This window comes from Streptomyces sp. NRRL S-118 (assembly GCF_000716335.1).
Classification (GTDB): Bacteria; Actinomycetota; Actinomycetes; order Streptomycetales; family Streptomycetaceae; genus Streptomyces.
Genome location: NZ_JOBL01000160.1, coordinates 1 through 54607, shown reverse-complemented (window position 1 = coordinate 54607; position 54607 = coordinate 1). Strand labels below are relative to the sequence as shown.

Annotated in this window: 45 protein-coding genes, 1 tRNA gene and 1 pseudogene; 19 read left to right on the top strand and 28 right to left on the bottom strand. The window is 72.9% G+C overall.

The window, feature by feature from the left end; all coding sequences use genetic code 11:
- Together IH00_RS0101860 and IH00_RS0101855 are read right to left on the bottom strand one after the other, a co-directional pair.
- Nucleotides 1–1348: pseudogene (locus tag IH00_RS0101860) on the bottom strand (hypothetical protein); the annotation flags it as partial.
- Between the two features lie 7 nt (nt 1349–1355).
- Nucleotides 1356–2342, bottom strand: a complete 987-nt coding sequence (locus IH00_RS0101855) for an SMI1/KNR4 family protein (RefSeq protein ID WP_078887502.1) — start codon at nt 2340–2342, stop codon at nt 1356–1358.
- A gap of 227 nt (nt 2343–2569) precedes the next feature.
- On the opposite strand from IH00_RS0101855, the gene IH00_RS0101850 reads away from it, so the two are divergent.
- Both IH00_RS0101850 and IH00_RS0101845 read left to right on the top strand, forming a co-directional pair.
- Nucleotides 2570–3091, top strand: a complete 522-nt coding sequence (locus IH00_RS0101850; protein WP_031068807.1) for a YwqJ-related putative deaminase — start codon at nt 2570–2572, stop codon at nt 3089–3091.
- A 10-nt stretch (nt 3092–3101) separates the two neighbouring features.
- Nucleotides 3102–3590, top strand: a complete 489-nt coding sequence (locus tag IH00_RS0101845; RefSeq protein WP_031068805.1) for an SUKH-3 domain-containing protein — start codon at nt 3102–3104, stop codon at nt 3588–3590.
- A gap of 103 nt (nt 3591–3693) precedes the next feature.
- On the opposite strand, the gene IH00_RS0101840 is transcribed toward IH00_RS0101845, so the two are convergent.
- Nucleotides 3694–5097 (bottom strand): sensor histidine kinase, encoded by a 1404-nt coding sequence (locus IH00_RS0101840; RefSeq protein WP_031068803.1) that lies wholly within the window; start codon nt 5095–5097, stop codon nt 3694–3696.
- A 155-nt stretch (nt 5098–5252) separates the two neighbouring features.
- Between IH00_RS0101840 and IH00_RS0101835 the strand changes: the two genes are divergently transcribed.
- The 8 genes from IH00_RS0101835 to IH00_RS0101800 all read left to right on the top strand — a co-directional run bounded on the left by IH00_RS0101835 (nt 5253) and on the right by IH00_RS0101800 (nt 11816).
- Nucleotides 5253–5939, top strand: coding sequence for a hypothetical protein (locus IH00_RS0101835; RefSeq protein ID WP_039946005.1), 687 nt, complete (start codon nt 5253–5255; stop codon nt 5937–5939).
- 27 nt (nt 5940–5966) lie between these two features.
- Nucleotides 5967–6039: transfer RNA gene (locus tag IH00_RS0101830), tRNA-Gln, on the top strand.
- Nucleotides 6040–6151: 112 nt separating this feature from the next.
- Complete coding sequence (gene glmU / locus IH00_RS0101825) at nt 6152–7603, top strand: bifunctional UDP-N-acetylglucosamine diphosphorylase/glucosamine-1-phosphate N-acetyltransferase GlmU (protein WP_031068798.1); 1452 nt, start codon at nt 6152–6154, stop codon at nt 7601–7603.
- A gap of 109 nt (nt 7604–7712) precedes the next feature.
- Nucleotides 7713–8690, top strand: coding sequence for a ribose-phosphate diphosphokinase (locus tag IH00_RS0101820; RefSeq protein WP_031068797.1), 978 nt, complete (start codon nt 7713–7715; stop codon nt 8688–8690).
- 286 nt (nt 8691–8976) lie between these two features.
- Nucleotides 8977–9573: a 50S ribosomal protein L25/general stress protein Ctc gene (locus IH00_RS0101815; protein ID WP_031068796.1), complete on the top strand. Its 597-nt coding sequence runs from the start codon at nt 8977–8979 to the stop codon at nt 9571–9573.
- A gap of 94 nt (nt 9574–9667) precedes the next feature.
- Nucleotides 9668–10264 (top strand): aminoacyl-tRNA hydrolase, encoded by a 597-nt coding sequence (gene pth, locus IH00_RS0101810; RefSeq protein ID WP_031068795.1) that lies wholly within the window; start codon nt 9668–9670, stop codon nt 10262–10264.
- A gap of 54 nt (nt 10265–10318) precedes the next feature.
- Nucleotides 10319–10786, top strand: a complete 468-nt coding sequence (locus tag IH00_RS0101805; RefSeq protein WP_031068794.1) for a hypothetical protein — start codon at nt 10319–10321, stop codon at nt 10784–10786.
- A gap of 322 nt (nt 10787–11108) precedes the next feature.
- Nucleotides 11109–11816 (top strand): hypothetical protein, encoded by a 708-nt coding sequence (locus IH00_RS0101800; RefSeq protein WP_031068793.1) that lies wholly within the window; start codon nt 11109–11111, stop codon nt 11814–11816.
- Between the two features lie 98 nt (nt 11817–11914).
- Here IH00_RS0101800 and ppc read toward each other — a convergent pair whose 3' ends face one another.
- Nucleotides 11915–14644, bottom strand: coding sequence for a phosphoenolpyruvate carboxylase (gene ppc, locus IH00_RS0101795; RefSeq protein ID WP_031068792.1), 2730 nt, complete (start codon nt 14642–14644; stop codon nt 11915–11917).
- 221 nt (nt 14645–14865) lie between these two features.
- Between ppc and IH00_RS0101790 the strand changes: the two genes are divergently transcribed.
- Nucleotides 14866–15852: an acyl-CoA desaturase gene (locus tag IH00_RS0101790; RefSeq protein WP_031068783.1), complete on the top strand. Its 987-nt coding sequence runs from the start codon at nt 14866–14868 to the stop codon at nt 15850–15852.
- Nucleotides 15849–16526 (top strand): TetR/AcrR family transcriptional regulator, encoded by a 678-nt coding sequence (locus IH00_RS0101785; RefSeq protein ID WP_078887501.1) that lies wholly within the window; start codon nt 15849–15851, stop codon nt 16524–16526. Before IH00_RS0101790 ends, IH00_RS0101785 begins: the two co-directional genes overlap by 4 nt.
- Before the next feature lie 152 nt (nt 16527–16678).
- Here IH00_RS0101785 and IH00_RS0101780 read toward each other — a convergent pair whose 3' ends face one another.
- Nucleotides 16679–17536 (bottom strand): trans-aconitate 2-methyltransferase, encoded by an 858-nt coding sequence (locus IH00_RS0101780; RefSeq protein ID WP_031068778.1) that lies wholly within the window; start codon nt 17534–17536, stop codon nt 16679–16681.
- 131 nt (nt 17537–17667) lie between these two features.
- On the opposite strand from IH00_RS0101780, the gene tamR reads away from it, so the two are divergent.
- Nucleotides 17668–18165, top strand: coding sequence for a MarR family transcriptional regulator TamR (gene tamR / locus IH00_RS0101775; RefSeq protein WP_031068777.1), 498 nt, complete (start codon nt 17668–17670; stop codon nt 18163–18165).
- Here the strand turns inward: tamR and IH00_RS0101770 are convergent.
- The 9 genes from IH00_RS0101770 to IH00_RS0101730 form a co-directional block, all read right to left on the bottom strand.
- On the bottom strand, nt 18124–18891 hold the full coding sequence (locus tag IH00_RS0101770) for a response regulator transcription factor (protein WP_031068775.1): 768 nt from the start codon (nt 18889–18891) through the stop codon (nt 18124–18126). The two genes, tamR and IH00_RS0101770, sit on opposite strands and share 42 nt — an antisense overlap.
- Before the next feature lie 278 nt (nt 18892–19169).
- Nucleotides 19170–20318 (bottom strand): galactokinase, encoded by a 1149-nt coding sequence (gene galK, locus IH00_RS0101765; RefSeq protein WP_031068773.1) that lies wholly within the window; start codon nt 20316–20318, stop codon nt 19170–19172.
- The gene (galE, locus tag IH00_RS0101760; protein WP_031068768.1) at nt 20315–21283 is read right to left on the bottom strand and encodes a UDP-glucose 4-epimerase GalE; all 969 of its coding nucleotides are present in this window, start codon (nt 21281–21283) and stop codon (nt 20315–20317) included. Before galE ends, galK begins: the two co-directional genes overlap by 4 nt.
- Nucleotides 21280–22344, bottom strand: coding sequence for a galactose-1-phosphate uridylyltransferase (gene galT, locus IH00_RS0101755; RefSeq protein ID WP_031068766.1), 1065 nt, complete (start codon nt 22342–22344; stop codon nt 21280–21282). The genes galE and galT overlap by 4 nt, the downstream gene beginning before the upstream one ends.
- 193 nt (nt 22345–22537) lie before the next feature.
- Nucleotides 22538–23224, bottom strand: a complete 687-nt coding sequence (locus IH00_RS0101750; RefSeq protein ID WP_031068765.1) for a helix-turn-helix transcriptional regulator — start codon at nt 23222–23224, stop codon at nt 22538–22540.
- A 226-nt stretch (nt 23225–23450) separates the two neighbouring features.
- Nucleotides 23451–25322: an outer membrane protein assembly factor BamB family protein gene (locus IH00_RS0101745; protein WP_031068763.1), complete on the bottom strand. Its 1872-nt coding sequence runs from the start codon at nt 25320–25322 to the stop codon at nt 23451–23453.
- Nucleotides 25319–27019: an outer membrane protein assembly factor BamB family protein gene (locus tag IH00_RS36835; protein ID WP_052411117.1), complete on the bottom strand. Its 1701-nt coding sequence runs from the start codon at nt 27017–27019 to the stop codon at nt 25319–25321. The genes IH00_RS0101745 and IH00_RS36835 overlap by 4 nt, the downstream gene beginning before the upstream one ends.
- Nucleotides 27016–28866: an outer membrane protein assembly factor BamB family protein gene (locus IH00_RS0101735; protein ID WP_031068760.1), complete on the bottom strand. Its 1851-nt coding sequence runs from the start codon at nt 28864–28866 to the stop codon at nt 27016–27018. Before IH00_RS0101735 ends, IH00_RS36835 begins: the two co-directional genes overlap by 4 nt.
- Before the next feature lie 251 nt (nt 28867–29117).
- Entirely contained in the window at nt 29118–30920 is a 1803-nt protein-coding gene (locus tag IH00_RS0101730; RefSeq protein WP_031068758.1) for an ABC-F family ATP-binding cassette domain-containing protein, read from the bottom strand.
- Nucleotides 30921–31019: 99 nt separating this feature from the next.
- Here IH00_RS0101730 and IH00_RS0101725 point away from each other — a divergent pair, with 99 nt between their 5' ends.
- Nucleotides 31020–31673, top strand: coding sequence for a lipoprotein (locus IH00_RS0101725; RefSeq protein ID WP_031068756.1), 654 nt, complete (start codon nt 31020–31022; stop codon nt 31671–31673).
- Between the two features lie 8 nt (nt 31674–31681).
- On the opposite strand, the gene IH00_RS0101720 is transcribed toward IH00_RS0101725, so the two are convergent.
- From IH00_RS0101720 to rsmI, 7 genes are all read right to left on the bottom strand, one after another.
- Entirely contained in the window at nt 31682–33085 is a 1404-nt protein-coding gene (locus tag IH00_RS0101720; RefSeq protein ID WP_031068754.1) for an acyltransferase family protein, read from the bottom strand.
- Nucleotides 33086–33133: 48 nt separating this feature from the next.
- On the bottom strand, nt 33134–34039 hold the full coding sequence (locus tag IH00_RS0101715) for a 4-(cytidine 5'-diphospho)-2-C-methyl-D-erythritol kinase (RefSeq protein WP_031068753.1): 906 nt from the start codon (nt 34037–34039) through the stop codon (nt 33134–33136).
- Nucleotides 34036–34899 (bottom strand): 16S rRNA (adenine(1518)-N(6)/adenine(1519)-N(6))-dimethyltransferase RsmA, encoded by an 864-nt coding sequence (gene rsmA / locus IH00_RS0101710; RefSeq protein WP_031068752.1) that lies wholly within the window; start codon nt 34897–34899, stop codon nt 34036–34038. Before rsmA ends, IH00_RS0101715 begins: the two co-directional genes overlap by 4 nt.
- The gene (locus IH00_RS36830) at nt 34896–36410 is read right to left on the bottom strand and encodes a resuscitation-promoting factor (protein ID WP_234334727.1); all 1515 of its coding nucleotides are present in this window, start codon (nt 36408–36410) and stop codon (nt 34896–34898) included. Before IH00_RS36830 ends, rsmA begins: the two co-directional genes overlap by 4 nt.
- Before the next feature lie 99 nt (nt 36411–36509).
- Nucleotides 36510–37379: a TatD family hydrolase gene (locus tag IH00_RS0101700; RefSeq protein ID WP_031068750.1), complete on the bottom strand. Its 870-nt coding sequence runs from the start codon at nt 37377–37379 to the stop codon at nt 36510–36512.
- Nucleotides 37380–37409: 30 nt separating this feature from the next.
- The gene (locus tag IH00_RS0101695; protein WP_031068749.1) at nt 37410–37850 is read right to left on the bottom strand and encodes a hypothetical protein; all 441 of its coding nucleotides are present in this window, start codon (nt 37848–37850) and stop codon (nt 37410–37412) included.
- A gap of 169 nt (nt 37851–38019) precedes the next feature.
- Nucleotides 38020–38895, bottom strand: coding sequence for a 16S rRNA (cytidine(1402)-2'-O)-methyltransferase (gene rsmI / locus IH00_RS0101690; RefSeq protein ID WP_078887500.1), 876 nt, complete (start codon nt 38893–38895; stop codon nt 38020–38022).
- A gap of 52 nt (nt 38896–38947) precedes the next feature.
- Between rsmI and IH00_RS0101685 the strand changes: the two genes are divergently transcribed.
- From IH00_RS0101685 to IH00_RS0101675, 3 genes are all read left to right on the top strand, one after another.
- Nucleotides 38948–40696, top strand: a complete 1749-nt coding sequence (locus tag IH00_RS0101685) for a dolichyl-phosphate-mannose--protein mannosyltransferase (protein WP_031068746.1) — start codon at nt 38948–38950, stop codon at nt 40694–40696.
- Nucleotides 40697–40835: 139 nt separating this feature from the next.
- Nucleotides 40836–42494, top strand: coding sequence for a penicillin-binding transpeptidase domain-containing protein (locus IH00_RS0101680; protein WP_031068744.1), 1659 nt, complete (start codon nt 40836–40838; stop codon nt 42492–42494).
- A 72-nt stretch (nt 42495–42566) separates the two neighbouring features.
- A complete protein-coding gene (locus IH00_RS0101675; protein ID WP_031068742.1) occupies nt 42567–43418 on the top strand; it encodes a DMT family transporter in 852 nt (283 codons plus the stop codon).
- 70 nt (nt 43419–43488) lie between these two features.
- Here IH00_RS0101675 and IH00_RS0101670 read toward each other — a convergent pair whose 3' ends face one another.
- From IH00_RS0101670 to IH00_RS0101650, 5 genes are read right to left on the bottom strand one after another with little or no spacing between them, the layout of a single operon-like run.
- Complete coding sequence (locus tag IH00_RS0101670; RefSeq protein WP_031068741.1) at nt 43489–43986, bottom strand: peptidylprolyl isomerase; 498 nt, start codon at nt 43984–43986, stop codon at nt 43489–43491.
- Between the two features lie 22 nt (nt 43987–44008).
- On the bottom strand, nt 44009–45166 hold the full coding sequence (locus tag IH00_RS0101665) for a serine hydrolase domain-containing protein (RefSeq protein ID WP_031068739.1): 1158 nt from the start codon (nt 45164–45166) through the stop codon (nt 44009–44011).
- A 59-nt stretch (nt 45167–45225) separates the two neighbouring features.
- Nucleotides 45226–45999, bottom strand: coding sequence for an energy-coupling factor ABC transporter ATP-binding protein (locus tag IH00_RS0101660; RefSeq protein ID WP_039945997.1), 774 nt, complete (start codon nt 45997–45999; stop codon nt 45226–45228).
- Nucleotides 45996–46757, bottom strand: coding sequence for a cobalt ECF transporter T component CbiQ (cbiQ, locus tag IH00_RS0101655; protein ID WP_031068734.1), 762 nt, complete (start codon nt 46755–46757; stop codon nt 45996–45998). Before cbiQ ends, IH00_RS0101660 begins: the two co-directional genes overlap by 4 nt.
- A 1-nt stretch (nt 46758) precedes the next feature.
- Nucleotides 46759–47808, bottom strand: coding sequence for an energy-coupling factor ABC transporter permease (locus tag IH00_RS0101650; RefSeq protein WP_031068732.1), 1050 nt, complete (start codon nt 47806–47808; stop codon nt 46759–46761).
- Between the two features lie 156 nt (nt 47809–47964).
- Here IH00_RS0101650 and IH00_RS0101645 point away from each other — a divergent pair, with 156 nt between their 5' ends.
- A complete protein-coding gene (locus IH00_RS0101645) occupies nt 47965–48327 on the top strand; it encodes an SsgA family sporulation/cell division regulator (RefSeq protein WP_031068731.1) in 363 nt (120 codons plus the stop codon).
- A gap of 20 nt (nt 48328–48347) precedes the next feature.
- Here the strand turns inward: IH00_RS0101645 and IH00_RS0101640 are convergent, their stop codons facing one another.
- The gene (locus IH00_RS0101640; RefSeq protein WP_031068729.1) at nt 48348–50516 is read right to left on the bottom strand and encodes an MMPL family transporter; all 2169 of its coding nucleotides are present in this window, start codon (nt 50514–50516) and stop codon (nt 48348–48350) included.
- 93 nt (nt 50517–50609) lie between these two features.
- Nucleotides 50610–51182, bottom strand: a complete 573-nt coding sequence (locus tag IH00_RS0101635; RefSeq protein WP_031068727.1) for a TetR/AcrR family transcriptional regulator — start codon at nt 51180–51182, stop codon at nt 50610–50612.
- Between the two features lie 150 nt (nt 51183–51332).
- On the opposite strand from IH00_RS0101635, the gene IH00_RS0101630 reads away from it, so the two are divergent.
- Nucleotides 51333–54581, top strand: coding sequence for a S41 family peptidase (locus IH00_RS0101630; RefSeq protein ID WP_031068723.1), 3249 nt, complete (start codon nt 51333–51335; stop codon nt 54579–54581).
- Nucleotides 54582–54607 lie beyond the last annotated feature (26 nt).

Genomic DNA, 54607 nt, shown 5'->3' with positions numbered 1-54607 from the left:
CACCCGGGGGCGGGGTCGAACCCGGAGGGGCCGGCGGCGCGGGAGGCCCGGGCGGCACGGGCCCGTCCGGCCCCAGCTGCGCCACGAGCTGCGTCGGTACGTACCCCCCGGCCGGCGCCCCGGGAGCGCCCGGACCCGACGCGGGCGGCCGGGCCCCGGGAGTCCCCGGCGCACCCGGAGGCGGCGGAGTCGTCGGCCCGCCCGCCCGCGGGGTGCGCGCACCCCGCGGCGGCAGCGTGGCCTTGCTGGTCGCGGCGTCCGCGATGTCCCCGGCCGACGGACGGGACGCCTGCCCGCCGCCGGTGCCCGGGCTGTCGGGCACACTCGGCGTGCTCGGTGCCGCGGGACCGTTCGACGCCGGCTGCGGGTCCAGCGCCGGCGCGATCGCCGTACGCGCCAGCTGGCTGCCGCCCTGGATCAGCGCGGTCGGCGCGTCGGCCCCCACCGCCGGCGGCGGCGTGTCGTCGTCGTCCGCTCCCGACAGCGGCGGCGCGAACACGGTGGCGGGCAGCGGTACGGACCCGTCGTCCCCGGCGCCCGCCGGCACACCGGTGTCGGTCCACGGCGAGGCCGCGGGCACCCCGTCGGAGGCCGTGGGCTCGTAGTCGCCCGCGCCCCCGGCCGTGGGCCACGCGGTACCGGCCCCCGAAGCGCCCTGCCCCGGCGCCGCCCACACGTCCGCCCCCTGGGACGGCGGCTGCGACGACTGCGGCGACGGCATGGGCGGCTGCGTCGGCGTCGGCGCACCCGCGGGCGCACCCGTCGGAGCAGCACCGGTCGAAGCCGCACCCGTCGAAGCCGCATCCACCAGGCCCGCGCCCGCCGAAGACGGACCCCCCGAGGACGGCCCCGGCACGGATGACGCCTCCGAAGGCGCCCCCGGCGACACCGCGTCCGCAGGCACCGCGTCCGCGGGTGCCGCATCGGCGGGCACCCCGTCCACAGGCACCCCGTCCGCCCGGCGGTCCGTGATCCCCCGCCTGTCCGCCGCGTCCTGCAACCACTCCGGCGGCGTCAGCAGGAACGACGTCTGGTTCAGATCGATCCGCTCCGGCGGCGCCGCGGCCGCGGCCGGCACATCCGCCGGCGGCGCCCCGTACTCCTCCTCGTACCGGCGGATCACCTCGCCCACCGGCAACCCCGGCCACAGCGTCGCCTCACCACTGTCCCGGGCGATCACCAGCCGCTGCCGCCCGCCGTCCGACGTCGGGCCGTCCTCGCGGTCCTCCGCCCACACCACGAACCCCAGCTCGAACTCACGGACCCGCACCTCACGGTGCTGGTACGCGGGCACGTCGCCGTTGACCCACTCTTCCGCGCGCTCCTGCGCCTGCGCGAAGGTCACCACCGGACCGTCACCCCTCGTCCGAAACCGGGACGGCCCGTGCGAAGCCGCCGTCCACCATCAGGTTCGCCACCGTCTCCAGCTCCGGCGGATTACCCGCCAGCCGCTGGAGGAACTCGTCGAAATCGGCACCGCACGGCAGCAGCAACCGCTCCACCCGCTCCTGCACCGTCCAGCCGTCCTGGTCCCGCGCGTCGTCGTACGCGCAGAACCACACCGACCCCACACCCGCGCCCCGCACCTTGACCGCGAGGATGCCGCCCTGGACGAAACCGACCCCCAGGTAGTCCTTCGTCAGGTGGTCCCGCAGGCACTTGTTCACGTACACCAGGTCGTTGACCGCGGCCTCGTCGCGCACCGTGAAGAACGGCTGGTCCACCAGCAGTCCCAGCTCCGCGTCGAGCGCCGCGCCGACCGGCGCGCACCCGCCCGCCGCCTTCAGGAAGGACCGGTACGCGCCCGGCAGCCGGTACCCCAGGTCCTCCTCGACACCCTGCAACTGCGCCTCGGACACCGACAGCGCACCCTTCGGCAGCCCGAAGTGCGCCGGCCGCGTCTCCTGCAGCGGCCGCGTCCCCCGCTTGCCGTGGTCCACCGCGGCCGTCGCCAGCCCACCGTGGTGCCGCAGCAGCGCCTTCACCTCGACCGGCACCAGTTCCATGCGGCGCGTCCCCGCGACGTGGTGCCACGTCCAGCCGTGCGGCGTGGCCACCGCCGGAACCGTGTCCCACAGCTCGTGCCCGGCCGCCGCCAGCGCGGCGTTCGCCGACACGTAGTCCGTCAGCCGCAGTTCGTCGACCCCGAACCCCTCCGGGGGCTCGGCGATCTCGGCGGCCGCACGCGCGTACGGCGAGAAATCCGGATGACCGCCCGCGCCCACCCGCACCCCTCTGGGATGCCGGGCGGCACGGACCGGGTCCGGGAAGTGCACGACCTGCCCGGCGTAGGCCGCGTTCGGTGGCGCGGCATGATGCTGCCCGAGCCGACCTGTCGTCATGGCGGTTGCCCCCTGCTGCTGCTGGCTGGTTCCGCACAGCCTATGCGGTGGGGCAACAGGGGGAACCGGCCCTCCGCTTCGGTGACCAAGGGTCACTCCCAGGTGACCCACCGACGATCTCAAGGCACACCGATCACACGTTTCAGTGCCCCCGCTTCCCCATGAGCTCCCGCATTTGGCAGGCTGTTTCCCGCAACTCGGGGGATTGCAGAGGGGACACACGCACCATGCACACAGCGCAACCAGCGCAGCCAGGCACCACTCCCGCAGGCGACCCACGCCTCAGCTGGAGCAGCACCGCCTCCGACCGCACCCCCTTACTGCGACACCGCCGCGACGGCATCCTCCCCACCGTCGGCGCGGCCCTCTCCGTACGCGGCGAAACCCTCACCTGTACCGCCGGACGCGCCAACCAGCCGCCCGTCCTGCACCCTCTCGTACAGGACTTCCTGGACACCCTCACCAGCGGCCAGCGCGAACGCTTCACCGGCCGCTGCCCCGAGGCGATCCTGCTCTCCCGCCACCTCACCGCCACCGAGAACAACCGCTCCAAGCGCGCCCAGCGCAAACCGCTCACCCATGGCGAGGCCCGCCGCTCCCTCAAACACGCCAAGCTCACCACCCGCCGCATCCGCGAGGACGGCGACCCGCTCCACGGCAGCTACGCCGCGCCCTGCCGCTCCTGCGCGGCGCTCCTCGCCCACTTCGGCGTACGCACCGTCGACCCCACCACCGACCGGAACGGCTGACCGCACCACCATGCCCGACCTGAACACCACCCGCTTCCCCGTCGCCGTCGACGCCGCCCTGCGGGAGGCGGGCTGGCGCCCCGGCCGCTGGGACATCAAGCAGGCGGAACAGTGGGCCGACGCCCTCAGGGCCCACGTCTCACCCGCCGGGCACCGCCACAGCGTCTTCCCCGCGGCCGTCGAGGCGTGGGCCGAATTCGGCGGCCTCCACATCAGCGGGCCCGGGCCCGGCCGCCAGGTCGCCCCCGTCCCCGTACGCTTCGACCCCCTCGCCGGCCTCCACCTCGCCCGCAGCCTCGCCGACCTCGGCCGGGCGCTCGAAACCGAGCTCGCCCCCCTCGGCGAGGAAGCCGGCCACCAGGCCGTCCTCGCCATCGACGCCGAAGGCCGCGTCTACAGCCTCGACCACTCGGGCGACTGGTACCTCGGCCCCGACATCGACCACGCCCTCGGCACCCTCATCACCGGCACCCTGCCGACCCGCCTGACCTCCCCCTGAGGTCACGCCGCCGACGCCGAAGGGCACACCGCGAACCGAAGGTCACGCCACCAGACCGAAAGCCGCACCACCGAGCCGAGGCGGCACCACCGAAGCCGAAACGTCACGCCGTCGCTGCCGGCGCCACCGGCAGCACCGCCGACACCTTGAACCCGCCCTCGTCCGTCGGCCCCGACACGAACACCCCGCCCAGCGCCGTCACCCGCTCCCGCATCCCCACCAGACCGTTGCCGCCGCTCGGCAGCCCCGCGTCCGCCGCCGCACCGTCCGAGGGGCCGTTCTCCACCTGCATCGCCACCTCGTCACCCCGGTGCGCCAGCCGCACCACCACCTCGGCGCCCGCCGCATGCTTGTGCACGTTCGTCAGCGCCTCCTGCACCACCCGGTACGCGGTCTGCTCGACGTCCGGCGCGTACGCCCGCACCTCACCCATCACCCGCAGCTCCACGACCATCCCCGCCTGCCGGGACTGCTCCACCAGCTCCTCCACGGCGTCCAGGCACGGCCCGTCCTCCGCGACCTCCGCCGCGGCAGCGGCGGCAGCCGCGGCCCGCCCCACCGCCGCCAGCGGCCGCTCCGACGCCGACAGCCGCACGGACGCCGACGGCACCCCGGAGGACTCCGACGGCTGCCCCGGCACCCGCGCCCGCGCCGCCTGCGCCGACGCCGGCGGCCCCGGCTCGGTGGACCGCAGCACCCCCAGCATCTCCCGCAACTCCGTCAACGCCTGCCGCCCCATGTCCCCCACCAGCGCCGCGTTCCGCACCGCCTTCTGCGGATCCTTCAGCGCCACCGCCTGCAACGCCGCCGCATGCACCACCATCAGGCTCACCCGGTGCGCCACCACGTCATGCATCTCGCGCGCGATCCGCGTCCGCTCCTCCACGCGCGCCATCTGCGCCCGCTGCTCCGCCCGGTCCGCCAGCAGCGACAGCTCCTGCTCCAGACTGTCCGCCCGCTCCCGCAACGACTCCATCAGCCGCCGCCGCGCCCCTATGTACAGCCCGAACAGCACCGGCGGGGCGGTCAGGCCCGACGACAGGATCGCCGACATCAGCGGCACGTACCACGACGCCGTGTCGAAATCGGCCGTGGCCAGGTCCTGCCGCACCCGGACGAACGTCACGATGAACACCGCGGCCAGCGACATCCCCGCCAGCACCGCCGTGATCCTTCGCGGCACCTCCGACGCGGCGAGCGTGTACAGCCCGACGACGCTCATCAGGTAGCCCATCTCGGCCGGCGTGACCGCGATCGACACCAGCACCACGGCGATCGGCCACCGCCGCCGCAACACCAGCACGGCCCCCGCGGCCAGCCCGAACAGCGCCCCCAACGGGGCCGGGACCCCGACACCGTCCGCGAAGCCGACCCCCTCGGCCCCGCACTCCAGCGCCGACACCAAGGCCAGCACCACATCCAGCACGGCACTGCGCCGCCGTCCCCACCACCACCAGCCGCGGGCACCGGTGCCCGCGGCGTCCTGGTGCGCCCCCGTCGTGGTCATGCTTCCCAGCCTACGGGCGGCTGCCACCCATTTTCCGGGGCGCTCAGCAGCACGAACCATGACGATCCGCACCCGCAACACACAAAATTCCTTCGAACACGTGAATCGCCCGCCCATTCGACCCGGACGTCCGCATTCCGGACGAGGCTGTCCGCATGACCAACGCCAAGGACACCCTCCGGGCGAAGGCCCGCGAACTGCGGCTCCAGGGCATGACCTACGACCGGATCCAGCTGGAGCTGGGCTGCTCGAAGAGCTCGATCTCGCTGTGGGTGAGGGACCTGCCGAAACCGGACCCGCGCTTCACGGACGAGGAACGCCGCGCGCTCATGAACGCGGGTCTTCAGCGTGTGTACGCCGCACGAGAAGAGGAGCGCCGGGAAACCAAGCGGTCGGCGCGCGAGGCGATCGGACGACTGTCGGATCGCGAGCTGTTCATCGCCGGGGTCACGCTGTACTGGGCGGAGGGCGCCAAGGACAAGTCCTACCAGCGCCGTGAGTCTCTGCAGTTCATCAACAGCGACCCCAACGTCATCAGCCTCTACATGAGGTGGCTCGACCTCCTGGAGGTACCGCTCGACCGCATGCGCTTCCGGCTGAGCATCCACGAATCCGCCGACGTCGCGCAGGCCGAGAGGTTCTGGGCCGAGCTGATCGGCATCGACCCCTCGGCCTTCCGAAAGGCCACACTCAAGAAGCACAACCCCCGGACCACGCGCAGGAACACCGCAGAGACGTACCGGGGCTGCCTCGTGATCTACGTGACCAAAAGCGCCGACCTGTACCGTCGCATGGAGGGGACTTGGTACGGCATAGTAGGGGCTGCCGACCCGGCAACCTGACCTGATGTCCGGTTTGGCCGGGTTTTATCCCCCATGGTGTAATCAGGCAGCACTGCGGTTTTTGGTACCGTCTGTTCAGGTTCGAATCCTGATGGGGGAGCCGCCACCTTTGCCCGGGTCCTGGCCTCATGGTCAGGACCCGCACTCGTTTCCCCCCTGAAACCCCCCGGTATCCTGCGGGTGTCCACCACCCGAAGCCGAAGGGCATTCCCGTGAGCGCCAACCGCCCGGCAGCCGTCGTCGTCCTCGCAGCGGGTGAGGGCACCCGCATGAAGTCGAAGACCCCCAAGGTCCTGCATGAAATCTGCGGGCGCTCGCTCGTCGGACACGTCGTCTCCGCGGCGCGCGAGCTGAGCCCCGAGCACCTGTGCGTCGTCGTGGGGCACGCCCGTGAGCAGGTCACCGCACATCTGGACGAGCTCTATGCGGGGACGCGTACCGCCGTGCAGTACGAGCAGAACGGCACCGGGCACGCCGTGCGCATGGCGCTGGAGGAGCTCGGCCCGGAGGCGCTGAACGGCACGGTCGTGGTGGTGTGCGGTGACACCCCCCTGCTCTCCAGGGAGACGCTGCGCGCGCTCGCGGACACGCACGCCGCGGACGGCAACGCCGTGACGGTGCTGACGGCCGAGGTCCCGGACTCCACCGGGTACGGGCGGATCGTGCGCGACCCGGAGACGGGTGCGGTCACCGCGATCGTGGAGCACAAGGACGCCTCGGACGCGCAGCGTGCGATCCGGGAGATCAATTCCGGGGTGTTCGCGTTCGACGGGAAGCTGCTGGCGGATGCGCTGGGCAAGGTGCGTACCGACAACAGCCAGGGCGAGGAGTACCTCACCGATGTGCTGGGGATCCTGCGCGAGGCGGGGCACCGGGTGGGGGCCTCGGTGGCGGGTGACCACCGGGAGATCCTCGGCATCAACAACCGTGTGCAGCTGGCGGAGGCGCGCCGGCTGCTGAACGCCCGGCTGCTGGAGCGGGCGATGACGGAGGGTGTGACGATCGTCGACCCGGCCTCCGTCCTGGTGGACGTGACGGTGACGTTCGAGCGGGACGCGGTGGTCCACCCGAACACCATCCTGCTGGGGTCGACGCATCTGGCGGAGGACGCCGAGGTGGGTCCGAACAGCCGCCTGAAGGACACGCGGGTGGAGCGGGGCGCCCGGGTGGACAACACCGTGGCGGACCGTGCGGAGGTCGGCGAGGGCGCGTCGGTGGGCCCGTACGCGTATCTGCGGCCGGGGACGGTGCTGGGTGCGAAGGCGAAGGCCGGCACGTACGTGGAGATGAAGAACGCGCGGGTCGGCGAGGGTTCGAAGGTGCCGCACCTGTCGTACGTGGGTGACGCGACGATCGGCGAGTACTCGAACATCGGTGCCGCGAGTGTGTTCGTGAACTACGACGGTGAGAGCAAGCACCACACGACGATCGGGTCGCACTGCCGGACCGGGTCGGACAACATGTTTGTGGCTCCTGTCACGGTCGGGGACGGTTCCTACACGGCCGCGGGCTCCGTGATCACGAAGGACGTACCGCCGGGGTCGCTGGCTGTCGCCCGCGGCCAGCAGCGGAATATCGAGGGTTGGGTGGCGCGCAAGCGGCCCGGCAGCGCTGCGGCGCAGGCTGCCGCGGCGGCCTCCGAGCAGGCTCATCGCGAGGACTGACCGGAAACAGGTACGTCGAACTCGGCGTACCGTGATACGTGCACACAAATTCGGCTGGTTCGCGCGATGGTGGCTCGCGGCCAGGGAACACGTCTGAGGAGACAGTGCTGTGACCGGGATCAAGACGACCGGCGAGAAGAAGCTGATGCTCTTCTCCGGCCGCGCCCACCCCGAGCTGGCCGAGGAGGTCGCACATCAGCTGGGTGTCGGTCTGGTGCCGACCAAGGCTTTCGACTTCGCCAATGGTGAGATCTACGTCCGCTTCCAGGAGTCGGCGCGTGGGGCGGACTGCTTTCTGATCCAGAGCCACACGGCGCCGATCAATAAGTGGATCATGGAGCAGTTGATCATGATCGATGCTCTGAAGCGGGCTTCGGCCCGGAGCATCACCGTGATCATCCCGTCGTACGGGTATGCCCGGCAGGACAAGAAGCACCGTGGGCGCGAGCCGATCTCGGCGCGTCTGATCGCGGACCTGCTGAAGTGCTCGGGTGCGGACCGCATCCTCACGGTGGACCTGCACACGGACCAGATCCAGGGCTTCTTCGACGGCCCGGTGGACCACCTGTCGGCGCTGCCGGTGCTGGCGGACTACGTGGGCGCGAAGGTCGACCGGAACAAGCTGACGATCGTGTCCCCGGACGCGGGTCGTGTGCGGGTGGCGGACCGCTGGTGCGACCGGCTGGACGCGCCGCTGGCGATCGTGCACAAGCGCCGTGACAAGGACGTCGCCAATCAGGTGACGGTGCACGAGGTGGTCGGTGAGGTCGAGGGCCGGGTGTGCGTCCTGGTCGACGACATGATCGACACGGGTGGCACGATCTGCGCGGCCGCGGAGGCGCTGTTCGCGCACGGCGCGGAGGATGTGATCGTGACGGCGACGCACGGCATCCTGTCGGGTCCGGCGGCGGACCGGCTGAAGAACTCGAAGGTGAGCGAGTTCGTGCTGACGAACACGCTGCCGACGCCGGGTGAGCTGGAGCTGGACAAGATCACGGTGCTGTCGATCGCGCCGACGATCGCGCGTGCGGTGCGTGAGGTGTTCGAGGACGGTTCGGTGACGAGCCTCTTCGAGGAGCAGGGCTGAGCGCAGAGCCTTCGGCCGGGCTGAGCGCGTAGTCGTTCGGCCGGGCTGAGCGCACAGCGTCCGAGGGGCCGCTCCGACCGTGGGTCGGGGCGGCCTCTCGCGTTCGGTTAGACTGGTGCAGTTGCTCGGCGAGGGAGGCCGTACCCGTGAGGTGCGGCGGTCCGTTATCGACGCGCTCTTCGTAGCAGGCCAAGTCCAGTCGTGGCCGGGTGACCTTCCCCGAGCTCCTCCGGAGCAGGGGGCGCCCCCAGACCGTTGACCCGTCTGTCACATACGAGGAGTGCTCATGTCCGAGGTGAAGATCACCGCGCAGACCCGTACCGAGTTCGGTAAGGGTGCCGCCCGTCGCATCCGCCGCGCGAACCAGGTTCCCGGCGTTCTCTACGGCCACAACACCGACCCGGTCCACCTGACGCTGCCGGGTCACGACCTGCTGCTCGCGCTGCGTACGCCGAACGTCCTGATCTCCCTGGACATCGACGGCAAGACCAGCGAGCTGGCGATCCCGAAGGCTGTGCAGCGCGACCCGCTGAAGGGCTTCCTGGAGCACGTCGACCTGCTGCTCGTCTCCCGTGGCGAGAAGGTCAACGTCGAGATCCCGGTGCAGACCGAGGGTGAGCTTGCCCCGGGCGGCAACCTGCTGGAGCACGTCCTGAACGCGCTGCCGGTCGAGGCCGAGGCCACCCACATCCCCGAGGCCGTGACGGTCTCCGTCGAGGGCCTGGAGGCCGGTGCCTCCGTCCTGGCGAAGGACATCACCCTGCCCAAGGGCGTGACGCTGGCCGTCGAGGAGGACGCCGTCGTGCTGCAGGTCCTGGCCGCGCAGGCCGAGGAGCCGGCTGCCGAGGGTGCCGAGGCGGGCGACGAGGCCGCCGAGGCCTGAGCCACCGGCTGAGCCGGACACGGGGTGGTGGGCTGCGGCCCGCCGCCCCGTTTCGCTGTTCGCTCCGGATGACGGGTACGAGGAGACTGAGGACATGACGACGGATGCCAGCGCGCCCTGGCTGATCGTGGGTTTGGGCAACCCGGGGCCGGAGTACGCCGGGAACCGGCACAACGTCGGGTTCATGGTGGCCGATCTCCTCGCGGAGCGGGTCGGGGGGAAGTTCAAGCGTGCGCAGAAGGCGCAGGCGCAGGTGGTGGAGGGCCGGATCGGTCCGCCGGGGCCGGGGAACCGGCGGGTGATCCTGGCGAAGCCGATGTCGTACATGAATCTGTCGGGCGGTCCGGTGACGGCGCTGCGGGATTTCTACAAGGTGCCGACGGCGCATGTCGTGGCGGTGCACGACGAGCTGGACATCGAGTACGGGACGCTGCGGCTGAAGCTGGGTGGCGGGGACAACGGCCACAACGGTCTGAAGTCGATGACGAAGGCGATGGGTCCGGAGTACCACCGGCTGCGGTTCGGGATCGGGCGTCCGCCGGGGCGGATGCAGGTGGCGGACTTCGTGCTGAAGGACTTCTCGTCGGGTGAGCGCAAGGAGCTGGACTACTTCGTGGACCGTGCGGCGGACGCGGTGGAGTGTCTGGTGATCGAGGGGCTGGAGCGGGCGCAGTCCGCGTACAACACGTGACGCGGGGCGAGCGGGATTGACCGGGTGCGGTCATATCCCTGAGGATCGCGCCCCATGAGCAAGAAGCGGACTTCAGCGCTCCCGTATGCCCGGAACGCCGCCATGGGTGTGGTGGCGCTGCTGCTGGTGGTGGCGGGGGTGTGGGCCTCGTGGGGCACGGCGCAGCACGTCCTGTTGCCGAAGGGGCGTGAGCACGGTGTGCTGACGGTCACCGGCTGTGCGGCGGAGGTGTGCACGGGCCGGTACGACCCGGACGGTCCGGCGGGGGTGCGGACCGACATGAGGATCGCGCATTCGGTGGCGGTGGAGCGGGGTGGGCGTTATCCGGTGGTGGTGAAGCCGGACACGTCGGAGCTGGTGCGTACGGGGTGGGCGGGTGGTCTGCACGCGTGGCTGCCGTTGGGTGGTGCGCTGCTGCTGGCGGCGCTGGTGATAGGCGGCGGGTTGCGGTGGCCGAGGCTGGCGTGGGCGTCGGCGGCGGTGGGTGGTGTGCTGCTGGTGGGGACGTTCTTCGCGTTGTGAGGCCGGTGGGGCGAGGGGTGCGGGGGAGGCACGGATCCGGTGCGGAGAGGCGCGGATCCGGGGCGTGAAGGGCGCGGATCCAGGCGTGACAGGCGGATCCGGTGGCCGGCCGGTGCGGATCCGGCGGGGAAGAGGGGCTGATCCGGTGCGGGTGTGTGCGGGCCCGGTAAACGGAATCGATCATTCACCCAATCGTTACGGGGACCATTGGGGCAAGCGGCAGTGCTTGGTACGGATGAGGCGCGCGGTGCCTTGACGGGGTGGCGGAGCTCACATGAAGCTGAGCCGCCCCCCACAGCCTCCCTCTCTCGTTGGACTTCCCATGCGCACTTCTGCTTTCCCGGGCGTACTGGTGGCGGCTGCGGCCTGCTCGCTGGTGCTCGCCCCGCCCGCCTCCGCGACCGGAGGCGACAACGGTACGGTCAAGATCCATGACGCCTCGACCGGTGAGGAACTCCGGAAGAACGAGCCGCACGTCTGCACCTTCTACCTGGACGCCTTCGGGTTCGACGGCGGCCAGCAGGTGGACTGGCACATCGAGGCCTGGGCGCCGTCCGCCGGCGTCAAGGGCGAAACGGTGAAGTCCGGTTCGCTGGCGCTCGACGGCTCCGGTCACGCCCGCACCGGGGAGCTGTCCCTGCCGGACGGGCACTACAAGCTGTTCTGGAACTTCGACGGCGAGAACGGCCGCGCCAAGCACAAGGTCTTCTGGACCGACTGCGAGGACGAGCAGCCGCAGGAGCCGGAGCCCGGCGGCGGGCCGGGCGGGAAGCCCGGTGAGGGACCCGGCGGGAAGCCGGGCCAGAAGCCGGGAGAGGAGCCCGCCGCGGAGCCGGGCGGCCGGCCGTCCGCTCCCGCCGACGCTGCACCGGCGGCCACTTCCCCCTCCGCCGGTCCGGCTTCGCCGGACGGCGACCTCGCCGAGACCGGCAGTGGTGCGCCCGTCGGCATCCTGGCCGGTGTCGCGGCCGCGCTGGTCGCGGGCGGCGGCTACCTGGTGGCCCGTCTGGGCCGGGCCGGGAAGCGCTGACCCCGGCAGCATGACGAAGGGGGCGCCCGGTGAGAACCGGGCGCCCCCTTCTGTTTCCGTACGTCCCGGCCGCGCGGGCGTGCGCGGCCGCGCGGCCGTCAGCCGGTGTTGCGCAGTCCGGCGGCCACGCCGTTGACGGTCAGCAGCAGGGCGCGCGCCAGCAGCGGGTCCGGCTCCTCGCCGCGCTCGGCGGCGGACCGCTGGCGGGCGAGCAGGGCCACCTGGAGGTAGGAGATCGGGTCCAGGTAGGCGTCGCGGATGGCGAAGGTCTGCTGGAGGACCGGGTGGGAGTCGAGGAGCTCCTTGCCGCCGGTGACCCGCAGTACTTCGCTGACGGTGAGGGCGTGCTCGGCCTGGATGGTGGCGAAGACGTGCTTCAGGTCGTCCGGGACGAGGGTGTCGACGTAGTGGCTCGCGATCCGCAGGTCGGTCTTGGCGAGCGTCATCTCGACGTTGGAGATGAAGTTGCGGAAGAAGTGCCACCGCTCGTACATCTCGTCGAGGACGGCGTCGAGGCCGGCTTCGCGCAGTGCCTTGAGGCCGGAGCCCACGCCGAACCAGCCCGGCACGATCTGCCGGGACTGGGTCCAGCCGAAGACCCACGGGATGGCCCGCAGTCCGTCCAGGCCCGCGCCGGAGTCGGGGCGGCGGGAGGGCCGCGACCCGAGGTGGAGCTCGGCGAGCTGGTCGACGGGCGTGGAGGCGAAGAAGTACGCGGGCAGGTCGGGGTCCTCGACCAGGTTGCGGTACGCGGTGTGGGCGGCCTCGGAGGCGGTGTCCATGGCCGCGTCCCAGCGGGCGAGGGCCTCGTCCGACTGGCGGGGCGCGGTGTGCAGGGCGGACGCCTGGAGGGTGGCGGCGACCGTCAGCTCCAGGTTCTCCCGGGCGAGGGAGGGGATGAGGTACTTGTCGGAGATGACCTCGCCCTGCTCGGTGACCTTGATCTCGCCCTCCAGGGTGCCCCAGGGCTGGGCGAGGATGGCCTCGTGGGTGGGGCCGCCGCCGCGGCCGACGGTGCCGCCGCGGCCGTGGAACAGCCGCAGGCGGACCCCGTAGCGGTGGGCGACGTCCCTGAGCCTGCGCTGGGCGCGGTGGATCTCCCACTGGCTGGTGGTGATGCCGCCGAACTTGGAGGAGTCGGAGTAGCCGAGCATGACCTCCTGGACGTCGCCGCGCAGTGCGACGAGGCGCCGGTAGGAGGGGTCGGCGAGCATGTCGTTGAGGATGACGTCGGCGGCCTTGAGCTCGTCGGTGGTCTCCAGCAGCGGCACGATGCCGATCTTGGCCCAGCCGGCGTGGAGGTCGATCAGCCCGGCCTCGCGGGCGAGGACCGCGGCGGCGAAGACGTCGTCGGCGCCCTGGCACATGGAGATGATGTACGACTCGATGACCTCGGGGCCGAAGCGCTCGAAGGCTTCCTTGACGGTGAGGAAGACGCCGAGGGTCTTGGCGCCGGCCGCGTCGAGCGGGGCCGGGGTGGGGGCCAGGGGGCGGCGGGAGCGCAGCTCCTTGGCGAGGAGCTTCTGCCGGTAGTCGCGGGGCATGTCGGCGTAGCGCCACGACTCCTCGCCGAGCCGGTCGAAGAGCTGGCCGAGGGCGTGGTGGTGGGCGTCGGCGTGCTCGCGCACGTCCATGGTGGCGAGCTGGAGGCCGAAGGCCGACAGGGTGCGGATGGTGCGGTCGAGGCGGCCGTCGGCGAAGAGGCCGCCGCGGTGCTCGCGCAGGGAGGTCTGGATCAGGGTGAGGTCGTCGAGCAGCTCGGCGGTGCCGAGGTAGTCGCGGCCTTCCTGGTGGGGGGTGCCGTTGGCGAGGCGCTCGCGGGTGTTGAGGAGCTTCTGGCGGATGCAGGTGGCCTTGAGCCGGTAGGGCTCCTCGGCGTTGAGGCGCTTGTAGCGGGGGCTGATCTCGGGGAGCTGCTCCAGGTCGTGCCGGAGGGAGTCGTGGAGCTCCTGGGTGGCGCCGGCGTAGCGGATCGAGTTGGAGAGCTGCCCGCGGAGCTGGTCGATGAGCTCGATGGCGTCGGTGATGCCGTGCTCGTGCTGGAGGATCAGGACGTCCCAGGTCACGGCGGGGGTGACGTTGGGGTTGCCGTCGCGGTCGCCGCCGATCCAGGTGCCGAAGGTGAGCGGGCGGGTGCCGGGGGGCAGCTCGACGCCGACGCGCTCCAGCTCGGCGGCGAGGTCCTCCAGGACGTCGCCGACGGCGCCGGCGTGCAGCTCGTCGAGGTAGTAGATCGCGTTGCGGGCCTCGTCGGTCGGCTCGGGGCGGACGACGCGCAGTTCGTCGGTCTGCCAGATGAGGTCGATGGATTCGGCCAGGCGCAGGTCGTGGCGGCGCCGGTCGGAGGCGATGACGGGGGTTTCGAGGAGCTCGGCGACGCGGCGGAGCTTGTTCAGCACGGAGCGCCGCGCGGCCTCGGTGGGGTGCGCGGTGAAGACGGGCCGGACGTTGAGGTTCCGGACCGTGGCGCGGACGTGTTCGGGGTCGCCGTCCTTGAGCATGTCGGCGGTGCGGGCGAGGAGGCCGCCCTCGGCGGCGCGCTTCTCGCGCAGCTCGCGGCCGCGGTGGACCTGCTCGGTGACGTTGGCGAGGTGGAAGTAGGTGGAGAAGGCGCGCACCAGCTTGGCGGCGGTCTCCAGGTCGGTGTCGCCGAGCAGCGCGGCGGCGGCCTCGCCGTCCTCGCGGGTGAGGCGGCGGACCTTCTCCACGAGCTCCAGGAGCTCGGGGCCTTCCTGCCGGACGAGGGTCTCGCCCAGCAGGTCGCCCAGTCGGCGGATGTCGGAACGCAGCTCGGCGCTGGCGGTGGGGGTCTGGTCGGCACTGCTCACAGGTGCGGCTCCTTGCAGTGTTTGAGCACGTCTGGAGGGGTACTGAAAGCTGGCGGACCGCGCTGTCCGACGCCACCAAGGATAGGTGTGTCCGGACGCGGCGCGTTCCGCGGCCCTCTTGCCGCGCACGTGTGCGCTGCCATACTTACGTCGCCGTAGGTTACGGGACCGTAGGGACCGGCCTCGGCTTCCGTTGTATCCCTCACCCCCCAGGGGACCCCATGACAACAAGCCCCGACGTGCTCCACACCGCGGAGCCGGCCACCGCTGCCGCCTCCGACCTCCCTTCCGCCACGCTGGGCGGCGACAGCAAGCGCTCGATCGAGCAGATCACGCTGCTGCTGTTCATCACCGTGCCGTTCCTCGCCCTGATCGCGGCGGTGCCGCTGGCCTGGGGCTGGGGGGTGAGCTGGCTGGACCTGGGCCTGCTGGTGGCCATGTACTACATCGGCTGCCACGGCATCACGATCGGTTTCCACCGCTACTTCACGCACGGTTCCTTCAAGGCGAAGCGCCCGCTGCGGATCGCGCTGGCGGTCATGGGGTCGCTGGCGGTGGAGGGTCCGCTGGTGCGGTGGGTGGCGGATCACCGCAAGCACCACAGGTTCTCGGACGCGGAGGGGGACCCGCATTCGCCGTGGCGGTTCGGTGAGACCGTGCCGGCGCTGATGAAGGGCCTGTGGTGGGCGCACATCGGGTGGATGTTCGACGAGGAGCAGACGCCGCAGCACAAGTACGCGCCCGATCTGATCAAGGACCCGGCGATCCGGGCGGTGTCGCGCCAGTTCGTGCTGTGGACGATCGTGTCGCTGGCCATTCCGCCGCTGGTCGGCGGGCTGGTCACCATGTCGTGGTGGGGCGCGTTCACGGCGTTCTTCTGGGGCTCGCTGGTGCGCGTGGCGCTGCTGCACCACGTGACCTGGTCGATCAACTCGATCTGTCACGCGGTGGGCAAGCGGCCGTTCAAGTCGCGGGACCGCTCGGGGAACGTGTGGTGGCTGGCGGTGCTGTCGTGCGGTGAGTCGTGGCACAACCTGCACCACGCGGACCCGACGTCCGCGCGGCACGGGGTGATGCGGGGGCAGATCGACTCCAGTGCGCGGCTGATCCGCTGGTTCGAGAAGCTGGGCTGGGCGTACGACGTGCGCTGGCCGAGCGCGTCCCGTATCGAAGCCCGACGCCAGGACAGCGCCGCGAACGCGGCATGATGGACAGTGTGGCGATCGACGGCAGTGGCACGAGTGGTACCGATAAACCCAGGCGGGGGCGCCGGGTCCGGATGACGGGCGCCGAGCGTCGGCAGCAGCTGCTCGACATCGGTCGCACGCTCTTCGCCGAGCGGGGGTTCGAGGGCACGTCGGTGGAGGAGATCGCGGCGAAGGCAGGGGTGTCCAAGCCGGTGGTGTACGAGCACTTCGGCGGCAAGGAGGGGCTGTACGCGGTCGTCGTGGACCGCGAGATGCGCCAGCTGCTCGACATGGTGACCGGGGCGCTGACGGCCGGGCATCCGCGGGAGCTGCTGGAGCAGGCGGCGTTCGCGCTGCTGGACTACATCGAGACGTACACGGACGGCTTCCGGATCCTGGTGCGGGACTCTCCGGTGGCGCAGTCGACGGGTACGTTCGCGTCGCTGATCTCGGACATCGCCACGCAGGTGGAGGACATCCTGGGTCTGGAGTTCAAGGCCCGGGGCTTCGACCCGAAGCTGGCGCCGCTGTACGCGCAGGCGCTGGTGGGGATGGTGGCGCTGACGGGCCAGTGGTGGCTGGACGCCCGCAAGCCCAAGAAGGCGGAGGTGGCGGCGCACCTGGTGAACCTGGCGTGGCACGGGCTGGACGGTCTGGAGCCCAAGCCGCGTCTGATAGGTCACCGCAAGAGCTGAGGGCCGGGGGCCTGGTGTGCCGGGGCGCCGCGAGGGCGGCGCCCCGGTGCGTCATGGCGTCCGGCGGACCGGTGCGGTCGGCCCCGGTCATCGCGGCCCCCGGTCCCCCGGCCGGCGGGCTCACGGCGCACCGGTCCGCGCGGCCCGCCGGGTCACGGCAGCCGGGCGTGCGGGATACGCGGACCGCCGGGCTTGCGGGCGACGGCGAAGATCCTCCGGAACGGGAAGACCGTGCCGTGGGGGCCCGGCGGGTAGGCCTTGCGGAGCAGGTCGCGGTATTGGGCGAGGAACTCGGCGATGGCCTCGTCGTCGCCTTCCAGGGCGGTGAGCACGGGGCGCAGGGCGGTGCCCTTGACCCAGTCGAGGACGGGGTCCTCGCCGTGGAGCAGCTGGGAGTAGACGGTCTCCCACGCGTCGGTCTCGCAGCCGAGGTCGGTGAGGCGGGTGAGGTAGTCGGCGGGGTCGAGGATGTGGACGAAGCGGCTGCCCTGGCCGCCGACGCGGTGGCGCCACCGGGGGCTCTCGCACAGTTCGCCGAGGAGCGCGTGGCTGGGCGAGGTGAAGTTGCCGGGGACCTGGAAGGCGAGCGTGCCGCCGGGGGCGAGGCCGTCGACCCACAGGGGCAGGGACTCGGGATGGTTGGGCACCCATTGCAGGGCGGCGTTGGAGACGATCAGGTCGTACGGCTCGTCGGGGACCCAGTGCGCGGCGTCGGCGGGCCGGAAGTCGAGCCAGCCGCCGCCGGGCGTGGTGCCGGCGTGGTGCTTCTCGGCCTGTTCCAGCATCTCGGGCGACAGGTCGAATCCGGTGATGTGCGCGTCGGGCCAGCGGTCGGCGAGCAGCGCGGTGACGTTCCCGGGGCCACACCCGATGTCGGCGATTCGGGCGGGCCGGCCGAGGGCGGCCGCGGGCAGTTCGGGGATGCGGTGGAGCAGGTCGGTGAACGGGCGGGTGCGGTGGTGGGAGTGGCGCAGGTACTGATGTGGATCCCAGGTTGGTGCGGAATGCATGGTCGAGCCCCCTTGCTGGAACGGAGTACCGAAGCGGAACAGGGTCCCGGCCCCGTCATGCCCAATGGTCCAGCAGAATATTTCTTGACGTCAAGAGACTTCACATCGACAGATCGCCTACACTGATCGCCATGGAGGACGAGGTCGACCGACTGGTCGCTGCATGGCGCCGCGAGCGCCCCGACCTCGACGTGGAACCGCTCGAGGTGCTCAGCCGCGTGTCCAGACTGGCCCGCCACCTCGACCGCGCCCGCCGGCTCGCGTTCTCCGAGCACAACCTGGAGCCGTGGGAGTTCGACGTGCTCACGTCACTGCGCCGTGCCGGGGCACCGTACCAGCTCTCCCCCGGCCAGTTGCTCACGCAGACCCTGGTCACCTCCGGCACCATGACCAACCGCATCGACCGGCTCGCCAAGAAGGGCCTCGTCGAGCGGCTGCCCGACCCCAGCGACCGGCGCGGTGTGCTGGTGCGGCTGACGCCCGAGGGGCGTGACCGCGCCGATCAGGCCCTGGCGGGGCTGCTGGCCCAGGAGCGGGCCATCCTCGGGGAGCTGTCCCGGGCGCAGCGTGCCGAACTGGCCGCTCTGCTACGCCAGCTGACCGCCCCGTTCGACAACATCCCCGGCTAGCTCCGCGGGCCCCACGCCCGCCCGACGCGCGAGAGCGACCGCCGCCAGGGTGGAGTGCACGCCCAGTTTGCCCAGCACGTTCTGCATGTGCGTACGCACCGTGTGCGGGGACAGGAAGAGGCGCTCGGCGACCGCTTTGCGGCCCAGGCCGGCGACCATGCAGCGCAGCACCTCGCGCTCGCGCGGGGTGAGCGACTCGACCAGCCGCTCGCTCTCGGTACGGTGCCGGCGCGCGGTGGTCAGCTCCCGCAGCACCCCGGTGAGCAGCGCGGGCGGCAGGTGGGTCTCGTCGCGCAGCACGCCGCGTATCACCGTGAGCAGGCGCTGCAGCGAGCAGTCCTTGGCGACCCAGCCGGAGGCGCCGGCCTGGAGGGCGAGCGCGGCGCGGCGCGGGTCGTCCTTCTCGGCCAGGACCACCGTCCGCACCGCGGGCTGTCCGGAGCGGACGCCCGCGACGAGCGAGATGCCGTCCACGACGTCCTCGCCGTGGTCGGGGACCGCACGGGGCGGGGCGGCCGTGGGTGCGGCGCCCGCGCCGAGGTCGGCGTCGACCAGCGCCACGTCGAACCGGCGGCCTTCGGCGGCCGCCCGTTCCAGGCAGCGCATCGCCGCGGGGCCGCTGCCGGCGGCCGCGACGTCCACGTCGGGCTCCGCCGCGAGTGCCGCGGCGAGCGACTCGGCGAAGATGCGGTGGTCATCGACCACCAGGACCCGGATGCGGACCACTGACACCCCCATGTGTCGAGGAAGCGGAGCAGCCGCGGGTACGGCGCCCGGAGCAGGGGTCCCATGGGTCGTCGCACGGCCGCCGCCGTGCACTGACTGTTACCCCGCCCCGGGCGTCGTACCCGGCTGTCTCGCCCCCTGATCAGCACCGGCCCCCACCGGTGCTGTGCATCAGAGTACGGGCGGCCGCGGGGAGCGGAAGGTGATTTGCAGAACTGACCGAAAGGGGTGTGGACAGTGTGCTCCCAGCGTCGTAGCGGGACGGAAATCGACGGACTTCAGCGCACTCGGTGCGCGCCCGCGGACGGCACCGCGGGGAAGACGCGCGGCGCCGCGTGACCGGCCTCCGCGAAGGCCGCCCCGACCGCCTTCGTCACGGTCTCCACGGTGTCCTCCTCGGTCAGGACGATCGCCGAGCCGCCGAAGCCGCCGCCGGTCATGCGCGCGCCCAGCGCCCCCGCCCCGGTCGCCGCCGCCACCACCAGGTCCAGCTCCGGGCAGGACACGCGCAGGTCGTCGCGGAGCGAGGCGTGCCCCTCGGTGAGGACGGGGCCCACCTGCCGTACCTCGCCCGCGTCCAGCAGGGCGATCGTCCGCCGGACGCGGTGGTTGTCGGTCACCACGTGGCGGACGTACGAGCGGACCACCGGGTCGCTCACCCGCCTCAGCGCGTCGGGGAGTTGCACGGGCTCGACCTCGCGCAGCGTGCGGACGCCGAGCGCCCGCGCGCCGGCTTCGCACCCGGCGCGGCGCTCGGCGTACGCGCCGTCCCCCAGCGCGTGCCTGACCCGGGTGTCGACGACCAGCAGCGCGAGCCCCCGCGCGGGGAGGTCGAAGGGGACCTGGCGGTGCGACAGGTCGCGGGTGTCGAGGTACAGGACGTGGCCGGGCGTGCAGCACGCCGACGCCATCTGGTCCATCACGCCGCACGGCACACCCACGAAGGCGTTCTCGGCGTGCTGCGCGAGCAGGGCCAGCTCCGCGCTGCCCAGCCCGAGTCCGTACAGGTCGTTCAGCGCGAGCGCGGTGACGACCTCCAGGGCGGCCGACGACGACAGGCCGGCGCCGGTGGGGACCGTGGAGGCGAGGTGGATGTCGGCGCCGGTGATCCGGTGCCCGGCCGCGCGCAGCGCCCACACCACACCGGCCGGGTAGGCGGCCCAGCCGGCGCCGTCGGACAGCGGCCGCAGGTCGTCGAGGGCGAGGCGGACCACGCCCTGGCCCGTGTCGCCCGAGTGGACGCGCAGATGCCCGTCGGTGCGCCGGGCAACGGCGGCGACCGCGGTGTGCGGCAGCGCCAGCGGCAGCACGAGCCCGTCGTTGAAGTCGGTGTACTCGCCGATCAGGTTGACCCGGCCTGGCGCGGCCCACACGCCCTCGGGGGCGTACCCGTACAGCCGCCGGAAGTCCCGCCCGACGTCCGTCACCGGCCGGCCTCCCGCTTCTGGGCGAACTCCCAGGCGTCGGCCACGATGACGGCCAGGTCGGAGCGAGTGGGCCGCCAGCCGAGCCGTGCCCGTGCGGTGGCGGCCGAGGCGACCAGGACCGCCGGGTCGCCGGCGCGGCGGGCGGCGGCCACCTCGGGCACCGGGCGGCCGGTCACCTCCCGTACGGTCTCGATGACCTCGCGGACCGAGAAGCCGTTGCCGTTACCCAGGTTGCAGATCAGGTGCTCGCCGGGGGCCACCGCGCCGAGGGCGAGCAGGTGCGCCTCGGCGAGGTCGGCGACGTGGATGTAGTCGCGGACGCAGGTGCCGTCGGGGGTCGGGTAGTCGTCCCCGTACACGGAGACCGACGGGCGCAGGCCGAGGGCGACCTGGAGGACGAGCGGGATCAGATGCGACTCGGGATCGTGGCGCTCGCCGCAGGATCCGTACGCGCCCGCCACGTTGAAGTAGCGCAGGGAGACGGCGGCCAGGCCGTGCGCGGCGGCCTCGCCCGTGATCATGTGGTCGACGGCCAGCTTGGAGGCGCCGTAGGGGCTGGTGGGGGCGGTGGGGTCGGTCTCGGTGACCAGGGGGGAGACCGGCTCGCCGTAGGTCGCCGCGGTGGAGGAGAAGACGAGGCGGCGCACGCCCGCCGCGCGCATGGCGTCGAGCAGCGCCATGGTGCCGCCGACGTTGTTGGTCCAGTACTTCTCGGGGTGGACGACCGACTCGCCCACCTGCGAGAAGGCGGCGAAGTGGAGCACCGCGTCGTAGGAGGGGTCCAGGTGGCGGGCGGCATCCTGGACGCGCCCCTCGATGAAGCGGACTCCGGGCGGCACGCCCTCGGCGAAGCCGGTGGAGAGGTCGTCGAGGACGGTCACGTCGTGGCCGGCCTCCAGCAGGCGGGTGGCGACCACGCCGCCGACGTAGCCGGCCCCGCCCGTCACCAGGTACTTGCTGCTCACGTGGTCGCCACCTCTCGCAGGCGCCGGGCCGCGGCCTCCGGCGGTACGTCGTTGATGAACACACTCATGCCCGACTCCGAGCCCGCCAGGAACTTCAGCTTGCCGGACGTGCGCCGGACGGTGAAAAGCTCGAGATGCAGGGCGAAGTCGTCGCGCCGCGGGTCGCGCAGCGGCGCCTGGTGCCAGGCGGCGATGTACGGCGTGGGCGGCTCGCCGGACCCTTCCTTCCCGCCGCCCCTTCCGTCGAAGATCCGGTCGAACCGTCTCAAGAGTTCCAGGTAGACCTGTGGGAACTCTGTGCGCGCCGCGTCGTCCAGGGCGCGCAGGTCGGGCACGCGCCGCTTGGGGTGGAGGTGCACCTCGTACGGCCAGTGCGCGGCGTACGGCACGAAGGCGAGCCACTCGCCGGTCTCCAGGACCACCCGTTCGGCCGCGCTTTCGCGTGCGACGAGGTCGTCGAAGAGGTTGCGTCCGGTGGCGGCGCGGTGCTCGTCGAGGTTGCGGAGCATCAGCGCCGTGCGGGGGGTGGTGAAGGGGTACGCGTAGATCTGGCCGTGCGGATGGCCGAGGGTGACGCCGATCTCGGCGCCCCGGTTCTCGAAGCAGAACACCTGCTCGACCTGCGGGAGTTCGGCGAGCTCGGCGGTGCGGTCGGTCCATGCCTCCAGGACCAGGGCGGCCTGCTCGTCGGTGAGGTCGGCGAACGAGGCGTCGTGGTCGGAGGTGAAGCAGACGACCTCGCAGCGGCCGGAGTCCCCGGCGAGGGAGGGGAAGCGGTTCTCGAAGACGACGACGTCGTAGTCGGCGGCCGGGATCTCGCTGGAGCGGCCGTCGCGCGACGGGCACAGGGGGCACTCGTCGGCGGGCGGGTGGTAGGTCCGGGTCTGGCGGTGCGAGGCGATGGCGACCGAGTCGCCGAGCAGCGGGTCGTGGCGGATCTCGGAGGTGGTGGCGATCGGGTGGAGCGGGCGGAGGTCGACGGCGTCGCGCACGGCGTCGTCCCGCGCGTCGTAGTAGACGAGCTCGCGCCCGTCGGCCAGCCGGGTCGACGTCTTCTTCACCCAGGACTCCTCATCGAAGATCCCACCCCGAACAGAATCACCCACAAAAAAGCACAAACAAACAGGCGAGTCAACGACGGAAGGCGACACGTGCGACCACTGGCGCGCCGTGACGGAGGAAGGGGAGCGAGGGGGCGGCCGCCGTGAGGGGGACGGCGGGCCGGGAACCCGGCGGCGGCGCCGCCGGGCCGGTTCAGATCAGGCCCGGACCTTTGGAGGACGCGGCGCGGTCCAGCAGGCCGGTGCGGGCCGCGAGCGCCGCGGCCTCCAGACGGGAACCGACTCCGAGCTTCATCAGCACGCGCTGCACATGGGTGCGCGCGGTGCTCGGGGCGATGTGCATGCCCGCCGCGATCAGCCGGGTGTCCTCTCCCTCGGCGACCCGCACGAGCACCTCGACCTCGCGGGGGGTGAGCATCTGCAACAGCCGCTGGCCCTCGTCGTCGGGCTGCGCGGCCGGGTTCAGCAGCTCGGTGAAGGCACCCTGGAGCAGTTGCGGCGCCACCGCCGTCTCACCCGCCCTGGCCTTGAGCATCGCCCGCTCGACGCCCTCGATGCGCTCGTCGTGCCGGACGTACCCGGACGCGCCGGCCGCGAACGCCGCCGCGATGCCGCGCGGGTTCGGCACCGGCCCGAGCACCACGACCGCCACCTGCGGGCGGTCCTTCTTGATCCGTACGATCGGGTCGAAGGCGCCCGGCTCGGCCGGGGCCGCCGTGCCCAGCAGGCACACCTCGGGCGCCCGGCTCACCACCAGCTCAGCGGCACCGGCAGCGGGTGCGGCCGCCGCCAGGACCCGGTGCCCGCGCAGTTTCAGCGCCGAGGCCAGCGCCTCGGCGAGCAGTCGGTGGTCGTCGACCACCATGAGCCGCACGCCCATCCACCATCCCCCCATCCCCCGGGACCGGCCCCCCGCCGTCCCCGGCACTGTTGACCCGGCAAGCTACACGCTTGTTCGACATCGCGCGCCCCCTACTTGTCAGAAGCCCCCCGGAATGTCGAATTCTTCGTCAATCAGGGCTACTTGATGCTCTTTAGGCTGACGCCGACGGCCCGGCACATCGGTGACCGATGTGCCGGGCCGTCGGGCCGCGGTGCCGCGCGGGTCAGTTGGTGGTGTACCCGATCATGTAGAACTGGTCGTCGTCGACCCCGCTGTCGCTCGGCTCGGAGATCATCGTCTCCGAGATGAACAGCCGGCCGCCGCTGAAGAGCATCTCCGAGTGCCCCACCGAGAAGCTGGACTCGGCACGGCGCACCGACTCCTCGCCCGGGTTCTCCATCAGCACGGTCTGCTTCATGGTGGCGCCGTCGATGCTGACGATCTGGCCGCCCTTGTCGTAGGGCGGTTCCTTGTAGGCGAGGATGTTGCCGCCGTCCATGCGCAGCGGGAACATCGAGTAGCGGTCGCCCGCGTCCGACTTGTCACTGGTCGGCTTGCCGGTGGCGAGCTCGAAGGACACGATCTCGTTGGTCTGGCCGTACTCGCCGGAGCCCTCGTGGTCCTCGGTCGGCAGGTAGATCCGGCCGTTGCCGACGGCGACCTTGATGCAGGACTCGACCTCGGTCACGTCGCACTCCGCGGCGAACCGGTCGGCGTCCACCGCGATCTTCGCCTTCAGCTTGCCCGTCTTCTCGTCGATGGAGAAGAAGTCCGAGATGCCGGAGCCGTCACCGGCGCTGTCGCCGACGTCGGCCGCGACGACCAGCGGCTTGGTGGACACGACGCTCGCGTACTCGACACCGGTCGGCATCTTGAACTGCGAGAGCGGGGCGCCGGTGGCCGGGTCGAGGTTCTGGATGATCACGTACTGCTGGTCGTACGGGCCGCACTTGCGCGCCGCGACCAGGCCCGCACCGCCGCCGTAGCCCATGTCGTAGCACTGTTCGGCGTTGACCTGGGGCTTCCAGCGCTCCTTGCCGGTGGCCAGGTCCCACGCCGCGCCGCCGTCCGTGCCTCCCGCGGCGACCGTGCCGGCGCCGACGGTGACCTCGGTGAAGCGCGCCTTGTCGTCACCGCCCTGGCCACCCGTGACGGACTTGCTCCACAGCAGCTTGCCGGTGGACAGGTCGATGGCGCCGACCTCGCTGCAGGGCTGGAAGTTCTTCGGCGGCGTCGCCTTGGCGGGCTCGAACGCGATCGCGGTCCTGTTGCCCTCCGTGTGGCGCGACGCCGCGCAGACCTGGCCCGGCAGCGGGATGGTCCACAGCTCGGTGCCCTTGTCGAGGTCGTACGCGACGATCGAGTTGATGCCCGTCTTGACGTACGCCTTGTCGGTCACCCAGGAGCCGACCACGTTGGTGAGGTAGGTGACCTTGGGGTGGGGCTTCTGGAAGGCGACCTTCGAGGCCGTGTTGGCAGGTGCCTTCTCCTTGCCCGGGCCGTCCGCGGCCGTACCGCCGCCTCCGCCGCCGCCCTTGCCGCCACCGGTCGTGCCGGTGGTGCCCTTGGCGTCGGCGCCCTTGCCGCCGTCGTCACCCATCGCGAACCACACGCCACCGGCGATGATCAGCACCACGGCGACGGCCGCGGCGATGATGATCTGCATCTGGGTGGACAGCTTGCGGCCGCCGCCCTGCGGCGTGGCGGGCTGCTGCACCGGGGCGCCCGGGTACCCGTAGCCGTACGGCTGCTGACCGGGCACCTGGCCGGGGTAGGGGCCGGGCTGACCGGGTGCCTGGGGGAAGCCGTAGCCCTGCGGCTGGCCGGGCGGCGGGGTCTGCGGAGGCTGGGGCGCCTGCGGGTAGCCGTAGCCCTCCGGCTGGCCCGGCGGCGGGGTCTGCGGAGGCTGGGGCGCCTGCGGGTAGCCGTACGCCGGCGGCTGGCCCGGCGGCGGCGTCGGGCCACCGAAGCCCCCGGGCGGCGGTGGCGTCGGCGCGCCGAAACCGCCCTGCGGCGGGGGGTCCTGGGGCGCGCCGAAACCGCCCTGCGGCGGCGTCGGGGGCTGGTTCGGCGGTGGCGGCGGTGGCTGGCTCATGGTGTGGGTACCTCGGTGGTCTCATCCGCGGTGAAAGACATGATCGTCTCCCGCTTCTTCTCTTCTGCGTCACTGGAGCCGCCGATACCGCCGGCCACGATCGTGTAGCGGCCGTCGTCGTAGACGGCGCGGGGGCTTTCCATGCGGCGGTGCGGCTCCGCGCTGCCCGGCGGGAGCCGGAGCAGCGTCTTCAGCGTGGTCGCTCCCGGGGCCACGGAGGCGAGCATCCCGCCCTGGTCCTGGAGGGTCGGGTGCACCTCGACCAGCAGCTCGCCGCCGGCCGCCCGCAGCGGGAACACGGTCCGCCCGGCCGGAGCGGGGACGCGGCGCACGACCCGGCCGGTGTCGAGGCTGAACACGACGATCTGGTTGGTGCCCTTCAGCCCGGGCGTGGGCACCGTCGCCATGGAGAAGGTGGTGGCGTCCGCGGCGGTCCGGCACGTCTGCAGGTCGTTCGTCGCGCTGGAACGGTCGGCGCACCCCGGCGCGTACTGGTCCGGGCCGACGAGTGCCGCGCGCCGGGTGCCCTTGTCGGTGAGGGCGAGCACGCCCCGCTTGTTCTGCGCCCGGTTGTACAGCGAGACGACCAGCGGCTGGACCGAGTAGATGTGGTCGATGTGGTAGCCGCGCTTGACCTCGTGGGTCCACCGGGCCTTGCCGGTCTCGGGGTCGAGCTCCTGGACCTGCTCGTGCGGCTTGTCGACCGTTCCGTCCTCGCAGCTGACGGCGGCGATCAGCTTCGGACCGCCGGCGAAGGCGAACGGGTGGCAGGTGCCGGGGCCGCGCCCGAAGAGGCGGGTGCCGTCACCGAGCCGGTAGGCGGTGGAGTAGCCGGCCCGTCCGGCGGTGACCGTGTTGCCGGTGATCACCGTGGAGAGCTCGCTGAAGATGTCCCACTCGCCCTCCTTGGCGACCGCCTGCTGCCAGCCCTGCTTGCCCGTGCGAAGGTCGATCATCCGCAGGACGCGGCACTCGCCGGAGGAGCCGGTGCCGTCGCGGGTGACGACGACGATCCTGCCGTCGGCCGACGCCTGCGGGGTGGCGCGGCAGATGTCGCGGTCCAGCCGCAGGCTCCACTTCTGCCGCCCGTCCGTCACGGAGTACCCCGCGACGGTCCGGTACAGGGCGGTGGCGACCGTGTCGCCCACGACCCACGGGCCGAACTGGTCGGCGCCCAGGCCCGGGACGTCGATGTCGTTCTTCCGCGTCCAGTCGAGCCTGGCGTCCCCGGGGGCGCGGCCGGCGTTGATGCGCTCGGCGGCGGCGGTGTCGGGGCCGGTGGACCCGGCCGTGCCCGAGGGCGCCGAGGGGCTCGCGCTCCGCCCGCCGGCCGGGGCGCCGTTCCCGGCGCCGCCGGCGCGGCTGCCGCCGCCCTCGTCCTCGCCGCCCAGCGCGTACCAGGACACGCCGCCGGCGACGAGCAGCACGGCGACGAGCGCGGCGAGCACGACCGTGGCCCGCCGCCTGCCGGGGCCGGTCACGGGGCCCGGGCCGGTCATGGGGCCGGAGCCCTCCGCGGGGCCGGGGCCGTACCCCGGGCCGCCGTCCTGCACGGGACCGGGGCCCTGCACAGGACCGGGGCCCTGCGCCGGGTCGCCGGGCGGCGGGGACGGCTGCGGCCGGCGCAGGCGGTCCCCGCCGTACGGGTTGAGCGAGCCGTACGGGCCCTGTTCGGGGTGCGGCGGAGGGGTCGTCACTTGCCGAAGGCCATCATCGTCTTCGTCTGCTTCTCCTGCTCGTCGTCGGTCGCGCTGACCCGGCCGCTGACGATGAAGAACCGGCCGTCGGCGTACGCGTACTGCGGCGAGTAGAAGTCGCTCTCGATCTTGGCCGTGGACGCCGGGTGCTGCAGCAGCACCTTGGGGCTGCCGCCCGTCGGCGCGAGCGTGGCGACCGCGCCGCCCCGGTCCCAGGAGCCCTCCATGTAGAGCAGGACGTTGCCGCCCTCCATGCGCAGCGGGGTCATGGTCCGCTGCGGGCCCGCCGCGGCACGCCACTTGGGCTTGCCGGTGTCGAGGTTGAACGCGACCACGTCATTGGTGCCGTTGGTCAGCGCGGTGGGGGCGGTCGCCATGTAGAAGGTGGTCGCGTCGGCGGCGACGCCGACGCAGCCCTCCAGGTTCTGGCCGAAGATGATGAAGCTGCCGCCGCAGTTGGGCTGGAACTTGTCCTTGCCGCCGTCGAACGTGGAGCGCAGCTTGCCCGTGTCCGTCAGCGCGAACACGCTCCACTTCTTCTCCTTGCGCTGGGTCGCGGAGACGACGAGCGGGTCGACGGAGTAGACCTTGTCGACCTCCCAGTTGGGGGCGAGCTTGTACGACCACTTGGGCTTGCCGGTCGTCGGGTCGACCTCGCTGATCTGGTGCTGCTGCTTCTCGTAGTCACCAGTGGGGCAGCTGGCGGCGGCGATGAGCTTGGGGCCGCCGGCGAAGGCGTACGGCTGGCAGCCGCTGGAGGGCTTGCCGAAGAGCTGCTTGCCGTCGGTGAGGGAGTAGCCGTAGGAGTTGTTGGTACCGGCGGCGGTGACCGTGTTCCCGCTGATGGCGAGCGTGATGTCGGACAGGGAGCTGAATCCGGTGCCCTTGGTGACGGTCTGCTTCCAGCCGGCCTTGCCGGTCTTGAGGTCGATCTGCTGGAGCTGGAGGCAGTCGGCCTTGTCGCCGGCGCCGTCCTTGACGCCGATGACGATCGTCCCGTTGGTGGCCGCTGCGACGGGGGCGGCGCACACCTCCGTGGTGAACGGCACCTCCCACTTCTTCTTGCCGTCGGCCACGGAGTAGCCGGTGACGCTCTTGTACATCGCCTTGACGATGGTGTCGCCGACGACCCACGGGCCGTGCACGTCCGAGCCGTTGCGCGGCAGGTCGACGTCGTTGGTGACGAGCCACTCGACCTTGGCCTCGCCCGGCTGGCGCCCGGCGTTGAGGTCGTCCTGGGCGTCGCGGCCCCCGCCGCTGCCGCCGTCCTGGTCCACGTCACCGGAACCGGTGGGGGCGGGCGCGGCGCTGGAGCCCTTGGCGTCCGGCTTGGCGGGGTCGCTGCCGTCGCCGCTCAGGGCGAACCAGGTGCCGCCGCCGATGACGAGGAGGGCGGCGACCGCGGCGCCGATGATGACGGCGGGCTTGCCCTTGAAGGGGTTGCGGCCGCCGTTGCCGGCACCCGGTACGGGCGCGCCGGGGTACTGCGGCTGACCCGGGTAGCCGCCGTAGGGGCCCGGCTGCTGCTGCCCGTACGGGCCGGGCTGCTGGCCGTACGGTCCCGGCTGCTGGGCGTACGGGCCGGGCTGCTGCGGGTAGCCGTAACCGGGCTGGCCGGGGGGCTGTTGCTGCGGGTGGCCGTAACCGGGCTGCGGTGCGGCGGGCGGCGGCGTCTGAGGTGCCGTGGGCGGCATGGGCGGCATCTGCGGCTGCGCGGGCGGCTGTCCGGGCTGGCCGGCCGGCGGTGCCGGCGGCTGGGCCGGCGGCTGCGGGAAGCCCTGCTGCGGGTCCTGCGGAGACCCGAAGCCGCCCCCCTGCGGCGGTTGCTGACTGGGCGGCTGAGTCATCAGCGTCGCCTCCCCCTGTTTTGTGCGGTCCGGTGACCGACCGGCCTCCCCCGCGATTCCGGCGCGCAGGGCCCGCCGGAATGGAGCGAATCGGACATGGATTCCGCAGTGGTACGTGAGTCGAGCGGGGTTTCTTTCTACCACCCGGGTCCGACACGAAAGGGGCCGGTCCACCCCTGTTCCCAAGGGAGGACCGGCCTGTGATGCCCTCGTTACCCGCTCTCCACGCCTTCCCCACGTACGGGGAGCGGCTAGGCGTCTTCGGCGAGTTCCAGCCAGCGCATCTCCAAGTCCTCGCGCTGCGTCGCGAGTTCCCGGAGTTCGGCGTCCAGTTTCGCCACCTTCTCGAAATCGGTGGCGTTCTCGGCGATCCGGCTGTGCAGGCTGCTCTCCTTCTCGGAGAGCTTGTCCAGCTGCCGCTCGATCTTCTGCAGCTCCTTCTTCGCGGCGCGCGCGTCCCCCGCGGACTTCTCCTTCACGGGCGCGGGCGCCGCCGGGGCGGCGGCGGCCGACGCCTCGATCATCCGCTGGCGCCGTTCCAGATACTCGTCGATGCCGCGCGGCAGCATGCGCAGCGTGGCGTCGCCGAGGAGGGCGAGCGTCCGGTCCGTCGTCCGCTCGATGAAGAACCGGTCGTGGGAGATGACGACCATCGAACCCGGCCAGCCGTCGAGGAGGTCCTCCAGCTGCGTCAGCGTCTCGATGTCGAGGTCGTTGGTCGGCTCGTCGAGGAAGAGGACGTTCGGCTCGTCCATCAGCAGCCGCAGCAGCTGGAGCCGGCGGCGCTCACCGCCGGAGAGGTCGCCGACGGGCGTCCACTGCTTCTCCTTGCCGAAGCCGAACTGCTCGCACAGCTGACCCGCCGTCATCTCCCGGCCCTTTCCGAGGTCGACGCGGTCGCGCACCTGCTGCACGGCCTCGAGCACGCGCAGCGCCGGCGGAAGCTCGGCCACGTCCTGGGAGAGGTACGCCAGGCGCACGGTCTTGCCGACGGCGATCCGCCCGGCGGCGGGCTGCTTCTCGCCCTGGGTGACCGCGGCCTCGGCGAGGGCGCGCAGCAGGGAGGTCTTGCCGGCACCGTTGACGCCGACCAGGCCGATGCGGTCGCCGGGGCCGAGCTGCCAGGTGAGGTGCTTGAGGAGCACCTTGGGGCCGGCGGTGACGGTGACGTCCTCCAGGTCGAAGACCGTCCTGCCGAGGCGGGCGTTGGCGAACCGCATCAGCTCGCTGGTGTCGCGCGGCGGCGGCACGTCGGCGATGAGCTCGTTGGCGGCCTCGATGCGGTAGCGGGGCTTGGAGGTGCGGGCCGGGGCGCCGCGCCGCAGCCAGGCGAGCTCCTTGCGCATCAGGTTCTGCCGCTTGACCTCCTCGGTGGCGGCGATGCGCTCGCGCTCGGCGCGCGCGAAGACGTAGTCGGAGTAGCCGCCCTCGTACTCGTGCACGGTGCCGCGCTGCACGTCCCACATCCGGGTGCAGACCTGGTCGAGGAACCAGCGGTCGTGGGTGACGCAGACGAGGGCGGAGCGCCGGTTCTGCAGGTGCTTCGCCAGCCAGGCGATGCCTTCCACGTCGAGGTGGTTCGTCGGCTCGTCGAGGACGATCAGGTCCTGCTCGGCGATGAGGAGCTTGGCGAGGGCGATGCGCCGCCGCTCGCCGCCGGACAGGGGTCCGATGACGGTGTCGAGCCCCTGCGGGAAGCCGGGCAGGTCCAGCCCGCCGAACAGTCCGGTGAGCACGTCCCGGATCTTGGCGTTCCCGGCCCACTCGTGGTCCGCGAGGTCGCCGATGACCTCGTGCCGGACGGTGGCGGCGGGGTCGAGCGAGTCGTGCTGCGTGAGCACCCCGAGCCGGAGGCCGCCGCTGTGCGTGACGCGCCCGGTGTCGGCCTCCTCCAGCTTGGCGATCATCCGGATGAGGGTGGTCTTGCCGTCCCCGTTGCGCCCGACGACACCGATCCGGTCCCCCTCGGAGACGCCGAGCGACACCCCGTCGAGCAGGGCACGGGTGCCGTACACCTTGCTGACTGCCTCGACATTGACGAGGTTGACTGCCATTTCACTCCTGTACGGGGGGACGGGCCGACCTACCAGGGTAGTCGCCGCGAGGGGTGCGGTAGCGTGCGCCGGTCGATCGAGCGCAGGGGTGGGATCTTGATGGGACGGTACGGGGTGCGGGGCGTGGTGCCGGTGGTGGCCGCGGGCCTGTTGCTGGCGGGGTGTTCGGCGGGCTCCGACGCGCCCGGCAAGGCGGCGCCCGGGACGCCGTCGGCGGCGGCGTCGCCGTCCGCTTCCGCCTCCTCCGGGACGGCCGCCAAGGGCGAGCGGCTCGGGGCCGCGGGGTCGCCGTGCCCGATGCCCGTGACGTTCGACGCCGCGCGGCAGTGGACGGCGAAGAAGGTGACCACCGCCGAGGACCCGGATTTCGCCGAGCTCGCCCAGCAGGGCCCGGTCACGCTCGTCTGCGAGGTCGACGCCAAGCCGGCGGGGCACATCGGCTTCCTCCGCGTGTGGACCGGGGCCAGGAAGGCGGGGACCGCGCGCGAGGCCCTGGAGGCGTTCGTGTCCGCCGAGGAGAACGCCTACAAGGCGCGGTACCACGACACGAAGGCGGGCGCCCTGGCGGCCACGGAGGTCACGTACATGGTGGTGAGCGAACTCGACGGCGAGCAGAAGGACGAGCGCGCCTTCGCCGTGACGACACCGGCCGGCCCGGTGGTCGTGCACCTGGGCGGGCTGGACTCCGCGGAGCACCGGGCGATGCTCCCGGCGTACGAGCTGGCCAGGGCGAGCCTCGCCCTGGCCGGCTGACCGGCGCCTTACCCGCGGCCGGCCCGTTCCACCAGCAGCCAGCCTCCCAGCGCCATGGCGATGGCCGCCGGGGCGGTGACGTCCACCGCGATCAGGACCGCCGAGCGGCCCTCCAGCAGGCCGCCGAAGCCGGTCATCGACAGGCCGAGGACCCCGAGCAGGCACAGCGTGATGCCGAGCGCGGCCGACGGGGAGGACCCGGTCGCCGGGCCGGGGCGGCGGGGGGCGGGTGAGGCGGAGGGGCGCGGCGGTGCCGCGAGGGGCGACGCGTGGTCCGGGCGCGACCGGCCGTCGGCACCGGCGGCGGGCGCCCCGGCGCCGGACCGGGCCCCGGATGCCGCGGCGGGAATCTCGAAGCGGCGGAACGCGGCGACCAGCAGGGCCGTCAGGGCGGCGGCCGCCGTGAGCCGCAGCGGCACCTGCGCCCACCACGCGGCGGACGCGGGGGCCGGCAGCGGGACGTCCAGGGCGAGCATCGCGCCGTACACGCCGAGCATCGCCGTCAGGTGCCACAGGAACGCCGTCATGGCGATGCCGTTCGCGGCGACGACCGCGCGCCAGACCGCGGGGCGGCGTGCCAGCCGGCTGCCGGGTCCGCGCAGCAGCTCCACCGCGCCGATCAGCCACAGGGCGTGGCAGAGCAGCGCCAGCGTGGGCGGGGACATGTTGGAGACCTTCTCGCCCGGCATGCCGACCATGGACAGCGGGTACGGGCCGAGGGCGACGAGGGCCGCCGCGCCCGCCAGGCCGGTCACGGCCAGGGCGGAGGGCCTGCGGATGCGGTCGTCCGCGCGCAGGAAGCCCAGTTGGTGCACGGCCAGCCAGACGAAGGCGAAGTTCAGGAACTCCACGTACGGCACCCCGGCGGCGAACCGCAGGGCGTCCACGCCGGCCGCCGCCGCGACGAGGGCGCAGAACGCGCCCCACCCGTACCGCTCGTGCAGCTTCAGCAGCGGCGGGGTGAGCGCCACCATCGCCAGGTAGATGCCGATGAACCACAGCGGCTGGGCGACCAGGCGCAGCGCCACCCCGGTCGGGCCGGTGTCTGCGCCGGCGAGCTGGACGGTGAGGGCGGCGGCCGTCCACACCGCGATGAACACCATGGTGGGGCGCAGCAGGCGCTGGAGGCGGGTGCGCAGGAACACGGCGTAGACGGGGCGGGACCGGTACGACAGCGCGTGGGCGAAGCCGCCCACGAAGAAGAACACCGGCATGATCTGGAGCACCCAGGTGAGGGGCTGCAGCGCCGGTACGACGGCGAGCAGGTTGCCGACTGCGCCGTCGGCGCCCACCGCCGCCATCAGCCAGTGGCCGAGCACCACGGTCCCGAGGGAGGCGACCCTCAGCAGGTCGACGTACCGGTCCCGGGTGTCCGGGGTGCGGGCGGCGAGGGCGGATGCGGTCAGTGCCATGCCGGTACGGTCCCGTGCGGGGCCGTACCGGCGTCAGGGCGTTCGTACTCAGGTGCGGATCTGAGTAGCTCCGGGCGCCGGGGAGGTCGCCGTGCGGGCGGTCCGGCAGGTGCCCGAGGCCAGCAGGGCGTCGGCGACGACGGCGGCCGCCTCGGCGTCCTTCACCAGGAACGCGGTGGTCGGGCCCGAGCCGGAGACCAGGCCCGCCAGGGCGCCCGCCGCGGTGCCGGCCGCGAGGGTGGCGGCGAGGGAGGGGCGCAGGGAGAGCGCGGCGGGCTGGAGGTCGTTGGTGAGGGCGCCCGCGAGCGCGGTGGTGTCGCCGGTGCGCAGGGCGTCGAGCAGGACGGGCGAGGCGGTCGGGGCGGGGACGTCCGTGCCGGCGGTGAGCCGGTCGAACTCGCCGTACACCGCGGGGGTGGACAGGCCGCCGTCGGCCACGGCGAAGACCCAGTGGAAGGTGCCGCCGACCTCCAGCGGCTCCAGCCGCTCGCCGCGTCCGGTGCCGAGCGCGGCGCCGCCGATGAGGGAGAACGGCACGTCGCTGCCGAGTCCGGCGCAGATGTCGAGGAGTTCCTCGCGGGAGGCGCCGGTGCCCCACAGGGCGTCGCAGGCGAGCAGCGCGCCCGCGCCGTCGGCGCTGCCGCCGGCCATGCCGCCGGCGACGGGGATGTCCTTGGCGATGTGGAGGTGGACGCCGGGGGTGATGCCCCGGCGGGCGGCGAGGGCGAGGGCCGCGCGGGCGGCGAGGTTGGTGGTGTCCAGCGGGACCTGGGCGGCGTCGGGGCCGGAGCAGGTGATGCGCAGCTCGTCGGCGGGGGTGGCGGTCACCTCGTCGTACAGGGACACGGCGAGGAAGACGTTGGCGAGGTCGTGGAAGCCGTCGGGGCGCGCGGCGCCGACCGCGAGCTGGACGTTGACCTTCGCCGGTACTCGTACGGTGATGCTGTGGGTCACGCTGACCTGGCCTCCGCGATGCGTGCGAACTCTTCCACGGTGAGGGACTCGCCGCGCGCCTGCGGGGAGATCCCGGCGGCGACCAGTGCGGCTTCGGCGGCTGCGGCCGACCCGGCCCAGCCGGCGAGCGCGGCCCGCAGGGTCTTGCGGCGCTGCGCGAAGGCGGCGTCGACGACCGCGAAGACCTCTTCCCTGGTGGCGGTGGTCCTCAGCGGCTCGGTGCGGCGGACCAGGGACACCAGGCCGGAGTCGACGTTGGGCGCGGGCCAGAAGACGTTGCGGCCGATGGCACCGGCGCGCTTGACCTCCGCGTACCAGTTGGCCTTGACCGACGGCACGCCGTAGACCTTGTTGCCGGGGCGGGCGGCGAGCCGGTCGGCGACCTCCGCCTGGACCATGACCAGGGTCCGCTCGATGGTCGGGAAGCGTTCGAGCATGTGCAGCAGGACGGGCACGGCCACGTTGTACGGCAGGTTCGCGACGAGCGCGGTCGGCGGCGGGCCGGGCAGGTCCCGGACGTGCATCGCGTCGGAGTGGACGAGCGAGAAGCGGTCCTTCTTCCGCGGCATGCGGGCGGCGATCGTCGCGGGCAGGGCGGCGGCGAGCACGTCGTCGATCTCGACGGCGACGACCCGGTCGGCCGCCTCCAGCAGCGCCAGGGTCAGCGAGCCGAGGCCGGGGCCGACCTCGACGACGACGTCCTCGGGACGCACCTCCGCCGTGCGGACGATCCGGCGGACCGTGTTGGCGTCGATGACGAAGTTCTGGCCGCGCTGCTTGGTGGGGCGTACGCCCAGCGCGGCGGCCAGTTCGCGGATGTCGGCGGGGCCGAGGAGGGCGTCGGGCTCAGTGGTGCTCACCGATACAGCCTACGGCCGCAGTGCGGCCACGGGCTCGACCCCCGTTGCACGTAGAGCTTCTTCGCCCGGTATGTCTGCTCCTGGGCGGGGGCGTCCTGGGGGACGCCGCGTCCGCCGAGGGCCTGCCAGGTGCCGGGGTCGAACTGGTAGAGGCCGCCGTAGGTGCCGGACGCGTCGACGGCGTCGGGGCGGCCGCCCGACTCGCACCGGGCGAGGGCGTCCCAGTCGAGGTCGTCGGCGCCGGCGACGGAGGCGGGCAGGGGTTTGGTGCCGACCTTCACCAGCTGGGTGACGGGGTCCCGCACGACCTCCTCGGCGATCTTCCGGGGTGTCTGGCGCACGCCGTTGACCGTGCGCAGGGCGTAGGTGACGCGCCGGGCTCCGCTGCGGCCCTGGCGTTCGACGACCTCGGTGCCGGTGAAGAGGCCGGGGTCGCGGACCCGTTCCACGGCGTACGGGATGAGCTCCTCGCGCACCTCGCGGGTTGCGGTGATCCGCAGGACGGTGATCGTCTGGCCGTCGCGGGGAAAGCTGCCCGGCGGCACGGAGGTGGTGTCCTGGCCGCTGAGGACGATCCCGGCCTGTTCGACGGCCTCGCGGACGGTGGCGGCGTTGGTGCGGATGGTGCGCTCGCGGCCGTCGGCCATGAAGGTCACCGTGCGTTCGGTGCGGACGTCGAGGGTGAGGCCCGTGCGCGGGATCGGCGCGGCGCGGGGTACGGACAGGTAGGCGCCTTCGGCGCGCACGCCGAACCCCCGCAGCGCCTCCTCCACGGTGCGGGCGGTCGTCCACACGCGGCGGCGCTGCCCGTCGTCGAGAGCGAGGGCGAGGGGGCGGCCGTAACGGACGACGACCTCGTCACCGCTGGCGAGCGCCTGCCGCGGGCCCGGGGTGACGAGGTCGTGCCCGCCGACGGCGAGGCCCTCGTCGGCGAGGAGTTCGGCGACGTCGTCGGCGAAGGTGTGCAGGGTGCGCGGTGCGCCGTCGACGCTGAGCCGGACGGCTTTGTCGCTGGCGACGAAGGCGCTGGTGCCGCCGGCGAGGAACGCCACGACGAGCGCCTGCGGCACGAGACGCCGCAGGCCGTCCCCGCCGGGCCCGAAGGCCCTCCGCCGGGCGGCCCGCCGTGCCTGCGCCCGGCCGCCGGCGGGGCCCGCCGGGGGCAGCTCGACGGTCGGCGCGGCGGGCGCCGCGAGGCCGGCCGGATCGCGCGGCGGGCCCGCGAAGGCCGCGCCCGGTCCCGAGGGGAGGTACTCCCCCGCCGGCCAGGCGGCCGTGGTCCCGGCGGACCCGCCGGCGACGAGGGTCGCGAGCCCCGGGTCCTGCACCCATCCGCCGCCGGGCAGGAGGGCCGCCGGCAGGGTGGCGGCGTCCGGGTCGGCCAGGGCCGTCCCCAGCGGCAGGGCCTCGTACGGGTACGCCTCCCGGCCGTGGCCGCCGTCCGCGGGGCCTTGCGGCGCGGGGGCCGGAGCGGCGACGGGGGCTCGGTGACGGGCCGGGGTGTTGTCCACGAGGCCGGGACCATAGCGGAGCGTCCGTCACTCTCCAAAGCGGCTCGACCACGGAGCGTCGTACCGTTACCCTGCGACCCGGCTCGCCGCCGTGACCGGTCAGTAATCGAAGGCGCGGGCCGTGTTGACGCCGATCGCCGTCGACATGGCCTCCTCGTCGATGCCCCGCACCGCCGCCATCGCGCGGACCGTGACGGGAACGAGATACGGGGCGTTGGGCCGTCCGCGGTACGGCGCGGGGGTCAGGAAGGGGGCGTCCGTCTCGACGAGGACGAGGTCCAGCGGGGCGACGGCGAGCGCGTCGCGCAGCGGCTGGGCGTTCTTGAAGGTGACGTTCCCGGCGAACGACATGAAGTAGCCGGCCTCGGCGCAGACGCGGGCCATGTCGGCGTCGCCGGAGTAGCAGTGGAAGACGGTCCGCTCGGGGGCGCCCTCCTCGGCGAGGATGCGCAGGACGTCGGCGTGGGCCTCGCGGTCGTGGATGACGAGGGCCTTGCCGTGCCGCTTGGCGATCTCGATGTGGGCGCGGAAGGACCGCTCCTGGGCGGCCATGCCCTCGGGGCCGGTGCGGAAGTGATCGAGGCCGGTCTCGCCGACGGCCTTGACCTCGGGCAGGGCGGCGAGCCGGTCGATCTCGGCGAGCGCGTCGTCGAGCGCCGCGTCGCCCCCGGCCTCACGGGCGCCCTGCCGGGACCAGCCGTCGGCGTCCCCCAGCACGATCCGCGGCGCTTCGTTGGGGTGGAGGGCGACCGCCGCCCAGACGGAGTCGTACGCGGCGGCCGTCTCGGCGGCCCAGCGGGAGCCCTTGAGGTCGCAGCCCACCTGCACGACGGTCTCGACGCCGACGGCGGCGGCCTTGGTGAGGGCCTCCTCGACGGTGCCGGACTGCATGTCCAGGTGGGTGTGCGAATCGGCGACCGGCACCCCGAGGGGCTCGGGCAGCGGCGGCGGGGCGTCCTTGGAACTCATGCCCCGATCGTACGAGGGGGCGGGGGCGGGTCAGGTGCGGTGCCAGTGGCGGAGCAGGTCCCGGAAGTGCCAGTGGTGCGGTTCGCCTTCCGCCGGCCCGGCCGCGTCACGCTCGCTCTTCGGCTCCTCCGCCTTCTGGCCGACGGGTCCGGCCGTGGCGACCGGCTCGGCTTCCGCCTTCTTCGGCGCCTTGGGCGCCTTCTCGTGCGCCCGGGCCATCAGGTCCAGGACCGACGACACCCGGCCGGGGCGCATGATGCGGACCCGGTGCGATTCGCAGTTGGGGCAGGTGGGGTCGGAGAGCGGCGAGGGGACCCGATGCCCGTCGGCCTTGTAGACCACGAACTCGTGCTGCCGCGCGTCCGTGTGGTGCTCTATGTCGTACGCCTGCTCCCAGCCGTATCCGCACTGCATACAGGCGAAGGAGTACGCCTCGTGGGCCGCTGGAGGAGTGCTCGTGGTCTCGCTCATGCCAGCTCCTTTCCACTGCTGCCAGTGGACGCCTTCACGGGCGGGAGCGCATCGGGCATGCCCGGGAATTGGGCCGGTCTTGACGCGTCTCATGCCGAAAGGCCTGCTGCGCGGTCTGGGCTTTGCCTTTCACGATAGTCCTTTACCGGCCACAGGGCTTCCGCGTGGTTCAGCCTTCCGCGTTCTTTGCCGCCACCACCGCATCGAACACCTCGCGCTTGGGAAGGCCGGCCTCGGCGGCGACCGCCGCGATGGCCTCCTTGCGCCGCTCCCCCGCCTCCTCGCGCACCCGCACCCTGCGCACCAGTTCGTCGGCGCCGAGTCCGGCCGGGCCCGTGTCGGCCGCGCCCTCGACGACGACCGTGATCTCGCCGCGCACGCCGTCGGCGGCCCACGCCGCCAGATCGCCGAGGCCGCCGCGCTTGACCTCCTCGTACGTCTTGGTCAGCTCCCGGCAGACCGCGGCGCGCCGGTCCGGGCCGAACACCTCGGCCATCGCGGCCAGGGTGTCGTCCAGCCGGTGCGGTGCCTCGAAGTAGACGAGGGTGCGCCGCTCGTCCGCCACCTCGCGGAGCCTGCCGAGCCGCTCGCCCGCCTTGCGCGGCAGGAAGCCCTCGAAGCAGAACCGGTCCACGGGCAGCCCGGACAGTGCCAGTGCCGTCAGCACGGCGGACGGGCCGGGTACCGCGGTGACCCTGATGTCGCGTTCCACCGCGGCGGCGACCAGCCGGTAGCCGGGGTCGGAGACGGACGGCATGCCGGCGTCGGTCACCAGCAGGACGCGCGCGCCACCCGCGAGCGCCTCGACCAGCTCGGGCGTCCGGGCGGACTCGTTGCCCTCGAAGTACGACACGACCCGCCCGCGGGTGTGCACGCCGAGCGCCTGCGTCAGCCGGCGCAGCCGCCGGGTGTCCTCGGCGGCGATGATGTCGGCGTTCTCCAGTTCGCCGGCCAGCCGCGGCGGGGCGTCCGCCACGTCGCCGATCGGGGTCCCCGCGAGGACGAGTGTTCCGGTTGCCGTTCCCGTTCCTGTCACAGGTGTCATCCTCGCAGCCCGGACGAGCGACGCGCACAGGCGCGTTCCCTACGATGGCGCGGTGACCAGTACTGCTCATGAGGCCCTGCACGCGCAGGACGCCGGGAACACCGGGGGCGACGCCCGCCCGCCGTCCTGGCAGCGGCGCCTGCGCCGCTTCGGCTACGCCCCGCGGCCGGTGACCGGCCTGCGGGAGCGGCTGGTGCCCCCGTACACGCGCCCGTCGGGCCGGATGTGGACCGTCCTCGGTGTGCCTCCCACGGCGGTGGACCGGCTGGTGCGCCTGACGGCGTGGGGCGGCCCGCTGCTGGTGGCGCTCGTCGCGGGGGTGATGCGGTTCTGGAACCTGGGCCGGCCGCACGCGGTGATATTCGACGAGACGTACTACGCGAAGGACGCCTGGGCGCTGATCAACCAGGGGTACGAGGGCGCCTGGCCGAAGGACGTCGACAAGGCGATCCTGGAGAACCCCGGCGCGGTGCCGGTGCCGGTGGACCCGGGCTACGTGGTGCATCCACCGGTCGGCAAGTGGGTCATCGGCCTGGGCGAGTGGCTGTTCGGGTTCGAGCCGTTCGGCTGGCGGTTCATGGTGGCGGTGCTCGGCACGCTGTCGGTGCTGCTGCTGTGCCGCATCGGGCGGCGGCTGCTGCGGTCGACGTTCCTGGGCTGCCTGGCGGGCGCGCTGCTCGCGGTGGACGGGCTGCACTTCGTGATGAGCCGCACGGCGCTGCTCGACCTGGTGGTCATGTTCTTCCTGCTGGGGGCGTTCGGCTGCCTGGTGGTGGACCGGGACCGGGCGCGGGCGCGGCTGGCGGCGGCCCTGCCGGTGGACGCGGACGGGGTGCTGCGGCCGGACGCGGCGGTCGCGGAGACGCTGCGCCTGGGGTGGCGGCCGTGGCGGCTGGGGGCCGGGGTACTGCTGGGCCTGGCGTGCGCCACGAAGTGGAACGGCCTGTACTTCCTGGCGGCGTTCGGGCTGATGGCGGTGGTGTGGGACGTGGGGGCGCGTCGTACGGCCGGTGCCTTCCGTCCCTGGGCGGCCGTGGCGCGGCGCGACCTGGTGCCCGCGTTCGTCTCGACGGTGCCGGTGGCGATCGCCACGTACATCGCCTCCTGGTCCGGGTGGATCCTCACGGGCAAGGGCTACTTCCGGAACTGGGCCACCACGGACGGCAAGGACAGTGCGTGGTCGTGGCTGTTCCCCGACTGGTGGCGGAGCCTGTGGCACTACGAGAGCGAGGTGTACACCTTCCACGTCGGGCTGACGTCGGGTCACGCCTACCAGTCGAACCCGTGGAGCTGGCTGGTGCTGGGGCGGCCGGTCTCGTACTTCTACGAGGACCCGGCCGCGGGCCGGGAGGGCTGTCCGGCGGACGCCACGGAGAAGTGCGCGCGCGAGGTGCTGGCGATCGGTACGCCGCTGCTGTGGTGGGCGGCGTGCTTCGCGGTCCTGTACGTGCTGTGGCGCTGGTTCTTCCGGCGCGACTGGCGCGCGGGGGCGATCGTGTGCGGGATCGCGGCGGGCTGGCTGCCGTGGCTGCACTACGAGCACCGCACCATCTTCCTGTTCTACGCCGTGGTGTTCGTGCCGTTCCTGTGCCTGGCGGTGGCGATGACGGCCGGGGCGGTGCTCGGGCCGCCGGGGCCGCACGGGTCGGCGGAGCGGCGGCGCACGGTGGGGGCCGTGGGCGTGGGTGTGCTGGTGCTGCTGATCATCTGGAACTTCATCTGGTTCTGGCCGCTGTACACGGGCCAGTCCATCCCGATGGACGACTGGCGCGACCGGATGTGGCTGGACACCTGGGTCTGAGGCGCCGTGCCCTGTGGGGCGCCTCACGATTCCGTTCCCGTAACGCCCGACTCCCTTGTCACGCCTGTCCCGTAGGGTGATTCCCGCACATCTTGAACATGTTCAGTTCAGGTGGGGCTCCAGGGAGGGGACTGCACACATGCGCAGCGGAGCAAGAACAGCGATCGTCGGCGGAGTGTTCGCCGTGGTCGCGGGGGGCGTCGGGTACGGCGCGTACAACGTGTGGACGGGGATCTCGGGCGGGGCGTCGGGGACGACCACCGCGCGGGCGGAGGGGACGCGGGAAGCCGGCAGCGGCCCGGTGACCGCCGAGGAGGTGGAGCGCACGGCGAAGGACTTCCTCGCCGCGTGGGCCGAGGGTGACGACGCGGCGGCGAGCGCGCTCACCGACGACGCGAGCACCGCCGCGGCGGCCGTACGGAGCTTCCGCGAGGAGGCGCACGTCTCGAAGGCGGTCATCACGCCGGGCCGGGCGGTCGGGGCGAAGGTGCCCTTCACGGTGGACGCGACCGTGGCGTACGAGGGCAGGACGGCGAAGCTGTCCTACACCTCGGAGCTGACCGTGGTGCGGGGCCTCACGACCGGCGTGCCGCTGGTGGACTGGCGGTCGGCGGTGATCCACCCGAAGCTGCCGGAGGACGGCACCCTGCGGACGGGGAAGGCGCCGAACCCGCCGGTGCAGGCCGTGGACCACGCGGGCCGCGAGTTGACGAAGGAGAAGTACCCTTCGCTCGGCCCGGTCCTGGACCAGTTGCGGGAGAAGTACGGCGCGAAGGCGGGCGGCACACCCGGCGTCGAGACCTGGATCGAGTCGTCCTCCTCCGGTGAGGGCACGGCCGGCCCGACGCTGCTCACGCTCTCCAAGGGCGTGCCCGGCAAGCTCCGGACCACCCTGGACGCGGACGTGCAGGCGGCGGCCGAGCGGGCGGTGCGGCGCTACGACCAGTCCTCGGTCGTCGCCATCAAGCCCAGCACCGGTGAGATACGGGCGGTCGCCAACCACCGCGACGGCGACTGGAACGCGGCCTTCCTGGGCAAGCAGGCACCCGGCTCGACGATGAAGATCGTGACCGCGGCGATGATGCTGGACCACGGGCTGGTCTCCGGCCCGGGCGACGGCGTGGCGTGTCCGGCCACCGTGACCTGGGAGGGCGTCCCCTTCCACAACCTCGACGACTTCGAGATCACGGGCGGCACCTTCCGCGACAGCTTCCGGCGCTCCTGCAACACCGCCTTCATCAAGGCCGTCAAGCCGCTCAACGACAAGGGCGTCGCCGGTACGGCGCTGGGCGACACGGCTCGCACGTACTTCGGCATCGGCGAGGTGTGGAACACCGGCATCCCGTCCGTCGACGGCAGTGTGCCGGAGTCCACCGGGGCGGAGACCGCGGCTTCGTACATCGGCCAGGGGAAGGTCACGATGAACGCCCTCAACGTCGCGTCGATCGCCGCCACCGCGAAGAACGGCTCCTTCAAGCAGCCGGTCATCGTGGAGCGCGCCCTGGACGACCGACGACTGGCCACCGCCCGGCCGCTGCCGGCCTCCGTGGCGGGCGCCCTGCGCGACATGATGCACGCCACGGCCACCGGCGGGACCGCGCAGCAAGCGATGTCCGGGCTCGGCACGAACGACAAGGGCGCGAAGACCGGCTCCGCCGAGGTGGACCACCAGGGCACGTCCAACAGCTGGTTCGCCGGATACGCCGACGACCTGGCGGCCGCGGCGGTCGTCCAGTCGGGCGGCCACGGCGGCGACGCGGCGGGGCCGCTGGTGGCGTCGGTGCTGAAGGCGCGGTAGCCCTCGCCCGGTCCGCAGGCCCACCGCTACCGTGCCGGCCATGAGCCCTTCCCGTCCATGCGAGCGACCGGCGTGACGCCGCTGGTCGCGGCCGCGGTGCTGACGGCCGCGGTGACGCACGCGAGCTGGAACGCGATCGCGCACCACATCAAGGACCAGTTGCTGTCCTTCACGCTCATCGCGGGCGGTGGTGCGGCGATCGGGGCGGTCCTCGCGTTCTTCGTCCCGCTGCCCGCCGCGGCGGCCTGGCCGTACCTGATCGCCTCCGCCGCCCTGCACGTCGGCTACATGAGCCTGCTCATGCGCTCGTTCACCCTCGGCGACTTCGGCCAGATGTACCCGATCGCCCGCGGGACGGCGCCGCTGGCGGTGACGGTCCTCGCGGCGGTGTTCGTCCACGAGGTGCCGGACGCATGGCAGTCGACCGGGGTGGCGGTGGCCTGCGCGGGTCTGGTGGGCCTGGCCCTGTGGGGCATCCGCGGCACCGGGCGACGCCCCGACTGGCCGGCGCTGCTCGCCGCGTCGGCGACGGGCCTGGCGATCGCCGGCTACACGGTGGTGGACGGCGTCGGGGTACGCGCCTCCGGCACACCGCTCGGCTACATCGCGTGGCTGATGGTCCTGGAGGGCCTGCCCATCCCGCTGTACGCGCTCGGGCGCCGCCGCGCCGCCCTGCTGCCCCAGCTGCGCCCGTACGCGGCGCGCGGGCTGCTCGGCGCGGTGATGTCGGTCGCGGCGTACGCCCTGGTGCTGTGGGCCCAGACCCGTGCGGCGCTGGCCCCGATCGCGGCCCTGCGCGAGTCCTCGATCGTCGTCGGGGCGGCGATCGGCGCGCTGTTCTTCAAGGAGCGGTTCGGCGGTCCCAGGATCGCGGCGGCCGCGCTGATGGTGGTGGGCATCGGTCTGATGCTCCACGCGGGCTGACGCCGGCGGGCGCCCGGACCGCCCGGGCCGGCGAGGCCGGCCGGGCGGTACGCGGTGCCGGAAAGGCGGATCAGACCGTGCCGGAGGCGGCGATGGTGACCTTCGCCTGCGGCGTGCCGGCGCGGGTGCCCAGCGCCTCGATCTTCTGCACGAGCTCCATGCCCTCGACGACCTCGCCGAAGACGACGTGCTTGCCGTCCAGCCAGTCGGTGACGATCGTCGTGATGAAGAACTGCGAGCCGTTGGTGTTGCGGCCGGCGTTCGCCATGCTGAGCAGGCCCGGGCGGTCGTGCTTCAGCTGGAAGTTCTCGTCCGCGAACTTCTCGCCGTAGATGCTCTTGCCGCCCGTGCCGTTGCCCGCGGTGAAGTCGCCGCCCTGCAGCATGAACTGCGGGATGATGCGGTGGAAGCTGGAACCGGCGTAGCCGAAGCCGTGCACACCGGTGGCCAGCTCGCGGAAGTTGCGGGCCGTCTTGGGGACGACGTCGTCGTACAGCTTGAAGACGATCCGGCCGGCCGGCTCGTCGTTGATCGTGATGTCGAAGTAGACGTTGCTGTTGTCAGTCATGAGGCTCACCCTAAGTGACGCCTCAACCGATCGCCGCACGCACCGCCCGCACCAGCGCCTGGGCCCGCGGGTCGGCCGTGACACCCTTGCGCATGCCGTTGGTGACGTAGCCGAGGGAGACGCCCGACGCCGGGTCGGCGAACCCCAGGGAGCCGCCGCGGCCGGGGTGCCCGAAGGATCCCGGGGACAGCAGCGGTGACGCCGGGCCGTGCAGCATGTAGCCGAGGCCGAAGCGGGTGCCGACCACCAGGACCCGGTCCGGGCCGGCGGACTCCTCGGTGCGGGCCATGGCGAGCGTCGCGGGGGCGAAGAGGCGGTGGCCGTCGACGGGTCCGAGCGTGGCCGCGTAGAAGCGGGCCAGCGCGCGGGCGGTGGAGACGCCCGCCGAGGCGGGGAGTTCCGCGGCGCGGTAGGCCGGGTCGTTCTCGTCGGGGGCGGGGTCGATCGCGCCGAAGGCGCGACGGGTGAGGGAGTCGGGGTCGCGGTAGGCCTCGGCGACCGAGCGCTTGGGGCGCAGCTTGAGGGCGCCCCCGCCGGCGGGCTCCTCGACCGGTCCGAGCCGGCCCACCCGGTGGGCCTCCTCCGCGGGCAGGCCGATCCACAGGTCCAGGCCGAGCGGGCGGGCGATCTCCTCGGCGACCCAGCGGCCTATGGAGCGGCCGGTGACGCGCTGGACGAGGGCGCTCAGCAGGAAGCCGTACGTCTGGGCGTGGTAGCCGTGGTCGGTGCCCGGCTCCCAGGCGGGTGCCTGGGCGGCGACGGCCGCGGCGGCCGTCTCGGCGTCCGCGGCCTCGGCGAGGCTCAGCGGGCGGTCGAGGACCGGGACCCCGGCCTGGTGCGACAGCAGGTGGCGCACGAGCGTCCGCTCCTTGCCGGCCGCCTTGAACTCCGGCCAGTAGGTGCCGACGGGGGCGTCCAGGTCGAGCTGCCCGCGCTGGTGGAGCAGCAGCGGTACGGCGGCGGCGACGCCCTTCGTCGCGGAGCGCACGACCTGGGCGGTGTCCACGGCCCAGGGGGCCGTGCCGTCCACGTCCCGGGTGCCCGCCCACAGGTCGACCACCTTGCGGCCGTCGCGGTAGACGGCGACCGCCGCGCCCCGCTCGCCGCGCTGCTCGAAGTTGCGGACGAACGCGTCCCCGACCGGCTCGAAGCCCGCCTGCACCGTGCCCTGGACGTCCACGCCCCACGCTCCCTTACGCGATCGACCCCTCGGCCTGCCGGTTCCCATGGTGCAACGCGCTAGCGGGAGGCCGGATTCCGGGTGGGGGTGGCGGTGGGGTCGAAGCCGAACGGCAGCTCCAGCCGGTGCCGCCGCATCAGCTCCTCGTCGGCCAGCAGTTCGCGCGTCGGGGCGTCGGCCGCGATGACCCCCTCGCTCAGGACGACCGAACGCGGGCACAGCTCCAGGGCGTACGGCAGGTCGTGCGTCACCATCAGCACGGTGACGTCCAAGGAGCGCAGGATGTCGGCGAGTTCGCGGCGCGAGGCCGGGTCGAGGTTGGACGACGGCTCGTCCAGGACGAGGATCTCCGGCTCCATCGCCAGGACGGTCGCGACGGCCACGCGCCGCCGCTGCCCGAACGACAGGTGGTGCGGGGGCCGGTCCGCGTACGCCTCCATGCCCACCCGGGCGAGGGCCTTCGCGACCACGGCCTCCAGCTCGGGGCCGCGCACCCCGGCCGCCGCGGGGCCGAAGGCGACGTCCTCGCGGACGGTCGGCATGAACAGCTGGTCGTCGGGGTCCTGGAAGACGATGCCGACCTTGCGGCGGATCTCCGCGAGGTCGGCCTTGGCGACGGGCAGCCCGGCGACCTCGACCGTGCCCACCCCGCCGCCCAGGATGCCGTTGAGGTGCAGCACGAGGGTGGTCTTGCCGGCGCCGTTGGGGCCGAGCAGCGCGACGCGTTCACCGCGTTCGACGGTGAGGTCGACTCCGAAGAGCGCCTGGTGGCCGTCGGGGTAGGCGTACGCGAGGCCGCGCACCTCCAGCGACGGGACGAAACTCAGACTCATAGGGTCCATCCCAGCAGACAGACGACGAGGGCGGTGAGCGGGAGGGCGGCCGCCGAGGCCCACTGGGCGGGCGAGGCGGTGACCTCGTCGAGGACCGGCATGGTCCCGGTGTAGCCGCGGCTGACCATGGCGAGGTGGACGCGTTCGCCGCGCTCGTAGGAGCGGATGAACAGGGCGCCGGCCGACTTCGCGAGGACGCCCCAGTGGCGTACGCCCTTGGCCTCGAAGCCGCGGGAGCGGCGGGCGACGGACATGCGCCGCATCTCGTCGGTGATCACATCGCCGTACCGGATCATGAACGAGGCGATCTGGACGAGCAGCGGCGGCAGCTTCAGGCGCTGGAGGCCCAGCAGCAGGGCGCGCAGCTCGGTGGTGGCGGCGAGCAGGACCGAGGCGGCGACGCCGAGGGTGCCCTTGGCCAGGACGTTCCAGGCGTCCCACAGGCCGGGGACGGAGACGGGGACGCCGAGCAGATGCGTCTGTTCGCCCGGCACCACGAACGGCATCAGGAACGCGAACGCGACGAACGGCACCTCGATCACCAGCCGGCGCAGCAGGAAGCCCGGCGGGACGCGGGACGCCGCCGCGACGCCGCCGAGCAGCGCCGCGTGGAGGGCGAAGGCCCAGACCGCCTCGCGCGGTGTGGAGACCACGACCAGGACGAAGCAGAGCACGGCGGCGAGCTTGCAGTGCGGGGGCAGCGCGTGCACGGGCGAGTGCCCGTGCCGGTAGAGCTTGTGGCTGTGGCCCGCGCCCATGTCAGACGGTCTCCCGGGCGGCGGCGGGCGCGGCGGATCCGGCACGGCGCCGGCGCACGGCCCGGAACACTCCCGTGCCCACCAGGACCGTGGCGCCGACGCCGATGGTGCCCGCCAGCCCCCCGGACAGGCGGGCGTCCGTGATGCCGCTGACGCCGTAGTCGGCGAGCGGCGAACCGGCGGTGGCGTGCTCCTCCACCCTGCGGTCGATGCCCTGGTCGGCGGCGACCTTCTCCAGGCCGTCGGGGCTGGCGGAGGCGTAGAAGGAGACGAACCCGGCCAGGACGACGGAGGCGGCCAGGCCGGCGGCCCAGAGCTTCCTCGCCGGGCGGGCGGGCCCGCCGGCCGGTGCCGCGGCGGGGGCGTCGACCAGCTCGCCGCCGACGCGCAGCTTGAGCGGCGCGGTCAGGCCGCGGGCGCCGTGGACCAGGTCGGGGCGTACGGCGATGACGGCGCCGACGGTCGCCGTGGTGATGACCGCCTCGCCGATCCCGATCAGGACGTGGACGCCGAGCATGGCGGTGAGGACCTTGCCGACGGGCACGTCGGTGGTGCCGCCCATGGCGTACATCACGGTGAACGCGGCGGCCGCGGCGGGTACGGAGACCAGTGCGGCGACGAACGAGGCGACGGTCACCGAGCGGCGGGTGCGCGGCAGGACGCGGACCAGGCCGCGGAAGAGTCCGTACGCGGTGAGGACGGTGACGGCGCCCATGACGGTGATGTTCACGCCGAGGGCGGTGAGGCCGCCGTCCGCGAACAGGACGCCCTGCATGAGCAGGACGACGGCGATGACCAGGACGCCGGTGTACGGACCGACGAGTATCGCGGCGAGCGCGCCGCCGAGGAGGTGTCCGCTGGTGCCGGCGGCGACCGGGAAGTTCAGCATCTGCACGGCGAAGATGAACGCCGCGACCAGGCCGGCGAGCGGCGCGGCCCGCTCGTCGAGTTCCCTGCGCGCTCCGCGCAGGCCGACGGCGACCGCGCCCGCGGCGGCGAGACCGGCGGCAGCCGAGACCGGCGCGTTGATGAATCCGTCGGGGACATGCATGCGGGGACCACTTTCGGACAGGCTGCTGAACCGTTCGATGATGGGCCCTGTTGCGAACAGGTTGCAAGAGCGCAGAGGAGACAGAACGAGCCGGGGCGCGCGCCGCCGATAAGTGCGACATTAGAGACAAGTGCGTCATATGTGAGGAGTGGGACGATGCCCCCCGCCGAGGATGGTGCCTACGTCGAAGTCCATGCCAAGGGCCTGATCGTCAATGACGGCCCGCTCTCCCGGCCCGTCCCCGTCGCCCTGCGGTACGACCCGGGGGCCGAGCCCACCATGGTGCGCCTCGACTTTCCCGGCGGGACCTCGTGGGTCTTCCCCCGTGCCCTGCTGGAGGCCGGACTGCGCGCGCCCGCCCGTCGCGGCGACATGGGCGTGTGGCCGTGCGGCCGGGTGCAGACGGTGGTGGAGCTGCACTCCTCCGGCGGGGTCGCGATGGTGCAGTTCGACTCGTCGGTGCTGCTGCGCTTCCTGCGCAGCACGTACGCCGTCACCGCGTCGTCCGTGACGCGGTGACGGCGTGACCGGCGGGCCGGTCAGACCCGGGCGAGCTCCCGCTCGTCCTCCCCGGGCGCCTCGGCGCCCAGCGTCCTGCGCAGGGCCTCGCCCTCGACGTCGACGTTCGGCAGGGCCCGGTCGAGCCAGGTCGGCAGCCACCAGGCGGTGCGGCCGAGCAGCGCCAGGACCGCCGGGACGATCGCCATCCGGACGATGAAGGCGTCGAAGAAGACGGCGACGGCGAGCCCGAAGCCGATCATCTTCACCATCTGCTCGCTGGAGCCGATGAAGCCCGCGAAGACCGCGATCATGATCACCGCGGCGGCGGTCACCACCCGCGCCCCGTGCCGGAACCCGGTCACGACGGCCTGGCCGGGCCGCTCGCCGTGCACGTACGCCTCACGCATCCGGGTGACGAGGAAGACCTCGTAGTCCATGGCCAGGCCGAAGACCACGCCCACCATGAAGATCGGCATCATGCTCATGATCGGGCCGGTCTGCTCGACACCGAAGAGCGAACCGAGCCAGCCCCACTGGAAGACCGCGACGACCGCGCCCAGGGCGGCGACCACCGAGAGCAGGAAGCCGAGCGCCGCCTTCAGCGGGACGAGGACGGACCGGAAGACCACCATCAGCAGCAGGAAGGCCAGGCCGACGACGAGCGCCAGGTAGGGCAGCAGCGCGTCGTTCATCTTCTGCGAGAAGTCGATGTTCATCGCGGTGGCACCGCTGACCAGCACGTCGTCCCCGGTGGTGTCCCGGATGTCGCGGACCAGCTCCTCGGTGCCGGCCGAGGAGGGCCGGTCCTTCGGTACGACGGTGATGATCGCGGTGTCGCCGGCCTTGTTGGGCGTGGCCGGGGTGACGGCGGCGACGCCGTCCAGGCCCCGGATGTGCTCGGCCGTGCGGTCCGCGGCGGCCTTGTCGCCGTCGACGACGACCATCAGCGGGCCGTTGGAGCCGGGCCCGAAGCCATCCGACAGCAGGTCGTAGGCGCGGCGCTGGGTGGTGGAGGCGGGCTGCGCGCCGTCGTCGGGCAGGCCCATCTCCAGCGAGGCGGCGGGCAGCGCGACGGCGCCCAGTCCGATCACGCCGACCAGGAGCACGACGAGCGGGCGGCGCAGGACGAACCGGGCCCAGCGGGTGCCCATGTTGGGCTTGTCGTCCTGCGGGGCCTGCGGCTCCTTGCGGGCCTTGCGGCCGAGCACGCGCCGTCCGGCGTACCCCAGCAGGGCGGGGATGAAGGTGAGGGCGATGAGCACGGCGATCAGGACGGTGCCGGCCGCGGCGAGGCCCATCTTCGTCAGCATGGGGATGTTCACGACGGCCAGCCCGGCCAGCGCGATGACCACGGTGAGTCCGGCGAAGACCACCGCGGAGCCCGCGGTGCCGACGGCCCGCCCGGCCGCCTCCTCGCGCTCGCGGCCCTCGGCGAGCTCGGCGCGGTAGCGGGAGACGATGAACAGGGCGTAGTCGATGCCGACGGCGAGGCCGATCATCATCGCCAGCGTGGAGGTGGTGGAGCCGAGGTCCAGCGTGCTCGCCAGCGCCGTGATGCCGGAGACGCCGATGCCGACGCCGATGAGCGCGGTGAGCAGCGGCAGCCCGGCGGCGACCAGGGAACCGAACGTGATGACGAGGACCACGCCGGCCACGATCACGCCGATGATCTCGCCGGCGCCGGTCTCGGGCACGGTCTGCAGCGCGTCACCGCCGATCTCGACGGTCAGGCCGCTCTCCCGGGCCTCGGCGCCGGTGTCCTTGAGCGCCTCGCGGGTGGCGTCGGTCAGCTCCATGCCGCTGACCTTGTAGGAGACCTGGATGTAGGCGGTCGAGCCGTCCGGGGAGACCGCCTTGACGGCGTAGGGGTCGGTGACCGAGGCGACCTGGTCGGAGCCGGACCGCAGGGCGCCGACGGCCCGGTCGACGGCGGCCCGGCTGTCCCGGTCGGTCATGGTGCCGCCCTCGGGCGCCTTGAAGACGACACGGGCGGTGGCGCCGTCGGCACCGGCGTCCGGGAAGCGCTCTTCGAGCAGGTCGAAGGCCTTCTGGGCCTCCGTGCCGGGTATCGAGAAGGAGCTGGAGGTCGCGGCGGGCGCGGATGCGGCGCCGACGCCGGCGAGCGCCAGCAGGGCTATCCAGATCAGGGTCACGACATGGCGTCGCCGGTAGGCGAGGCGGCCGAGTCGGTGGAGGAAGGTGGCCACGGGTACGTACTCCCGGAGGTGTGGACGGACAGGGGCAGGGGAGTCGGCCCGACAGCGCGAGCGGTACGTGTCAGGTGGAGCGTGCGGAACGGGTCAGACGCCGAGGGCGGGGAACAGCACGGCGTCGAGGTAGGTGGTGAGGAACTCCTGGTCCACCGGCCGGTCGTCGACCAGCGGGCGGGCCACGAAGGCGCCGATCAGCATGTGCGGGACGAGCCGCAGCGCCGGGTTGTCCGCGGCGACCTCGCCGCGGTCGACCGCGCGCCGCAGGACCCGGTCCATGCCCGTCATCTCGGGTTCGATGAGGAGCTCGCGCAGCGCCTGCAGCAGGTCGGGGTGGTCGTGGACGGCATGGGCGAGGCCCCGCATCAGCGCGGAGTCCCGCTCCATCTGGCAGTCGTCGGAACGCATGAGCATCTCGTGGAAGTCGCCGCGCAGCGAACCGGTGTCGATCTCGTCGAGCCGCACCGGCTTGGTGTGCCGCAGCGCCCGGGCGACCAGCTGCGGCTTGCTCCCCCACTGGCGGTAGAGGGTGGCCTTGCTGGAGTGCGTGCGGGCCGCGACGGCGTCCATGGTGAGGGCGTCGTAACCGACCTCGCGGAGCAGGTCGAGGACGGCTTCGTACAGCTCGGACTCGCGTTCCGGGGTGAGCCTGCTGCGTGCCACGGTCCTCGTCCTCCATCGAGACGAAACGGTTTCGTACACCTCGTACGGTACCCGCGAGCGGAGCGAAACGAAACCGTTTCGTACGTGTCGCGCATCACGGGAACACGCGGTCGAGTTGCCGGTGCCCCCCGGCGCGGAAAGCATGGCTGTGTGAGCAGCGACGGCGCGTACCTCCGGTATCCACACCTCCACCAGGACCTGCTGTGCTTCGCGGCCGAGGACGACGTGTGGCTCGCCCCGCTCGTCCCGGACGGGGAGCCGCCGGGCCGGGCCTGGCGGCTCACCGTCGACCGGACCCGGGTCGGGCACCCGCGCTTCTCGCCGGACGGGCGGTCCATCGCGTACACGAACTGGCGCAGCCTGGACCCGGAGGTCCACCTCGCGCCGGTCGACGGCGGGCCCGCGCGGCGGCTGACCTACTGGGGGTCGCTCGACACGCGCGTGTGCGGCTGGACGCCCGAGGGCGACATCCTGGCGGTGGCCTCCCACGGCCAGCCGTTCTCGCACTTCTCCTGGGCGTACAAGGTCCCGACCGACGGCTCGCCGGGCAAGCGGCTGCCCTGGGGGCCGGTCTCCGACATCGCCGTCGCGGACGTCGACGGGCAGCACCGGACCCTGCTGCTCACCGGCAAGCCGCCGCACGAGCCGGCCGCCTGGAAGCGGTACCGGGGCGGGGCCACGGGGCGGCTGTGGCTGCACGGGGAGCGGCTCCTGCCGGACATCGGCGGCCACCTGGACTGCGCGATGTTCGTGGACGGCAGGATCGCGTTCCTCTCCGACCACGAGGGTGTCGGCAACCTGTACTCGTGCCTGCCCGACGGCTCGGACCTGCGCCGGCACACCGACCACGACGCCTTCTACGCACGGCACGCCTCTTCGGACGGGCGGCGGGTGGTGTACCAGTGCGCCGGCGATCTGTGGATCGTCGACGCACTGACGCCCGACTCGGTGCCGCGCAGGCTGGAGGTGCGGCTCGGCGGGCCGCGCACGGGGCGGCGGCGGTACCAGGTCCCGGCGGCGACCCACGTGAACGCGGTCGCGGTCGACGAGACGGGCCGTGCGAGCGCCGTCTGCGTACGGGGCAGCCTGTACTGGCTGACGCACCGCGACGGGCCGTCGCGGGTGATCACCGACACGCCCGGGGTGCGGGTGCGGCTGCCCGTCATGCTGGGCAGCAGCGGCCGGGTCGCGTACGTCACGGACGCGCCGGGCGAGGAGGCGATCGAGATCGCCTACCTGCCGCGGGCGAGCGGCGACCGCGAGCCCCGGCGGATGGCGGGCGGCGACCTCGGGCACGTCCTGGAGATGGTGGCCGACACGGACGGCGAGCGGCTCGCGATCGCCTCCCAGGACGGCCGCCTGCTGCTGCTCGACGCGTCGGAGGAGTCGACCGGGGAGGTCAGCGAGCTCACCCGGTCCCTCAACGGGCCGGTGCGCGACCTGGCCTTCTCGCCCGACGGCGCGTGGCTCACCTGGTCGCACCCCGGGATCGGCCGGTCCCTGCGCCAGATCAAGATCGCCCGGATCAAGGACCGGACGATCGTGGACGTCACCAACGGCCGCTTCGAGGACGAGAGCCCCGTCTTCACGCGCGACGGCCGCTACCTCGCCTTCCTCTCCTGGCGGGGCTTCGACCCGGTGTACGACGTCCACACCGGCGACCTGTCCTTCCCGCTGGGCTGCCGCCCCTACCTCGTCCCCCTGGCCTCCACGACACCTTCGCCCTTCGCGCTCTCGCCGGAGGGCAGGCCCGCGGCGGGCGGGCTGGACCTGGCGGGCGAGGAGGCCGGTGACGGCACGGTGGTCGTCGAGTTCGAGGGCCTGGAGAACCGGGTGACGCCGTTCCCGGTCGCCGCGTCCAAGTACTCGTCGCTGGCCCCGGTCAGCGGCGGCGGCCTGGTGTGGCTGCGCTGGCCGATCTCGGGCGCCCTCGGCGAGACGTTCGTGAACCCGGCCGACACCTCCGGGCGGCCCACCCTCGAACACTTCAGCCTCACCAAGGCCAGGAAGGCGGAACTCGTCGACAACCTCGACTGGTTCGCGGTCAGCGGCGACGGCACGCGGCTCGTCGTGGTCGACGAGGGCGAGCTGCGGGCGGTCCCCGCGACCGAGGCCGGCGACAGCGACACCACGGTGTACGTCGACGCGCGGCGGATCCAGCACGAGGTGGACCCGGGCGCGGAGTGGCGGCAGGCGTACGACGAGGCGGGGCGGATCATCCGCGCCTACTTCTGGGACCCCGGCATGAGCGGCATCGACTGGCAGGAGGTCCTGGACCAGTACCGCCCGCTCGTCGAACGGGTCGCCTCGCCCGACGAGTTCGCCGACCTGCTGCGCGAGGTCCTCGGCGAACTGGGCACCTCGCACGCCTACGTGACACCGGCGCGCCGCAACGAGGGGCCGCCGCACTACCAGCGCGCCATCGGGCTCCTCGGCGCCAACTTCACGTGCCGCGAGGGCCGGTGGACGGTCCAGCGCATCCTGCCGGGCGAGTCCTCCGACTCCAAGGCCCGTTCCCCGCTGGCCGGTACGGGCATCAGGGAGGGTGCGGTCCTCACGCACGTGGACGGCCGCCCGGTCGACCCGGTCACGGGCCCCTACCCCCTCCTGGCCGCGGCCGGCGGCACCACCGTCGAGCTGACCTTCCAGCCGGCCGAGGGCGAGGGCCGCTCACGCCGCGTGGCCGTCGTCCCCCTCATCGACGAACGGCCGCTGCGCTACCAGGACTGGGTCGCCAAGCGGCGCGACGTCGTACGGGAGCTGAGCGGCGGCAAGTGCGGCTACCTCCACATCCCGGACATGGGCGGCTCGGGCTGGGCCCAGTTCAACCGCGACCTGCGGCTGGAGATGTCCCGCCCCGCCCTGATCGTGGACGTACGAGGCAACGCCGGCGGCCACATCAGCGAGCTCGTCGTGGAGAAGCTCACCCGCAGGATCCTCGGCTGGGACCTCACCCGGGGCGCGCAGCCCGTCTCGTACGCCTCCAACGCGCCGCGCGGTCCCATCGTGGCGCTCGCGGACGAGGCGACCTCGTCGGACGGCGACATGATCACGGCGGCGTTCAAACTCCTCGGCCTGGGCCCGGTGGTGGGCCAGCGCACGTGGGGCGGTGTCGTCGGCATGACCGGCCGCCACCGGCTCGGCGACGGCACGGTGATCACGGTGCCGATGAACGCGGCGTGGTTCGACGAGTACGGCTGGTCCGTCGAGAACCACGGCGTCGCCCCGGACATCGAGATCCTGCGCACCCCGCTGGACTGGGCGGAGGGCCGCCACCGCCAGCTCGCGGACGCGGTGGAGGTCGCGCTGAAGCTCCTGGCCGAACACCCGGCGGCCCGCCCGCCCGACTACTCCCAGGTCCCCTCACTGCGCCGGCCCCCGCTGCCGCCCCGCAGCTGAGGGGCCGCCCCGCGAACGGGCAGGGG

What these genes read in the sequence shown, in the direction of transcription:
- IH00_RS0101855 (WP_078887502.1), bottom strand. Translation starts at nt 2,342, where the DNA reads ATGACGACAGGTCGGCTCGGGCAGCATCATGCCGCGCCACCGAACGCG.
- IH00_RS0101850 (WP_031068807.1), top strand. Translation starts at nt 2,570, where the DNA reads ATGCACACAGCGCAACCAGCGCAGCCAGGCACCACTCCCGCAGGCGAC.
- IH00_RS0101845 (WP_031068805.1), top strand. Translation starts at nt 3,102, where the DNA reads ATGCCCGACCTGAACACCACCCGCTTCCCCGTCGCCGTCGACGCCGCC.
- IH00_RS0101840 (WP_031068803.1), bottom strand. Translation starts at nt 5,097, where the DNA reads ATGACCACGACGGGGGCGCACCAGGACGCCGCGGGCACCGGTGCCCGC.
- IH00_RS0101835 (WP_039946005.1), top strand. Translation starts at nt 5,253, where the DNA reads ATGACCAACGCCAAGGACACCCTCCGGGCGAAGGCCCGCGAACTGCGG.
- IH00_RS0101815 (WP_031068796.1), top strand. Translation starts at nt 8,977, where the DNA reads ATGTCCGAGGTGAAGATCACCGCGCAGACCCGTACCGAGTTCGGTAAG.
- pth (WP_031068795.1), top strand. Translation starts at nt 9,668, where the DNA reads ATGACGACGGATGCCAGCGCGCCCTGGCTGATCGTGGGTTTGGGCAAC.
- IH00_RS0101805 (WP_031068794.1), top strand. Translation starts at nt 10,319, where the DNA reads ATGAGCAAGAAGCGGACTTCAGCGCTCCCGTATGCCCGGAACGCCGCC.
- IH00_RS0101800 (WP_031068793.1), top strand. Translation starts at nt 11,109, where the DNA reads ATGCGCACTTCTGCTTTCCCGGGCGTACTGGTGGCGGCTGCGGCCTGC.
- IH00_RS0101790 (WP_031068783.1), top strand. Translation starts at nt 14,866, where the DNA reads ATGACAACAAGCCCCGACGTGCTCCACACCGCGGAGCCGGCCACCGCT.
- IH00_RS0101785 (WP_078887501.1), top strand. Translation starts at nt 15,849, where the DNA reads ATGATGGACAGTGTGGCGATCGACGGCAGTGGCACGAGTGGTACCGAT.
- IH00_RS0101780 (WP_031068778.1), bottom strand. Translation starts at nt 17,536, where the DNA reads ATGCATTCCGCACCAACCTGGGATCCACATCAGTACCTGCGCCACTCC.
- tamR (WP_031068777.1), top strand. Translation starts at nt 17,668, where the DNA reads ATGGAGGACGAGGTCGACCGACTGGTCGCTGCATGGCGCCGCGAGCGC.
- IH00_RS0101750 (WP_031068765.1), bottom strand. Translation starts at nt 23,224, where the DNA reads ATGGGCGTGCGGCTCATGGTGGTCGACGACCACCGACTGCTCGCCGAG.
- IH00_RS0101745 (WP_031068763.1), bottom strand. Translation starts at nt 25,322, where the DNA reads ATGAGCCAGCCACCGCCGCCACCGCCGAACCAGCCCCCGACGCCGCCG.
- IH00_RS0101735 (WP_031068760.1), bottom strand. Translation starts at nt 28,866, where the DNA reads ATGACTCAGCCGCCCAGTCAGCAACCGCCGCAGGGGGGCGGCTTCGGG.
- IH00_RS0101730 (WP_031068758.1), bottom strand. Translation starts at nt 30,920, where the DNA reads ATGGCAGTCAACCTCGTCAATGTCGAGGCAGTCAGCAAGGTGTACGGC.
- IH00_RS0101725 (WP_031068756.1), top strand. Translation starts at nt 31,020, where the DNA reads ATGGGACGGTACGGGGTGCGGGGCGTGGTGCCGGTGGTGGCCGCGGGC.
- IH00_RS0101720 (WP_031068754.1), bottom strand. Translation starts at nt 33,085, where the DNA reads ATGGCACTGACCGCATCCGCCCTCGCCGCCCGCACCCCGGACACCCGG.
- IH00_RS0101700 (WP_031068750.1), bottom strand. Translation starts at nt 37,379, where the DNA reads ATGAGTTCCAAGGACGCCCCGCCGCCGCTGCCCGAGCCCCTCGGGGTG.
- IH00_RS0101695 (WP_031068749.1), bottom strand. Translation starts at nt 37,850, where the DNA reads ATGAGCGAGACCACGAGCACTCCTCCAGCGGCCCACGAGGCGTACTCC.
- rsmI (WP_078887500.1), bottom strand. Translation starts at nt 38,895, where the DNA reads ATGACACCTGTGACAGGAACGGGAACGGCAACCGGAACACTCGTCCTC.
- IH00_RS0101680 (WP_031068744.1), top strand. Translation starts at nt 40,836, where the DNA reads ATGCGCAGCGGAGCAAGAACAGCGATCGTCGGCGGAGTGTTCGCCGTG.
- IH00_RS0101670 (WP_031068741.1), bottom strand. Translation starts at nt 43,986, where the DNA reads ATGACTGACAACAGCAACGTCTACTTCGACATCACGATCAACGACGAG.
- IH00_RS0101660 (WP_039945997.1), bottom strand. Translation starts at nt 45,999, where the DNA reads ATGAGTCTGAGTTTCGTCCCGTCGCTGGAGGTGCGCGGCCTCGCGTAC.
- cbiQ (WP_031068734.1), bottom strand. Translation starts at nt 46,757, where the DNA reads ATGGGCGCGGGCCACAGCCACAAGCTCTACCGGCACGGGCACTCGCCC.
- IH00_RS0101650 (WP_031068732.1), bottom strand. Translation starts at nt 47,808, where the DNA reads ATGCATGTCCCCGACGGATTCATCAACGCGCCGGTCTCGGCTGCCGCC.
- IH00_RS0101645 (WP_031068731.1), top strand. Translation starts at nt 47,965, where the DNA reads ATGCCCCCCGCCGAGGATGGTGCCTACGTCGAAGTCCATGCCAAGGGC.